This window comes from Ruania albidiflava DSM 18029 (assembly GCF_000421225.1).
GTDB classification, from domain to species: Bacteria; Actinomycetota; Actinomycetes; order Actinomycetales; family Beutenbergiaceae; genus Ruania; species Ruania albidiflava.
In genome coordinates, this window is sequence record NZ_ATWL01000015.1 from 1 (window position 1) to 57,178 (window position 57,178).

At 70.6% G+C, this 57,178-nt stretch carries 50 protein-coding genes, 1 tRNA gene and 1 pseudogene (1 of these 52 cut by a window edge); 24 read left to right on the forward strand and 28 right to left on the reverse strand.

What is annotated here, in order from left to right; genetic code table 11:
- Both K338_RS26260 and K338_RS24700 read right to left on the reverse strand, forming a co-directional pair.
- A pseudogene (locus K338_RS26260) lies at positions 1 to 191 on the reverse strand (ISL3 family transposase); the annotation flags it as partial.
- 309 nt (positions 192 to 500) lie between these two features.
- Positions 501 to 1,352: an alpha/beta fold hydrolase gene (locus K338_RS24700; RefSeq protein WP_169579573.1), complete on the reverse strand. Its 852-nt coding sequence runs from the start codon at positions 1,350 to 1,352 to the stop codon at positions 501 to 503.
- 544 nt (positions 1,353 to 1,896) lie between these two features.
- Here K338_RS24700 and K338_RS0115210 point away from each other — a divergent pair.
- Positions 1,897 to 2,328, forward strand: coding sequence for a DUF6463 family protein (locus K338_RS0115210; protein ID WP_157612513.1), 432 nt, complete (start codon positions 1,897 to 1,899; stop codon positions 2,326 to 2,328).
- A 539-nt stretch (positions 2,329 to 2,867) separates the two neighbouring features.
- On the opposite strand, the gene K338_RS0115215 is transcribed toward K338_RS0115210, so the two are convergent.
- The 11 genes from K338_RS0115215 to K338_RS0115265 form a co-directional block, all read right to left on the reverse strand.
- On the reverse strand, positions 2,868 to 3,803 hold the full coding sequence (locus K338_RS0115215) for a 4-(cytidine 5'-diphospho)-2-C-methyl-D-erythritol kinase (RefSeq protein ID WP_022919026.1): 936 nt from the start codon (positions 3,801 to 3,803) through the stop codon (positions 2,868 to 2,870).
- On the reverse strand, positions 3,800 to 4,687 hold the full coding sequence (gene rsmA / locus K338_RS0115220; RefSeq protein ID WP_022919027.1) for a 16S rRNA (adenine(1518)-N(6)/adenine(1519)-N(6))-dimethyltransferase RsmA: 888 nt from the start codon (positions 4,685 to 4,687) through the stop codon (positions 3,800 to 3,802). The genes K338_RS0115215 and rsmA overlap by 4 nt, the downstream gene beginning before the upstream one ends.
- Positions 4,688 to 4,787: 100 nt before the next feature.
- Positions 4,788 to 6,308, reverse strand: coding sequence for a resuscitation-promoting factor (locus K338_RS0115225; protein ID WP_022919028.1), 1,521 nt, complete (start codon positions 6,306 to 6,308; stop codon positions 4,788 to 4,790).
- A 261-nt stretch (positions 6,309 to 6,569) separates the two neighbouring features.
- Positions 6,570 to 7,682, reverse strand: coding sequence for an aggregation-promoting factor C-terminal-like domain-containing protein (locus K338_RS24705; RefSeq protein ID WP_022919029.1), 1,113 nt, complete (start codon positions 7,680 to 7,682; stop codon positions 6,570 to 6,572).
- A 253-nt stretch (positions 7,683 to 7,935) separates the two neighbouring features.
- Positions 7,936 to 8,841: a TatD family hydrolase gene (locus tag K338_RS0115235; RefSeq protein WP_022919030.1), complete on the reverse strand. Its 906-nt coding sequence runs from the start codon at positions 8,839 to 8,841 to the stop codon at positions 7,936 to 7,938.
- Positions 8,841 to 10,628: a methionine--tRNA ligase gene (gene metG, locus K338_RS0115240; protein WP_022919031.1), complete on the reverse strand. Its 1,788-nt coding sequence runs from the start codon at positions 10,626 to 10,628 to the stop codon at positions 8,841 to 8,843. Before metG ends, K338_RS0115235 begins: the two co-directional genes overlap by 1 nt.
- 90 nt (positions 10,629 to 10,718) lie before the next feature.
- On the reverse strand, positions 10,719 to 11,108 hold the full coding sequence (locus K338_RS0115245) for a type II toxin-antitoxin system VapC family toxin (protein WP_022919032.1): 390 nt from the start codon (positions 11,106 to 11,108) through the stop codon (positions 10,719 to 10,721).
- Positions 11,105 to 11,353: a type II toxin-antitoxin system VapB family antitoxin gene (locus tag K338_RS0115250; RefSeq protein ID WP_022919033.1), complete on the reverse strand. Its 249-nt coding sequence runs from the start codon at positions 11,351 to 11,353 to the stop codon at positions 11,105 to 11,107. The genes K338_RS0115245 and K338_RS0115250 overlap by 4 nt, the downstream gene beginning before the upstream one ends.
- A 41-nt stretch (positions 11,354 to 11,394) precedes the next feature.
- On the reverse strand, positions 11,395 to 12,111 hold the full coding sequence (locus K338_RS0115255; protein ID WP_027286899.1) for a pyrimidine reductase family protein: 717 nt from the start codon (positions 12,109 to 12,111) through the stop codon (positions 11,395 to 11,397).
- Positions 12,108 to 12,998 carry a dihydropteroate synthase gene (folP, locus tag K338_RS0115260; protein WP_022919035.1) on the reverse strand — a complete coding sequence of 297 codons (891 nt, stop codon included), beginning with the start codon at positions 12,996 to 12,998 and terminating at the stop codon, positions 12,108 to 12,110. The genes K338_RS0115255 and folP overlap by 4 nt, the downstream gene beginning before the upstream one ends.
- Positions 12,998 to 13,768, reverse strand: coding sequence for an SDR family NAD(P)-dependent oxidoreductase (locus tag K338_RS0115265; RefSeq protein WP_022919036.1), 771 nt, complete (start codon positions 13,766 to 13,768; stop codon positions 12,998 to 13,000). The genes folP and K338_RS0115265 overlap by 1 nt, the downstream gene beginning before the upstream one ends.
- Before the next feature lie 119 nt (positions 13,769 to 13,887).
- Between K338_RS0115265 and K338_RS0115270 the strand changes: the two genes are divergently transcribed.
- On the forward strand, positions 13,888 to 14,463 hold the full coding sequence (locus K338_RS0115270; RefSeq protein ID WP_022919037.1) for an isochorismatase family protein: 576 nt from the start codon (positions 13,888 to 13,890) through the stop codon (positions 14,461 to 14,463).
- Positions 14,464 to 14,494: 31 nt separating this feature from the next.
- Complete coding sequence (locus K338_RS0115275; RefSeq protein ID WP_022919038.1) at positions 14,495 to 15,133, forward strand: hypothetical protein; 639 nt, start codon at positions 14,495 to 14,497, stop codon at positions 15,131 to 15,133.
- Positions 15,134 to 15,217: 84 nt separating this feature from the next.
- Here K338_RS0115275 and rsmI read toward each other — a convergent pair whose 3' ends face one another.
- On the reverse strand, positions 15,218 to 16,060 hold the full coding sequence (gene rsmI, locus K338_RS0115280) for a 16S rRNA (cytidine(1402)-2'-O)-methyltransferase (RefSeq protein WP_022919039.1): 843 nt from the start codon (positions 16,058 to 16,060) through the stop codon (positions 15,218 to 15,220).
- Positions 16,057 to 16,689 carry a thymidine kinase gene (locus K338_RS0115285; protein ID WP_027286901.1) on the reverse strand — a complete coding sequence of 211 codons (633 nt, stop codon included), beginning with the start codon at positions 16,687 to 16,689 and terminating at the stop codon, positions 16,057 to 16,059. The genes rsmI and K338_RS0115285 overlap by 4 nt, the downstream gene beginning before the upstream one ends.
- Positions 16,690 to 16,775: 86 nt before the next feature.
- On the opposite strand from K338_RS0115285, the gene K338_RS23140 reads away from it, so the two are divergent.
- Positions 16,776 to 18,557, forward strand: coding sequence for a dolichyl-phosphate-mannose--protein mannosyltransferase (locus K338_RS23140; RefSeq protein WP_157612514.1), 1,782 nt, complete (start codon positions 16,776 to 16,778; stop codon positions 18,555 to 18,557).
- Positions 18,558 to 18,702: 145 nt separating this feature from the next.
- On the opposite strand, the gene K338_RS0115295 is transcribed toward K338_RS23140, so the two are convergent.
- Positions 18,703 to 19,533 carry an aldo/keto reductase gene (locus tag K338_RS0115295; protein WP_040654125.1) on the reverse strand — a complete coding sequence of 277 codons (831 nt, stop codon included), beginning with the start codon at positions 19,531 to 19,533 and terminating at the stop codon, positions 18,703 to 18,705.
- Positions 19,534 to 19,715: 182 nt separating this feature from the next.
- On the opposite strand from K338_RS0115295, the gene K338_RS0115300 reads away from it, so the two are divergent.
- Positions 19,716 to 20,153 carry a DUF1905 domain-containing protein gene (locus K338_RS0115300; protein ID WP_022919043.1) on the forward strand — a complete coding sequence of 146 codons (438 nt, stop codon included), beginning with the start codon at positions 19,716 to 19,718 and terminating at the stop codon, positions 20,151 to 20,153.
- Positions 20,154 to 20,256: 103 nt separating this feature from the next.
- On the opposite strand, the gene K338_RS0115305 is transcribed toward K338_RS0115300, so the two are convergent.
- Positions 20,257 to 21,687, reverse strand: coding sequence for a family 20 glycosylhydrolase (locus tag K338_RS0115305; RefSeq protein WP_022919044.1), 1,431 nt, complete (start codon positions 21,685 to 21,687; stop codon positions 20,257 to 20,259).
- Between the two features lie 68 nt (positions 21,688 to 21,755).
- Complete coding sequence (locus K338_RS24710) at positions 21,756 to 24,032, reverse strand: beta-xylosidase family glycoside hydrolase (RefSeq protein WP_022919045.1); 2,277 nt, start codon at positions 24,030 to 24,032, stop codon at positions 21,756 to 21,758.
- A gap of 201 nt (positions 24,033 to 24,233) precedes the next feature.
- Between K338_RS24710 and K338_RS0115315 the strand changes: the two genes are divergently transcribed.
- Entirely contained in the window at positions 24,234 to 25,301 is a 1,068-nt protein-coding gene (locus K338_RS0115315; protein ID WP_211218245.1) for a LacI family DNA-binding transcriptional regulator, read from the forward strand.
- Positions 25,302 to 25,311: 10 nt separating this feature from the next.
- The gene (locus tag K338_RS0115320) at positions 25,312 to 26,331 is read left to right on the forward strand and encodes a glutathione S-transferase family protein (protein ID WP_022919047.1); all 1,020 of its coding nucleotides are present in this window, start codon (positions 25,312 to 25,314) and stop codon (positions 26,329 to 26,331) included.
- A gap of 306 nt (positions 26,332 to 26,637) precedes the next feature.
- On the opposite strand, the gene K338_RS23150 is transcribed toward K338_RS0115320, so the two are convergent.
- The 3 genes from K338_RS23150 to K338_RS0115335 all read right to left on the reverse strand — a co-directional run bounded on the left by K338_RS23150 (position 26,638) and on the right by K338_RS0115335 (position 29,441).
- Positions 26,638 to 27,864 carry an MFS transporter gene (locus K338_RS23150; protein WP_022919048.1) on the reverse strand — a complete coding sequence of 409 codons (1,227 nt, stop codon included), beginning with the start codon at positions 27,862 to 27,864 and terminating at the stop codon, positions 26,638 to 26,640.
- On the reverse strand, positions 27,861 to 28,445 hold the full coding sequence (locus tag K338_RS23155; RefSeq protein ID WP_051154886.1) for an ArsR/SmtB family transcription factor: 585 nt from the start codon (positions 28,443 to 28,445) through the stop codon (positions 27,861 to 27,863). Before K338_RS23155 ends, K338_RS23150 begins: the two co-directional genes overlap by 4 nt.
- Before the next feature lie 111 nt (positions 28,446 to 28,556).
- Positions 28,557 to 29,441, reverse strand: coding sequence for a LysR family transcriptional regulator (locus tag K338_RS0115335; RefSeq protein ID WP_022919050.1), 885 nt, complete (start codon positions 29,439 to 29,441; stop codon positions 28,557 to 28,559).
- A gap of 100 nt (positions 29,442 to 29,541) precedes the next feature.
- Between K338_RS0115335 and K338_RS0115340 the strand changes: the two genes are divergently transcribed.
- Complete coding sequence (locus K338_RS0115340) at positions 29,542 to 30,630, forward strand: YeiH family protein (protein WP_157612518.1); 1,089 nt, start codon at positions 29,542 to 29,544, stop codon at positions 30,628 to 30,630.
- Positions 30,631 to 30,648: 18 nt separating this feature from the next.
- Here the strand turns inward: K338_RS0115340 and K338_RS24715 are convergent, their stop codons facing one another.
- Positions 30,649 to 31,107, reverse strand: a complete 459-nt coding sequence (locus K338_RS24715; RefSeq protein ID WP_157612520.1) for a MarR family winged helix-turn-helix transcriptional regulator — start codon at positions 31,105 to 31,107, stop codon at positions 30,649 to 30,651.
- 82 nt (positions 31,108 to 31,189) lie between these two features.
- Here K338_RS24715 and K338_RS23165 point away from each other — a divergent pair, with 82 nt between their 5' ends.
- Entirely contained in the window at positions 31,190 to 34,342 is a 3,153-nt protein-coding gene (locus tag K338_RS23165) for an efflux RND transporter permease subunit (RefSeq protein WP_022919054.1), read from the forward strand.
- Positions 34,343 to 34,349: 7 nt separating this feature from the next.
- On the opposite strand, the gene K338_RS0115355 is transcribed toward K338_RS23165, so the two are convergent.
- Positions 34,350 to 35,243: a metal ABC transporter substrate-binding protein gene (locus K338_RS0115355; protein WP_027286905.1), complete on the reverse strand. Its 894-nt coding sequence runs from the start codon at positions 35,241 to 35,243 to the stop codon at positions 34,350 to 34,352.
- Entirely contained in the window at positions 35,236 to 36,576 is a 1,341-nt protein-coding gene (aztD, locus tag K338_RS0115360; protein WP_022919056.1) for a zinc metallochaperone AztD, read from the reverse strand. The genes K338_RS0115355 and aztD overlap by 8 nt, the downstream gene beginning before the upstream one ends.
- Positions 36,577 to 36,811: 235 nt before the next feature.
- Between aztD and K338_RS0115365 the strand changes: the two genes are divergently transcribed.
- Both K338_RS0115365 and K338_RS0115370 read left to right on the forward strand, forming a co-directional pair.
- On the forward strand, positions 36,812 to 37,258 hold the full coding sequence (locus tag K338_RS0115365) for an OsmC family peroxiredoxin (protein ID WP_022919057.1): 447 nt from the start codon (positions 36,812 to 36,814) through the stop codon (positions 37,256 to 37,258).
- Positions 37,259 to 37,334: 76 nt separating this feature from the next.
- The gene (locus K338_RS0115370) at positions 37,335 to 37,862 is read left to right on the forward strand and encodes a hemerythrin domain-containing protein (protein ID WP_022919058.1); all 528 of its coding nucleotides are present in this window, start codon (positions 37,335 to 37,337) and stop codon (positions 37,860 to 37,862) included.
- A gap of 8 nt (positions 37,863 to 37,870) precedes the next feature.
- Here the strand turns inward: K338_RS0115370 and K338_RS24720 are convergent, their stop codons facing one another.
- Positions 37,871 to 38,584: a TetR/AcrR family transcriptional regulator gene (locus tag K338_RS24720; protein ID WP_022919059.1), complete on the reverse strand. Its 714-nt coding sequence runs from the start codon at positions 38,582 to 38,584 to the stop codon at positions 37,871 to 37,873.
- A 191-nt stretch (positions 38,585 to 38,775) separates the two neighbouring features.
- Here K338_RS24720 and K338_RS0115380 point away from each other — a divergent pair, with 191 nt between their 5' ends.
- From K338_RS0115380 to K338_RS23175, 5 genes are all read left to right on the forward strand, one after another.
- A complete protein-coding gene (locus K338_RS0115380; RefSeq protein ID WP_022919060.1) occupies positions 38,776 to 40,152 on the forward strand; it encodes an MmgE/PrpD family protein in 1,377 nt (458 codons plus the stop codon).
- Positions 40,153 to 40,274: 122 nt separating this feature from the next.
- The gene (locus tag K338_RS0115385; RefSeq protein WP_022919061.1) at positions 40,275 to 41,114 is read left to right on the forward strand and encodes a phosphosulfolactate synthase; all 840 of its coding nucleotides are present in this window, start codon (positions 40,275 to 40,277) and stop codon (positions 41,112 to 41,114) included.
- A gap of 295 nt (positions 41,115 to 41,409) precedes the next feature.
- Entirely contained in the window at positions 41,410 to 42,345 is a 936-nt protein-coding gene (locus K338_RS0115390; RefSeq protein WP_022919062.1) for a transporter substrate-binding domain-containing protein, read from the forward strand.
- Between the two features lie 68 nt (positions 42,346 to 42,413).
- Positions 42,414 to 43,061: an amino acid ABC transporter permease gene (locus tag K338_RS0115395; protein ID WP_022919063.1), complete on the forward strand. Its 648-nt coding sequence runs from the start codon at positions 42,414 to 42,416 to the stop codon at positions 43,059 to 43,061.
- Between the two features lie 31 nt (positions 43,062 to 43,092).
- Positions 43,093 to 43,944 carry an amino acid ABC transporter permease gene (locus tag K338_RS23175; protein ID WP_022919064.1) on the forward strand — a complete coding sequence of 284 codons (852 nt, stop codon included), beginning with the start codon at positions 43,093 to 43,095 and terminating at the stop codon, positions 43,942 to 43,944.
- A 248-nt stretch (positions 43,945 to 44,192) separates the two neighbouring features.
- Here K338_RS23175 and K338_RS0115405 read toward each other — a convergent pair whose 3' ends face one another.
- Positions 44,193 to 44,786, reverse strand: a complete 594-nt coding sequence (locus K338_RS0115405; protein WP_027286906.1) for a class I SAM-dependent methyltransferase — start codon at positions 44,784 to 44,786, stop codon at positions 44,193 to 44,195.
- 186 nt (positions 44,787 to 44,972) lie between these two features.
- On the opposite strand from K338_RS0115405, the gene fdh reads away from it, so the two are divergent.
- From fdh to nrfD, 3 genes are all read left to right on the forward strand, one after another.
- Positions 44,973 to 48,308: a formate dehydrogenase gene (fdh, locus tag K338_RS23180; RefSeq protein WP_245542987.1), complete on the forward strand. Its 3,336-nt coding sequence runs from the start codon at positions 44,973 to 44,975 to the stop codon at positions 48,306 to 48,308.
- Between the two features lie 76 nt (positions 48,309 to 48,384).
- Positions 48,385 to 49,512: a 4Fe-4S dicluster domain-containing protein gene (locus K338_RS0115420; protein ID WP_022919067.1), complete on the forward strand. Its 1,128-nt coding sequence runs from the start codon at positions 48,385 to 48,387 to the stop codon at positions 49,510 to 49,512.
- Positions 49,509 to 50,600 carry an NrfD/PsrC family molybdoenzyme membrane anchor subunit gene (gene nrfD, locus K338_RS0115425; protein ID WP_022919068.1) on the forward strand — a complete coding sequence of 364 codons (1,092 nt, stop codon included), beginning with the start codon at positions 49,509 to 49,511 and terminating at the stop codon, positions 50,598 to 50,600. The genes K338_RS0115420 and nrfD overlap by 4 nt, the downstream gene beginning before the upstream one ends.
- A gap of 113 nt (positions 50,601 to 50,713) precedes the next feature.
- Here nrfD and selD read toward each other — a convergent pair whose 3' ends face one another.
- On the reverse strand, positions 50,714 to 51,730 hold the full coding sequence (gene selD / locus K338_RS0115430) for a selenide, water dikinase SelD (RefSeq protein WP_022919069.1): 1,017 nt from the start codon (positions 51,728 to 51,730) through the stop codon (positions 50,714 to 50,716).
- A 9-nt stretch (positions 51,731 to 51,739) separates the two neighbouring features.
- Complete coding sequence (locus tag K338_RS0115435; RefSeq protein ID WP_022919070.1) at positions 51,740 to 52,294, reverse strand: TetR-like C-terminal domain-containing protein; 555 nt, start codon at positions 52,292 to 52,294, stop codon at positions 51,740 to 51,742.
- Between the two features lie 70 nt (positions 52,295 to 52,364).
- On the opposite strand from K338_RS0115435, the gene K338_RS0115440 reads away from it, so the two are divergent.
- The 5 genes from K338_RS0115440 to K338_RS23185 form a co-directional block, all read left to right on the forward strand.
- Positions 52,365 to 53,315 (forward strand): alpha/beta hydrolase fold domain-containing protein, encoded by a 951-nt coding sequence (locus K338_RS0115440; RefSeq protein WP_022919071.1) that lies wholly within the window; start codon positions 52,365 to 52,367, stop codon positions 53,313 to 53,315.
- Between the two features lie 32 nt (positions 53,316 to 53,347).
- Positions 53,348 to 53,443: transfer RNA gene (locus tag K338_RS0115445), tRNA-Sec, on the forward strand.
- A 105-nt stretch (positions 53,444 to 53,548) separates the two neighbouring features.
- Entirely contained in the window at positions 53,549 to 54,859 is a 1,311-nt protein-coding gene (gene selA / locus K338_RS0115450) for an L-seryl-tRNA(Sec) selenium transferase (RefSeq protein ID WP_027286910.1), read from the forward strand.
- Between the two features lie 83 nt (positions 54,860 to 54,942).
- Entirely contained in the window at positions 54,943 to 56,766 is a 1,824-nt protein-coding gene (gene selB, locus K338_RS0115455) for a selenocysteine-specific translation elongation factor (protein ID WP_022919072.1), read from the forward strand.
- 126 nt (positions 56,767 to 56,892) lie between these two features.
- A protein-coding gene (locus K338_RS23185) for an MFS transporter (protein WP_022919073.1) crosses the window boundary here: on the forward strand, positions 56,893 to 57,178 show its beginning. 1,148 nt of this gene lie beyond the right edge of the window; 286 of the gene's 1,434 nt are visible here — the first part of the coding sequence; the start codon lies at positions 56,893 to 56,895; its stop codon lies off the right edge, out of view.

The following is a 57,178-nucleotide window of genomic DNA, read 5'->3' on the forward strand; positions in this document are numbered from 1 at the left end:
AATTTCCGCAGCACCGTGCCCTTCGGGATGCCTTCGCCGCCGCAGGAGCGGCACCAGGGATCATCCTCACGGACTCGGCACTGAAGCACTGCTCTCTCAGGTTCGAGGTGCTGGCCGGTGACGGTCAGGCCGAGCGCGTCGACCATGCAGAAGGTGTCGAGATCCGGGGCGGTGAACGTAGGCTGGGACATGTCGAGGTCTTTCGGATGGGCTGTGTGGTAACTCCCATCGTCGGAAGGCCTCGACCTCTATCCAGACACCGCCACGCCCAGACCACTGGGACCTGTCTCTACACCCTCATCTGCGAAGAGCCGGTAAACGAGCCGGCCCACCGGTGTGTGATGACCTGCTGGAGCGCGACCAATCGTAGTGACGCGTAATACTCTCCTGGGTCCGGAACTGCACAGCACATTCGTCCCAAGCAGGATCACAACTCCGTCCCAGAAAGCTGCTCAGCGCACAGAAGCGTCTCTTCTTCGCATCACGGTTTTCTGACCTGGTCATTCGATGAGGGCATCGAGAGCGTTGAGGACCTGGCTTGGCTGATCATTGACGATGAAGTGCGAACAGTCTGGAACCAGCGTGGACTTCACTATCGGGTTGAGTCGTTCCGCGGTTCGCAGAGCTCGGGCCGGGTTGTGAACGACAGTCTGCTCGGCAATGAGTTGCTGTGTCGGCATCGATAGCCGCCGGAGTTCAGGTGCGGAGAGACGCGTGGCTTCTGGTGCTCGGAGCCGGAAGGTCAGCATCCCTTTGGTAGCCAGGTCGACCAGATCGCGTTGGGCGGGGCGTTCCTTGCCCAGCCAGCGGAAGAGGCTACTGATGTTGCGCGTGGTCGGGGCCAGGAACGGAGGGATGCAACGCAGCAACCATGTCGCGGTGAATGGTGCGAAGACCTGAGCGGGGTCGAGCAGGGTGAGGGAACTGACTCTACCGGGGTGCTCTGTGGCGAAGCGTGCCGCGAGCCAGCCGCCGAAGGAGTGGCCGCAGAGATGAGCAGCCTCGATACCCAGGGCGTCCAATGTCTCCCGGAGCCAGATCGTGTAATGAGACCGCTTCCGCAACGGTGCGCCATCGTTACTGCTCAAGCCCGGCTCGCAGATGGTATCGATGGCGCAAATCCGATATCGGTTCGCCAGCTCTGTGATGATGGGCGCCCAGGTCGCACTCGGTGTGTATCGTCCGTGCAGCAGAACCAGAACGGGCGCATCTGGTGAGCCGGTGGCCAGGGCAACAGTGCGACCGTAGCGTCCGGTGACCTCCAATCGCTCGTACTCCGGCCAGCCCCGGAGCATCGCCTCGTACGCGACGAGATACTGCTCGCGTGCCTGCGCGTCAACGAACTCAGACATGCGCTGCTGCCTCCTCATAGGTGGGACTCTCCTCACTCCTCGCTGAGAAATCCCGCGAGCATCTCGTTGAAGGCCTCGGGCCGTCGGAATCCGATATCGGCATCTCGCGCTCTCCCTCGGAATCGAACCGGCACGTCCACGTTATCCCTGCTTCTGCACGGCCTGACCAGTCGAACATGGTGCCCCGTCCGGCGATGATCCGTCCAGGCCGAATTCCCAGCTCTGTCGATCCTGATCGGCACCTCGCAGCTGCTCGGACTGTCGTTTCTCGTCTACCTTGTGCTCAAGGCCCAGTACCGGCTGGTTCCGTATGCGTTCGCTGTGATCTGCTCGATGCCGTTCGTTCTGTAATACGTGGCGCTACCAGACACCGCTCTATAGCGTCGTGGCGCTGCTCGTCTCCCTCAGCGCGACCGCCACCATGCTCGCGACGCCTGACAAGCGGGAGCGCGCGGCGCCCACAGGAATCTGCGTTCTCCAGGACGGAGGCGCACATACGACCGGCCCCGCATGATCAGAGATTGCGGTTAAGAACGGAGGGACCATGACTGCACGCAGATCAGACAGCACGTCGTCGCCAGTCGGAAGCAGGGCGTATGTCGGCCCCGGCCTGCTCGCGGTGTGCGTACTGCATATCATCGTCGGGGTGGCCGATGCGGGACCGATGCTGGTCGATGCCGCTGCTGAAGGCTGGTCTGGCGCGTTCACCGGTGAGGACGCCCAGGTGTTGTGGTTCTTGATGACCGGAGCCGTCGGCGTTGTCGCTGGACTGGCGATCACGTTCATCGAGCTATCCGGTCGACTGCCATGGATGATCAGTATCGCGCTACTGCTCGTAGCAGGAATCGGGGTGAGCATGGCCCCGGCATCGGGCTTCGTGCTCGTCCTGGCCGTAGCCGTTCTCGCCTTGGCACGCTCCTGGCACACCACCCGCCACTCAACCACGGAGAGATCCAAGACGTTCCCAAGCCGATGATAATCGGCCCAGGACGCCTGTAGTAAGAGGCCATGAGCACGTTCACTCCTCGTCGCGGTTTGCGCACAGTGACCACGATCCTGTTCACCGGCGTACTCGCCTTCTCATCCCCGGTCGCCGCAACGGCTGTGCCCCGCGAGGATGAGCACGACCTACGGGAACGCATCGAAACACTGGTCGATGAGCATCTCGGCACGCCCCCGGTGTCATGGTTGCCGTGGTCGACGCCGAAGGCCAGTCGTTCGCCGTTCCCTCGGCCATCGCGCGCGCCAGGATCACGCAGCCCAGCAGCAGGATGCGCCGGTCTCGCCACACTGGCACGCACGAGACCGCACCGGCCGCAGCAGCCGGTCCCCCACCCCTGCGGCGGCCGAGCCAGCGGGCACAGGGCATTGCGCCGCCGAAGAGCTGCGGACATGAGGGAGGGCCGCTCGAGACAGAGATGGGCGGCCGGGCCCGCTTACGCATCTACCCGGTAGGCAGGGCCACGAGGGTGCAGCGGCGCACCCGGCCCCTCCCCGGTCGACCTGTGCCGGAGCTCAGGCCTCGTCCTCACGCACCGACTCCAGCAGCCGGGCACCGGGTGCGGGCCCGGTGACTACCTCCACGTGGTCGGCCACCCGGGCGGTACGGAGGGTCTCGGCGATCTCCACCGCGGTCGGGTGGTCCGGGGCGAGCGCGGCCACTGTAGGTCCGGAGCCGGCGACGAGGGAGGCCAGCGCTGGACTGTCCGCCAGCACCTGCTGCACCTGCTGCACCGCCGGGGCGAGGTTCCCAGCGGCATCATCCAGGTCGTTGCCCAGCACCTCGGCCAGCCGGTGCGGATCTCCGGAGATCAGCGCGGCCATCACCGCGTCGTCGATGTGCGGGACCGGCTCCGGGTCGGGGTGCAGCCGGTCCCATTCGGTGAACACCTCACCGGTGGACAAGCCCTGGGCGCGGATTCCCAGCACCCAGTGGTAGCAGCCGCGCGCCAGCGCCGGGGTGAGCCTGTCCCCGCGGCCGAGTGCCACAGCGGTACCGCCGGTGAGCGCGAACGGCACGTCGGCACCGAGCTCGGCGGCCAGGTGGCCCAGCTCCTCCCGGGCGAGCCCGGTCTGCCAGAGCAGGTCGCAGGCGAGCAGCGCAGCGGCAGCGTCGGCCGAGCCACCGGCCATACCACCACCGACCGGGACCCGTTTGGTGATCTGCAGGTGCACTCCGGTGCTGGTGCCGGAGGCTTCGGCGAGCAGGCGGGCGGCACGGCAGGCGAGGTTCGTCTCGTCGTCCGCGACCCGGTCGGCCCACGGTCCAGTGGTGCTGACGGTGATCTCCTCGGCGGGGGTGGCGACCACGTCCTCGTGCAACGAGACCGCCTGGTACACGGTCGCCAGCTGGTGGTCGCCGTCCGCGCCGGCGGGTCCGACGCGCAGCACCAGGGTGAGCATGCCCGGGGCGCGCACGTGCACGGCTGGCAGCATGACACTGGTGTTCATCGGGAGACCTCTCGGGCCCGGTTACGAGCCGCAGCCAGCGCAGCGAACTGGGTGATGTCCAGCCGCTCCCCCCGGGTGCTCGGGTCGATCCCGGCGGCACGGGCGACCTGCTCGGCCTGCTGCGGCGACCCGGCCCACGTGGCCAGCGCGGCGCGCAACGTCTTGCGCCGCTGGGCGAACGCAGCGTCGATGCAGGCGAACACCTCCGCGCGGGAGGCCGTAGTGGTCGGTGGGTCGCGGCGCACCATCCGCACCAGCGCGGAGTCCACGTTCGGCACCGGCCAGAAGATGCTCCGGGAGATGGTGCCCGCCCGGGTAGCCGAGGCGTACCAGGCGGCCTTCGCGGAAGGTACGCCGTAGGTGCGCGACCCGGGCGGGGCGGCGAGCCGGTCGGCCACCTCGGCCTGCACCATCACCAGCACCTCGGCCAGGCTCGGTTGACGCTCGAGGAAGGTCAGCAGCACCGGGACGGCCACGTTGTAGGGCAGGTTGGCCACCAGCCGGGTGGGTGTGGCCGGGAGCTCGTGGACGCTGAGTGCGTCCGCGGCGATCACGGTCAGCCTCGCGGCGTCCTCGGGTGCGCGCTCGGCCACCGTCTGGCCAAGTGCACCGGCGAGCACCGGATCGATCTCCACGGCGAGCACGTGCGCCCCTGCCTCGAGCAGCCCGAGCGTGAGGGAGCCCAGGCCTGGTCCCACCTCGACCACTGTGTCTCCCGCCTGCACGCCGGCGGTGCGGACAATCCGGCGTACTGTGCCCGGGTCGATGACGAAGTTCTGCCCGAGGGTCTTGGTGGGCCGGATCCCGAGACGCTCCGCGAGCGCGCGCACGCTGGAGGCGGTCAGCAGCCGGGGGGCTGCGGGCGCGGGGTCGGGAGGGCTCACGTCGATGAGCCTAGAGGATCATCGCGCCAAGGCTCGGGAGTACTGCTTGAGGACGCGACCGGGCCGCACACCCGAGCGCTCGCGATGGTGGGTGCTGTACTCAGAGCAGCCCGAGCTGGGCAGCGCAGGCGGGCCACTGGCCCCAGCCGCTCTGCGCCTGCAGTGCCTGTGCACGCTGGGTCTGCTCGGCCGCGGACGCCTCGCTGGGCAGACCAGAGCCGCCCATCGCCTGCCAGGTCGGCAGCGAGAACTGGTACAGGCCGTAGTATCCGTTGCCCGTGTTCGTGGTCGGATCTCCGCCGGACTCGCACTCGGCGAGCTCGGCCCAGACGCCACTGCCGGCACCAGAGCTCCCGCCGGATCCTCCTGTGTCGTCAGAGCCACCGGAGTTCTCTGAGTCGCCAGAGTCATCGGAACCACCCGAGTCACCCGAGCTGCTGGACCCACCCGAGCTGCTGGACCCACCCGAGCTGCTGGTGCTCTCCTCGGGGGCCGGCTCCGGCTCGGGGGCGGGACGCTCAGCGGTGCCGACCTCCACCACGCGGTCCACCGGATCGGTGGTGACCTCGTCGGAGAGCTCCTTGCTGTCCACCACCTCACCGTCGACGAGGTGGTCCCGGTAGGTGATGGTGCGCTCACCGTCACGGCCCTCCTGGACCACTCGGGACTGGTCGTCGTAGAGCTCGTCGGTCTCGCGCTGCACGCTGTCGTGCTCGACCACCCGGGTCTCGGTCCGGGTCTCGGTGGTGTGCCGAACCACGGTGACCACCGGTGCGCCGTCCTCGCCCATCGTGACGTTGACCTCGTCCTGGTTGCCCAGGGTGATCTCCGCCTTGACCAGCACCTGCTGGAGGGTGGCGCTGCCGTCGATGTCGATGGACCGCTCCTCGTCGTCGACCACGATCGTCACCGCACCATCGGTGATCAGCGGGAGGTCGAGCTCCGTGCGCCCGTCGCTGGACCGCGAGGCTTCCAGCGAGGCGTCTCGGCCGCTGCTGATCAGCTGGGTGAGTGCTTCCTCGGCCGTCAGTGCGGTCGTCCAGACCAGCTGCTGCTCACCGTCGGTGGTGATGGTGATCTGGTCGCCGGTGCGCACCACGACGTCGGCACCGTCGCTGAGCGCCTCGTCGGCACCAGGGACCACGGCGTCGTGGGGGCCGATCTCGATGCCGGCCTCGTCCAGGAGGCCGTCGACCGACCCGGCGAACGTGCTGAAGGTGTAGGTCTCGCCGTCCAGGTCGATGTCCACGGTCTTGTGCGCGGCAGCGACCGCTACCCCGGAACCGGCCAGTACCAGCACCGTGGCAGCAGCGGCCCCGAGCAGCACCCGACGCCGGCCCCGACGAGCAGACGGGCCGGTCTCCGCCGCCGCGACTCCGGCAGCGTCGGCCGTGTCCGTCTCCTCCGCCGGCTCAGCCTCGTCGGCGGGGACCGCACCCAGGTCGAGCTGGGCGGTCTCCTCAGCGGGCTCGGACCGCTCGCCCGCAGCGGCAGCCGTAGCGTCCGGGGCAGCGCCGGTCGTGCTCGGCTGGTCGGTCACGTCCGGTGCCTCGTGCGCCGGTTCGGCGGCCTCGTCGGTCGTGGGCACATCAGGGCGGCGGAAACGGTCGAAGAATGACACAGGCGGAGGGTTTCTGTGTGGGGAACTGGGATGCTCGCTCCGGTCGGCCACGTCCATGCAGCCACACCGGCGGACGTTCGACTGTAACCAGATCGTTATCTTCCAGGTCAACCGGATCGGCAGAAGATGTGACGACCGGCACAGCCGGGCGACCCGTCAGACCAAGGCAACGTACGCCGTCGGCAATGAACTCCTATAGCGGCGGCGGTGTCCCGCACGGTGTGCCGGCCCACCCAGGACCGGCACACCGCACCGGCGGGATCAGTACCAGCCGACGGACTGGGAGTGGCCCCAGGCGCCGCACGGGGTGCCGTACCGGCCGGAGATGTAGTTCAGGCCCCAGGTGATCTGGGTAGCCGGGTTGGTCCGCCAGTCAGAGCCGGCGGAGGCCATCTTCGACCCGGGCAGCGACTGCGGGATGCCGTAGGCACCGGAGGAGGGGTTCTGCGCGTGCGGATTCCAGTTGCTCTCCCGCTCCCAGAGCGCGTTCAGGCAGGTCCACTGGTCCGAGCCCCAGCCGCGGGCGGCGAGCAGCTCCTGCGCGATCGAGCGCGGGTCGGTGCCCGAGTAGTCGCCGGACGGGGTGCTCTCCGAGCTGTCGTCGGAAGAGCTGGACGAGCTCGAGGAGCTCGAGGAGCCGGAGGAGTCAGACGAGCTCGAGGAGCTGGACGAGCTGGAGCTGTTCGAGCTGCTCTGGGACGGTGGCGGCGCGGTACCGACCAGCACCACCTCGTCGACCGGCTCGGACACCAGGATCTCGGCCTGCACCTCGCGGGAGACCTCCTCACCATCGCGGTACTCCGCGGTGTAGGCGATCACCCGGGAGCCGTCCTGCCCTTCGGTCTCCACCCGCTCGGTGCCGCGGGTGAGGGACGAGGTCTCCCGGCGAACCGTGTCGTGCTCGAGGGTCTCGGTCTCGGTGCCGTACTGCGTACCGACGCGCTCGATCGAGATGTCCGCGCCTTCGGTGGGCCGGCTGTTCATCTCCACCGACACGTTGTCCTCCAGGCCCACGACGATGCCGTTCTCGATGAGAGCGTCGGCCACCGTCTCGGCGTTGGACTCGATGTCGTAGGTCTTGCCGTCCACTGTGGCCTGGAACTGCACGGTCGGACCGGCTTCGTCCAGCAGCCCGGCCGGGTCGCGGCCGTCCTGCCCGCTGCGGGAGGCTTGGTCCCACAGCTCGGTGCGGCCGGCCAGGTAGGCTCGCGCGTCCTCGGCGGAGGCGGCGAACGGGTCGGTAGCGTCGGTGGCGCCGGAGTCGGAGTCGGTACCCGGCTGGTTCGCGGCGAACGCCAGCGAGCCGGCCAGGACCACTGCGAGCCCCCCGGCGCCGATCGCACGTCGCAGCGGGCGGGGCAGGGCAGTGGTCACGGGCGCGTCGGCGCGGTGGCGCGACGTGGCTTTGTCAACGGGCACGGGGAGGGGTCCTGTTCTTGCTACGTCAAACCCGGGAGGGACGGGCCAGAAGCGACCGTAACCGATTTGTGACCTGAATTTCCAGTACCGGGCCGGAGCTGTGGACGGCGAGTCCCCCGCGGCAGTGGCCTCGATGTCGAAATTCGACCCGGGTTCGATACCCAGAGCGCCTCGCGGGCTTGCGGACCAGCCGGTCGGGTGCTCGGGGTCACCAGGGGCCGTAGAGCCGTTCGGCGTTGCCGTCGACGGCGGAGCAGACCGTGCTCAGGTCCTCTCCCCTGGTCTCGGCCAGCGCCCGCACAGTCGCAGCAGCCACGTACGGAGCGTTCGGCTGGCCGCGCCAGGGGTGCGGGGTCAGGTAGGGCGCATCGGTCTCGACCAGCAGCTGGCTCAGCGGCACCTCGAGGGCTGCCCGGCGCAGCTCCGCCGCGTTCCGGAACGTGACCGTACCGGCGAAGGAGAGGTAGTAGCCGCGGCGGACGCACTCCCGGGCCATCTCGACATCCCCGGAGAAGCAGTGCAGCACCGTCACCTCTGGGGCGCCGTCGGCGGCGAGCACCTCGAGCACCTCCTGGTGCGCCTCCCGGTCGTGGATCTGCAGCGGCAGATCGAGCTCCTTGGCCAGGGCGATGTGCGCGCGGAACGATTCCCGCTGCACGGCCCGGCCGGCCGGCCCGGCACGGAAGTGGTCCAGTCCGGTCTCCCCCACGGTCCGCACCCGCGGGTGCCGGACCAGCTCCGCAACCTGTGCGATCGCCTCGTCCAGGTGGACCTGGTGCCGAGGTGCCGGGTGGGGTTCCAGCCCGTCCGGGGCTACCTCGCGCACGCCCGCGTGCAGCACGGCCTCGTTCGGGTGGAGAGCCACGCCGGCGAGCACCTGCGGGTGCTCGGTGGCCATGGTCACGCTCACCGGCGCAGAGTCGAGGTCGCAACCGATCTGCACGATCGCCCGTACCCCTACACCTGCGGCCTTCGCCAGGTGACCGGCGGTACCAGGGTCGGCCACGCCGTCGGGCAGGACCGGTGCGATTGACTCCAGGTGGGTGTGGTTGTCCACCACCGGAGCGGGCAGTGCCTCGATGCCCTCGGGGAAGTCGCGGCTCCGGCGGGCCATCAGGCCTTCGCCCGCAGTCGGTCCAGCTCCTCCTCCACCACGGACTCGTCCAGCTTGGTGAACACCGGGGTCGGCTTTCCGACCGGGGTGCCGACCGTCAGCGGTCGGGACTCCCAGGCCGGGACGTCGGAGTAGTCGCCGGTGATCACCGGGTAGTGCCGGGACTCGTCGTCCAGGTCGGTGACCTCCTCGATCCGGGGCTGCGGGGCGAACTCGCCGCTGCCGCCGAGCGCCTCGTGCACCTGCTGGGCGGAGTGCGGCAGGAACGGGGCGAGCAGTGTGTTGCAGTCGCTGACCGCCTGGGTCACCGTGTGCAGCACGGTGGCGAGCCGGTCGGGGTCGGACTTCAGCTTCCACGGCTGGGTCTCGGACAGGTAGCGGTTGACGTCCGCGACGGTGTGCATCGCCGCTGCGATGGCCCCGCGCTGGCGGTTGGTCTGGATCTGCGCGCCCACCTCCGCGAACGCACCTGAGGTGGTGGCCAGCACCTGGCGGTCCACCTCCAGCAGCTCTCCAGGGGCGGGGATCTGGCCGAAGTTCTTGTGCACCATGGTGGCGGTGCGGTTGACCAGGTTGCCCCAGCCGGCGACCAGCTCGTCGTTGGTGCGCCGCACGAAGGACTCCCAGGTGAAGTCCACGTCGTGGTTCTCCGGACCGGCGGCGGCCACGTAGTAGCGGAATGCGTCCGTCTGGTACCGGGCGAGCATGTCCCGCACGTAGATCACCAGTCCGCGGGAGGAGGAGAACTTGCGGCCCTCCACGTTCAGGAACTCGCTGGAGACCACCTCGGTGGGCAGCTGCAGCTCCCCGTAGGGGCCTGCACTGCCGCCCTTGGCGCCGCGGCCGTCGTAGGCGAGCAGCTCAGCAGGCCAGATCTGGGAATGGAAGGTGATGTTGTCCTTGCCCATGAAGTAGTACGAGCGGGCGTCGGCGCTGTTCCACCAGGCCCGCCAGGCCTCCACATCACCGGTGCGGCGGGCCCACTCGATGCTGGCGGACAGGTAGCCGATCACCGCGTCGAACCACACGTACAGCCGCTTGTTCGGGTTCTCCTGCCAGCCGGGCAGCGGGATCGGGATGCCCCAGTCGATGTCCCGGGTCATCGCGCGCGGGCGCACGTCGGCGAGCAGGTTGCGGCTGAAGTTCAGCACGTTCGGGCGCCAGCCGTCCCGGGTCTCCAGCCACGCGGCCAGCGCATCCACCAGGGCGGGCAGGTCGAGGAAGAAGTGGTTGGACTCCACGAACTTCGGGGTCTCGCCGTTGATCCGGCTGTGCGGGTTCTTCAGGTCGATCGGGTCGAGCTGGTTGCCGCAGCTGTCGCACTGGTCGCCGCGGGCACCGTCGTAGCCGCAGATCGGGCAGGTGCCCTCGATGAACCGGTCCGGCAGGGTGCGGCCGGTGGACGGGGAGATCGCGCCCATCGTGGTCTGCTCGACCATGTATCCGTTGGCGTGCACGGTACGGAACATCTCCTGCACCACGGCGTAGTGGTTACCGGTGGTGGTGCGGGTGAACAGGTCGTAGGACAGGCCCAGGGACGTCAGGTCCTCCACGATCACCCGGTTGTACCGGTCCGCCAGCTCCTGCGGGGGAACCCCCTCCTGCTCGGCCTGCACCAGGATCGGGGTGCCGTGCTCGTCGGTGCCGGAGACCATCAGCACCTCGTGACCGGCCATCCGCATGTGCCGGCTGAACACGTCGGAGGGCACGCCGAAGCCGGCGACATGGCCGATGTGCCGCGGACCGTTGGTATAGGGCCAGGCCACGGCGGACAGGATGTGGGTCATACCGACGATCGTAATGGCAGCAGAGGCGGGCTCTGGTCGTCGTCCTGTTCCTCGATCGCACGCTACGCGCACGCTGTGCCCGTGGCGGTTCTAGCGGGCCAGGTCGATATCCGTCTGCGTGAAGTCTTCGCCCTTGAACAGCAGCGGCACCGCGCGCATCTTGGCCAAGGCATAGGAGAAGCAGTCGCCGAAGTTCAGGCCAGCAGGGTGTCTGCCCTTGCCGAACCTGCGCCACGCTGCGTGAGCTACCCACGCCAGCTCGGTATCGGCCGGGACGACTTCCACACGGGCGCGATCCAGCAGCCGGCGCAGGTCCTCGACCGCGTCGGGCCCCTGCCTCGTCTCGACCACCAGCGCGGCCTCGGTCACGCTCACCGCGCTCACCACACACGGTTCCCGGGCGATGATGGCCGCGAATCGCTCCAGCTCTGCCTCGCCAAGGATGATCGCCACGAGAGCAGAGGTGTCGACGGCGATCACGCAGGGATCCCCCGGCCGTCGTAGCCAACGATCTCCTCGGCGCTGCGCTCGTCCAGCGTGGGCCGGCGCCGGCCCCGTTCACCGATGGCGACCAGGTCCGCATAGACGAGGTCGACCTTCGGCGCCGTGCGGGCGAGCCGTTCCTGCAACGCGGCCTTGAGCGCCGCTGTGATCGACGTGCCCATCCGGTCGGCCAGCTCCCGAGCCAGCCGGTCAGTCTCCGGATCTTTGATGTTCAACGCCATAGAGGAAGAATATCATCCACCGTTCTTCCTCAGCCTCTTCCTCAGCGTTGGTACCGCAGCATCACCATGTCGTCGGCGTGCAGCAGACCGGTCAGCCGCATCGTGGAGTGCACCGGTGGGGCGTCCCGGGTGATCCGGATCGCGTCCCCACCTTCGAGCACGGGGCTGATCGTCAGGCACAGCTCGTCCAGCACCCCAGCACCGACCAGCGAGCCGAGCAGGTGCGGGCCGCCCTCGGTGAGCATCTGCGGCAGGCCCCGCTCGATCAGCGCGAGGCGCATCGCCGCCGGGTCCACCTCCTGCTCACCGCACACCACGACCTCGGCGACCTCGGCGAGCCGGGTGCGCTGCGCCGTCGGCGATCCCGCGTGGGTGAGCACCACCGGGACCACGGGGGCCTCGGTGAACACCGGTGAGGTGGGGTCCAGGTCGAGCTGGCCGGAGACGATCGCGAACACCGGGTGGTCGCTGAGTCCCTGGGCGCGGCGCCAGGCGACGTCAGCCTCGTCCAGCCGCATACCGCCGTACCCCTCGGCGCGCACGGTCCCGGCGCCGACGATGACCACGTCGGCGAGCCGGCGCAGCAGGTCGAACACCTGCTTGTCCGCCGGACCGTTCAGGCCGCCGGACAGCCCCTGGTGGGTGGCGGCGCCGTCGAGCGAAGAGATCATGTTCGCCCGCAGGTGCGGCCGGGAGCGGTCGAGCACCTGGTAGGTGGCGAGCAGCACGGCCTCCTCGGACGCGGGCTGGCCGGTCACAGGTTGTGCCTCATGAACGCCGGCTCGCGCAGCCCGAGCACGGCTTCGGTCATCCGGACCGCGTCCACTGTGGCAGCCACCTCGTGGGCGCGCACGATCCGGGCTCCGCGTTCGACGCACAGGGCGGTGGCGGCGAGCGTGCCGGACAACCGGTCGGAGCGGTCCCGATCCAGGGTCTCCCCGACGAAGTCCTTGTTCGACAGTGCCACCAGGGTGGGCGGGCCGATGCTGGTGATCTCCGCCAGCCGACGCACCAGCTCCAGCGAGTGGGCGGTGTTCTTGTTCAGGTCGTGGCCGGGGTCGATGATGATCGCCTCCTCGGGCACTCCAGCATCTAGCGCGCGCTGCATCTGGGCGGTCAGGAAGTCGGCGACCTCGGCGACCACGTCGGTGTACTGCGGGCGGTGCAGGTGCCGGTGCGGGGCAGCGACCGAGTGCGCGATCACCACCGCGGCCCCGGTCTCGGCGACCACCTCGGCCATCCCGTCGGTCCGCAGCCCGGTGGTGTCGTTGACCACGTCAGCCCCGGCGAGCACGCAGGCCCGGGCCACCTCGGGGCGCTGGGTGTCCACGGAGATCACCACGTCGCTGGCGGCACGGACCGCCTCGATCACCCCGAGCACCCGGTCCAGCTCCTCGGCGGGGCTCACTTCCTCGGCGTCCGGGGAGAACGCCATCCCGCCGATGTCCACCCAGTCGGCGCCCTCGGCCACGGCCCGCAGTGCGGCCTGCACCGCTGCCTGCAGCTCGAAGGTGCGGCCGTCGTCGTAGAAGGAGTCCGGGGTGCGGTTCACGATCGCCATCACCGCGACCCGGTGGGCGAAGTCGAACTCGCGTGACCCGATCCGCCGTGGCGCCAGCTGGGCCACGGCTGCCGGGGCGGGCATCAGTCCCGGCCCTTCGACTTCACCCCGGCGGCCAGGCGGCGCAGCAGCGGGCGGGGCAGCAGCCGGGAGACGGTGGCGATGGTGGTGTACAGCGTCCCGGGCACGCTGAGCACCTTCCCGCGGGCCAGGTCGCGCAGCGAGGTGGCCACCAGGTGGTCGACGTCCACGTACATCCAGCCCGGGGTGCGGTCCATGTCGATGCCTGCGGTGCGGTGGAAGGAGGTGCGTACGAAGCCCGGACACAGCACCTGCACCCGGATCCCGGTGCCGGCCAGGTCGGTGGCCAGCCCTTCGGTGAAGTTCACCACCCAGGCTTTCGAGGCGGAGTAGGTGGTGCCGCGGCCGGGCAGCAGGGCGGCGACCGAGGCCACGTTGACGATCGCACCGGACCCGCGAGCGAGCATGCCCGGCAGGGCGGCGTGGGTGAGGCGCAGCACGGCCTCGACGTTCACCCGCAACTGGTGGGCCAGGTCGTCGATCTCGGCATCGGCGAGCTCCTGGCCCACGGACAGGCCGGCGTTGTTCACCAGCGTGTGCACGTCCCCGACGGCCAGCCGGTCAGTGACCGTGGCGATCCCGGCCCCGCTGCCCAGGTCCGCAGGCAGCACCTGCACCTGCGCTGCCCCCATCGCGCGGCACTCGGCGGCCACCTGCTCCAACCGATCGGCGCTGCGGGCCACGAGCACCAGGTCCAAGCCCTTCTGGGCCAGGTGGCGCGCGAAGGTCAGTCCGATGCCGGAGGAGGCTCCGGTGACGAGTGCGGTCGGCATGGCTTCAGGCTAGTTGGCTACAGTGCCGAGCGGGTGGTCAACGGCGGAGCGGCGTACTGCCCGGGGACCTCGTCGTGCCACCCCTGGTCACCCGGGACCGAGCGTGGGATGGTGGCGGTATGGCTACTCGTGCACTGCTGGTGGTCGATGTCCAACCCACGTTCTGCGAAGGTGGCGCCCTCGGCGTCGACGGAGGGAACGCCGTCGCCGGACGGATCGCCACCTACGCGGCCCGCCACCGGGACGACTATGCGCTGGTGGTGACCACGCAGGACTGGCACATCGATCCCGGCGACCACTTCTCCGACACCCCGGACTTCGTGGACTCCTGGCCACCGCACGGCATCGCTGGAACGGCGGAGGCCGAGCTGCACCCGGCGCTGGCGGAGCTGGCACCGGATGCGTCGGTGAAGAAGGGAGCCTATGCGGCGGCCTACTCGGGATTCGAGGGCAAGGACGACGGCGGCGCCACCTTGGCCCAGATCCTCACCTCTGCGCAGGTCACCGAGGTGGACGTGGTGGGCATCGCCGAGTCGCACTGCGTGAAGCAGACCGCGCTGGACGCGCTGGGTGAGGGCCTGCGCGTGCGGGTGCTGCAGGACCTGACCGTGCCGGTCAGCGAGGACCAGGGCGTCACCGCGCGGGAGGAGATGGCCGCGGCCGGGGTGCAGCTGGTCGACTCCGCGCAGTCCTGAGACGCTCGGTCGACCCGTAGACTGCGCAGGCGTGACCAGCCCGACCTTCCCCACCCGCCGAGCAGGCTCCTCCGGGTTCGGCCCGCCAGCTCCCGAGCCGGACGGGTACTCCGCCGCGCGCGCGATCGAGGCCAACCCGGGTCCGGCGCTGCACCACGGGGCCGCCGACGCCCTTGCCGATCCTGGTCCGACTCGGCGGCTGACCTCGGCGTGGCTGACCTACCCGGTGGGCTACGGGCTGCTCGGTGCGGTGCTCGGGATGCTGGTGATGCTGACCACCGACAGCGCCTCCCCGGTGGTCACCATGTTCGCCGGCACCGGGTTCGCGGTGCTCGCCCTAGGTGTCTACGGCGCGATCCTCGCCGGGCTGCAACGACTGCTCCGCCGAGCGGGCCGGGTCGCTCCGGAGGGCATCGGCAAGCTGATCACGTTCCTCGGCACGATCGTGTTCGCCGGCCTGGCCTTCGTCACCTGCCTGCTGCTGAGGATCGACCCGTGGCTGCTCACCGTGGCGGCGGTCTTCGCCGGGGTGCTCGCGGTGCGGTTCGGGCAGTGGTTGGTCGGTCTTCTCACCGCGCGCCATGCGCTCACGGTCGGCTCTCTGACGGTGTGCGCAGTGCTGGTGGTGGTCTCGTTCGCGATGCTGCCAGCGACGGTGGCCGCGGCCTGACCGGCGGCCCGGTGGGCGGCCCAGCCGGCAGCCCGGTGGGCGGCACCGTCCGTGGCGGGCGGCAAGCGGCACTGGGTCTCGGGCTCAGCGGGCGCGTAGCGCGGCCTCGTACAGCTCCCGGCGACTCACCCTGTGAACGGCGGCCAGCTCTGCGGTGACGTCCTTGAGCCGCTCCCCGGCCTCGGTACGGCGGAGCACCTCGGCGAGCAGGTCCTGCGGGTCGGCCGGGTCCGGGGCAGCGCCGGCGACCACGATGCTCAGCTCGCCGCGAACCTGGTCGCTGGCCCACTCGGCCAGCGCGGCGAGCGGTCCGCGGCGAACCTCCTCGTAGGTCTTCGTCAGCTCCCGGCACACCGCTGCTGCCCGGTCCGGCCCGAACGCACCGGCCATCGCCTGCAGCGTGGCGGCGATCCGGTGCGGGGACTCGAAGAAGATCATCGTGCGCTGCTCGGTGGCCAGCGTGGCCAGCGCCCGGTCCCGCTCACCGGGCTTGCGCGGCGGGAACCCCTCGAAGCAGAACCGGTCGCTGGGCAGCCCGGAGAGCGCCAGGGCGGTCAGCGCGGCGCTCGGGCCGGGAGCGGCGGTGACGCGCACCCCTGCCTCGGCGGCGGCGCGCACCAGCCGAAAACCGGGGTCGGAGACCGCAGGCATGCCGGCATCGGTGACCACCAGCACGGTGCCACCCTCGCTGGCCGCCTGCAGCACCGTCTCGGTGCGGGCGTGCTCGTTGTGCTCGTGGTAGCTCAGCACCCGCGCGCTGAGCTGCACGCCGAGGCGGCTGGCCAGGGCGCGCAGCCGGCGGGTGTCCTCGGCGGCGATCAGGTCCGCCTCACCGAGCAGGCGCACCAGCCGCGCCGAGGCGTCCTCGACATCGCCGATCGGGGTGGCGGCCAGCACGATCACACCGCCGGTGGCGGCCCCGGTCACGTCGCCTTCTCCCGCTCGTGCCGGTAGCAGCTGCCGCACAAGGACTCGTAGCTGATCACGTCCTCACCGTCGATGGCCACCACGTCGCCGGCGAACACGAAGGTGCCGCCCACGCGGCGGCAGTTGAACTCCGCCTGGGAGCCACACCGGCACATCGTGGGCAGCTTGTCGAAGTTGTCGGCCAGCTCGAACAACCGGCGGGAACCGGGGAACACCTGGGTACGGAAGTCGGTGCGCAGTCCGTAGCAGATCACGCTGATCTGGTCGTCCTTGGCGAGCTCGAAGAGCTGGTCGATCTGCTCCTCGGTGAGGAACTGCGCCTCGTCCACCAGCACGCAGGCGATGGGCGCCACCTCACCCTCAGCCGGGTCCCACAGCCCTGTGAACGCTCCGGTGCCCTCCTGCGCCTGCAGCGTCAGGGCACGCAGGTCGTCGCTGGGGTGGGCAAGGACGTCCACCGGCCGGGACGCTCCGCCCCGAGCGACGACCGCGTCGCTGGACTTGGTGTCCGTGGCAGGTTTGATCACCAGGATCCGCAGGCCCCGCTCCTGGTAGTTGTAGGCCGTCTTGATCAGCGTGTCGGACTTGCCGCTGTTCATGGCGCCGTACTTGAAATGAAGCTTCGCCACGCCATCCTCCAGGTCGTCCAGGGCCCAGTGCAGTGTAGCCGCGTAGCCGGCCCGCACCCGGGCCGGCCCGACCTACACTGGCGGGCGTGAGAGCAGAGGGCGCGCAGGAGGGGGCGCGCGAAGGCGACCCCACGGCGTCGGCTCCCACTCTGGCCGGCTCGATCACCAGGACCACGGCCGAGGTTCCTGGCTCGTCCGGCACGGCAACCGCCCGGCATGCTGCTCCGGTGCCGAACCGGTGGCACCAGCTGCAGGCGCTGGTGCGCCGGCCGCCGCTGCCCGGCACGCACACCGCTGCCGAGATCCGCACCTCGCTCGAGGACCGGCTGCTGCCCCCGGTGCCCGGCTCCCGGCTGTGGGGCTGGATCGGTGCGCTGCTGGTGACGGCGGTCGCCGGCGTGCTCCGGCTGGTGCACCTGGAGCGCCCGGACCGGTTGGTCTTCGACGAGACCTACTACGTCAAGCAGGCCTACTCCCTGCTCACCCTGGGCTACGAAGGAACCTGGAACGAGGAACCGGACGAACGTTTCGCCGCCGGGGACTTCTCCGACCTGAACACCGACGCCGACTACGTGGTGCACCCCAGCGTGGGCAAGTGGATGATCGCGATCGGGATGCGGCTGCTCGGCCCGGAGAACCCGTGGGGCTGGCGGATCAGCGCCGCCGTGGTCGGCACGCTCTCGGTGCTGCTGCTCGCTCGGATCGCGCGGCGGCTGTTCTCCTCGAGCCTGTTCGGGTGCACTGCTGCGCTGCTGCTGGCCGTCGACGGGGAGCACATCGTCCTCTCCCGCATCTCCATCCTGGACATCTTCCTGCAGTTCTGGGTGCTCGCCGCGTTCGGAGCGCTGCTGCTGGACCGGCAGTGGCACCGGCGGCACCTGGCCGCCCGTGCTGCCACAGAGCTGGCCGCACGGGGCAGCTACGGCGACCCGTGGGGGCCGAAGGCCGGGCTACGCCCGTGGTTGCTGGTGGCCGGGGTGTGCCTGGGGCTGGCCAGCGGGGTGAAGTGGTCCGGGGTCTACGCCCTCGCGGTGTTCGGGATCGTGGCGGTGGTCTGGTCGGTGACAGCCCGCCGGGAGCTGTCGGTGCGGTTGTGGTCCGGGGCCGGGCTGGTGCGCGACGGGGTGCGCTCGTTCCTGGTGCTGGTGCCCACTGCGGCGGTGGTCTACGTGCTCACCTGGCTGCCGTGGTGGCTGAACCCGGGCTCCTACTACCGGCACTGGGCCAGCGACGTGAACGCCGTCGCCGAGCACCCGCAACGCCCCTGGCTGCCGGACTGGCTGAACTCCTGGTGGGAGTACCACCTGAAGATGTGGCACTTCCACAACAACCTGACCTCTGAGCACACCTATATGTCCCACCCGGCCGGCTGGCTGGTCCAGTGGCGGCCCACGTCCTTCGCGTGGCGGGACGTGGAGGACGGCACGTCCATGGACCTGTGCGGCGCGAGCCGGTGCGTCGGGGCGATCACCTCGCTGGGCAACCCGGTGCTGTGGTGGGGCGGGGCGCTGGCGCTGCTGCTCGTTGTCTGGCTGGCGGTGCGGCACCGAGACTGGCGCGCCTGGGCCATCCTGGGTGGGTACGCGGCGACGTACCTGCCCTGGTTCGCCTACACCGAGCGCACCATCTTCACCTTCTACACCGTGGCGCTGGCACCGTTCGTGGCGCTCGCACTGACGGTCGCTCTGGCCACCCTGGTCGGCAGTCCCAGCTGGCCGTTACGAGAACGCCGACCAGGGATCTGGACGGCGGCGGGCATCGTGGTGCTCGCCGTGCTGGTGGGCGCGTTCTACTGGCCGATCTGGTCCAACCAGTGGGTGCCGTACTGGTTCTGGCGCCTGCACATGCTGCTGCCCAGCTGGATCTGAGCGGCACTGCGCCACCCCCGTCCCCATCACGCCCCAGAGACAAAGCTGCTCGTCGATCTGGCCACCGGCTGTGGCCAGATCGACGAGCACGTTCAGGTTTGGGGGACCGCTCGGGGCCGGGCGGGCCGCCCTCAGCCCCGCAGGATCACGTGTCGGCGAACTCCGGCAGACCGAAGTGTGCAGTGGACGGGTCGCCGCCGTAGCGGGTGCCGTTGTCCAAGGCGGCGATCTGCTCCAGGTCCGCATCGGAGAGGGTCACCGAGGTGGCGTTGAAGTTCTCCGCGATCCGGGAGGGCGTCACCGACTTGGGGATCACCACGTTGCCGATCTGCAGGTGCCACGCGAGCACCACCTGCGCGGCCGTGGCCCCGTGCCGCTCAGCGATCTGGGTCAGCACCGGGTCGTCGAGCAGCCCCTTCCCGGAGCCGAGCGGCGACCAGGCCTCGGTGAGCGTGCCGTGCGAAGCGTTCAGCTCCCGCATCTCGGCCTGCTGCAGGTAGGGGTGCACCTCGATCTGGTTGAGCACCGGCACCACACCGGTCTCGTCGATGATGCGCTCCAGCTCGGTGCGGTGGAAGTTGGAGACACCGATCGAGCGCACCCGGCCGGACTCGGCGAGGGTGGCGAACGCCTTCCAGGTGTCCAGGTACCGGTCCGCACGCGGGCAGGCCCAGTGGATCAGGTACAGGTCGAGGGTCTCCAGGCCGAGCTTCTCCATGGAGACGTCGAACGCCTTCAGGGTGGAGTCGTAGCCCTGGTCGACGTTCCACAGCTTGGTCGTGATGAACAGGTCCTCACGCGGCACACCGGACGCGGCGATCGCGCGGCCGACGCCGCTCTCGTTACCGTACACGGCTGCCGTGTCCACGAGCCGGTAGCCGACCCGGAGGGCCTCCTCGGTGGCGACCTGCGCCTGGTCGTCCGGGACCTGCCAGACGCCGAAACCGAGCTGGGGAATCTCATTGCCGTCGCGCATCGCGACGCTGGGAATGGTCGTATCAGTCACGACTGTCACCGTAACAACAAGTGCACCACCGTGCAGGCACCGCCCGCCGGTGCGGTCACGCACCACAGGCACCGGAGCGGTCCTTCGCGGCGCTGCGGAGGCTGGTCGCCGGTGGGCGGCGTAGAGTCGGCCCACCCGGCCGAGGAGGACCGATGTCCCTGACCCTGCACACCACGATCGAGGCCCGCGGCCCCGCCGCCGCGATCGTGCTCACCGACGACCAGGTCGCCACCCTCGGTGTCGGCAAGGCCGGTCCGGTGACCGTGACCATCGCGGGCACCACCGCCCGCCTCCGGCTGGCCCGGATGGGTGGGGAGAACATGATCGGGATGAGCAAGGCGGTCCGCGCCCAGCTCAGCGTCCAAGCCGGCGACCAGGTGGAGGCGCAGATCGCGCCGGACCTGGCCGAACGCACTGTGGACATACCGCCCGAGCTGACCGCTGCGCTCGAGGAGGCAGGTCTGACCGAGGCGTTCGGCGCGTGGTCCTACAGCCGGCGCAAGGAGGCGGCCCGCGGCGTCGCCGAGGCGAAGGCGGCCGAGACCAAGGCCCGGCGGGTGGTCAAGGTGCTCGAGGCGCTCCAGTCCTGAGCCGCCGGCAGCAATGTCACGAGGATCCGGGCACGGGTGCCCGGATCCTCGTGACGCTGGTGATGACAAGCGCCCTCGCCGGGAGAGACGGCGCCGGCTGCGCTCAGAGGACCTGCTCGCTGCGGTGGTAGGCCAGGCCCTGGGCGTCCCACAGCGGTGCGTGCTCCCGCAGCCGCGGGACGAACGCCTCCCAGTCGCGCTGTTCTTGCGCTGTCCAGCTCACCTCGGCGACCGCGGCCAGCCGGGGCAGGAGCATGGTGAACAGGTCGTCCTCGGTGACGATCGTCTCGGTCCACACCGCGGCCTCTATCCCCCGCACCGCCTCGGCCGGCACCCCGTCCAGGTAGGCCTGCGGATCCCAGTCGTAGGAGTCCCGCACCTCCACGTACCCGGCCCAGTGCAGCCCGAGCGGGAAACCCTCGTAGTACTGCATGTCCAGGTAGACCCGGTTACCGGGGCTGAGCACCACCTGTGCACCGGCCCGCGCCGCCTCGACCACCGGCGCAGGGTCCACGCCCGAGTCCCACAGCTGCACCACCGCCCCCGCCGGCAGCGGGGCAGCCGCGGCCTCCCCCCACATCATCGGAGTCTTGCCGGTGCGCTGCACCGCGTCGGCCAGGTGCTGGACGAACGCCACGTACTCCTCCCGCGGCATCGTGTGCACCTCGTCCCCACCGGCGTGCAGGTACGGGCCGTTGACGAGGGGAGCCAGGTGGCCCAGCACGTCGTCGATGAACGGTGCGGTGGCCGGGTTGTCCAGGGCCAGCTTGGAGAACCCCACCTCGATACCCCGGTAGGCCTCGGCAGGCTCTCCGGTCTCGGTGAGGGCACCGATCGCGTGCTGGGCGGCGTTCACGTGGCCGGGCATGTCGATCTCCGGCACCACGAGGATGCCCCGGGCGTCGGCGTAGGCGACCAGGTCGCGGAACTCCTCGGTGCTCAGGTAGCCACCGGGCCCCTCCCCCACCTGGGTGGCGCCGGAGATCTCGGTCAGCTCGGGGCGGCCCGGCACCTCGATGCGCCAGCCCTGGTCGTCGGACAGGTGCAGGTGCAGCACGTTCAGCTTGTAGGCGGCCATCAGGTCGATGACCTTCGTCAGCGTCGACGGGCCGAAGAAGTGCCGGGAGATGTCCACCATCAGCCCGCGGTGCGCGAACCGGGGGCTGTCCTCGATCTCCACACCGGGCACCTGTCCGGGAGCTGCCTGCGGCAGGTCCAGGTCACGCAGCTGGACGAGCGTAGCCAACCCGCGCAGCAGACCGAGCCGGCCCCCGGCGAGCTCTACGCGACCATCACCCGCCCGCAGCACGTACGCTTCGCCGTCGCTGTCCTGCTCCGCCAGCACGACGACGGAAGGCGAGGTGCTCTGGTCCGCCACCGGGGCGTCGTCATCGCGGGTGGGCAGGTCCAGCATGGCGGCGGCCACCGCCACCAGCTCCTGCGGTGCGAGCAGCTGCGTGCTGGCGTCCAGCGTGGTCGGGGCGCCGCCGCGGGTGCTGATCGTGGCGGGCAGGGGCACGAGCGGGAACGTCACGGGGGCGTCTCCTTCCGGCAGGCCGGGCTGGTCCTCGTCACGCTACCGCCTGTGCCCCTGCCTGCCGGTCAGTCGCGCACGGTCACCGTGAGCGGCTCGCTGCTGGTGCTGCCAGCATCGTTGGCGAGCTCGATCACGTAGACGTGCTCGCCGGGCGCCCGGCCGGTCAGCGCCACCTCGACGTGCTGGGCACGCGGGGTCGAGGCCTGCAGGCGACCGTCGGCCACCTGCTCACCGTCCTCGTAGAGCACCCAGCGGTCGGCGTCGGTGCCCCACCACATGTCCGCCGTGATCCGGTAGTCACCGTCGTGGTCGTCGTTGTCGTGGCTCAGGTGCGCGACGCCGGGTTCGGCATCGGTGACCCGCACCAGCAGCGGCTCGGTGGTGCTGGAGCCCTGCGAGTTCCGCAGCACCGCCGTGTAGGTGTACTCGCCGTTGGCCCGGCCCTGCACCGGGAACGTGACCGACTGTGCCGTCGGCCCGGCGGCGACCAGGTCCTCCACCGCGACCAGGGCACCGTTCTCGTAGAGCTCGACCCGGCTGGCGTTGGCGCCCCACCACAGGTTCATCCGCACCTCGTAGCTGCCGTCGTGCAGACCGGTGGCCCACCCGCTGGTCGAGGAGAGGACGCCCCGCGCTGGAGGTGCCGTCTCCTCGTCCGCCGGCAACGGCTCCGCGGCCTGCTGGCAGGTGGTGTAGGCATCGGCGCCCGGGGAGAAGCGGACCCAGTCGAAGCTGGCCGAGATCTCGGCCGCCACGGTGGTGCCGCGGAAGGCGTAGGGGCCCACGTGGGTGAATCCGGCCTCGGCCGCGTCGATGTCGCGGCCGTACCGGGTGAACGTCTGGCCGTCGTAGGAGACGCTGGCCCGGATGGTGTCACCGTCGCTGGTGTAGCGCAGCCAGATCGTGGTGGTGCCCTCGATCTCCGGCGCGGCGGAGTCCTGCCGGTTCTGCCCGCCGCGGTGGTACACCAGCTCCACGGTCGGGCCGGGGGTGGCCCGGCCGAGGTCGAGCTTGGCGTAGTGGGTGTCGTCGGCATAGAGCAGCAGACCGGCCTGCTGGAACTTCTGCGTCGCGTCGATGGTGACCCGCGTGGTGACCTGCCAGGGCCCGTTCGGCAGCTCCTGCTGCAGCAGCGGCGCGGCCGCCACACCACCGGTGTAGGTGGGCACCACGAGCTGACCACCAGCCACCTGATGGCGTGCGGCCTCCGCACGGACCACGCGGTCCCAGACGTCCGTCGGCGCACCGCCCTCGAACTCGTCGCTGCCGTCGGCAGCACACTGCGCGAACACCGGATTCTCCGGGTCCTCGGGGAAGTCGCCGAACGGGGGCGGCATGATCACGTCCGCGCCTTCCTTGGCCCAGGCGATGGTGGCGCCCAGGCGGTCGCCGGACTCGTAGAACATGTACATCTCACCGTGGTCGGTGACGATCTCCGGTGCCGCGATGCGGCCCACGTCGTCGCCGAGGCCGCTGGCGCTGTGCAGCAGGATGGGCTCCTCGCCGACCTCGCGCAGGCTGGCGTCGATGGTGCGGGCGTAGACGTTGCCGCTGGAGGCGTGGTAGATCACGTAGAGCTGGTCGTTCCACTCCCAGAGGTCGCCGCCGGAGACGTTCTTGCCCTCCTCGTCACCGGGTGCCACCACGTAGTCCGGGTCCACCTGCCAGGTGCGCCCGTCCACCGACTCGGCCAGCCGGATCCGGCGGATGTCGTCGCGCTCGTTGCCCATGTAGAACATGGCGTAGGCGTACCCAGAGTCCGGGTCCGGGTGCTCGAAGACCCGTGCATAGCTGGTCTCGGTCACCTCCGGGCCGCCCATGGCATTGTCGACCGCGATCCCGCCGTAGTCGAAGGTGATGCCGTCATCGGTCTCCGCCCAGCGGGTCTGGGCATTGCTGCCGTGGAAGTAGAGGAACATCCGGTCGGCCTCGGTGTTCCAGATCGCATCGGGGCTGGAGACGTGCGGCACCGCGTAGTACGGGTCCCACTCGTTGGTGATCAGCGGGTTCTCGGCGTACTCGGTCCACGGACCCTCGAGGCTGTCGGCGTACATCAGGGAGATGCCGCCCGGGTTGTCGTGCGGCGCGTAGTAGAGGTACCACTCGCCCAGCGGGTCCTCGAAGTAGGCACCGGCGTGGAAGATGCTCGGGAAGATGAATTCATCCGTCGGGTTGTAGATCATCTCGTCCTTGATGGTGATCACCCCCTGGTACCCGAACACGGGCCAGTCCGCCGGCGGCGGCGCGGTGTCTGCCTGGGTGGGAGCCGCGAGGGCCACCATCCCGGCCAGCACCGTCAGCGTGGCGGGCAGCCGCCTGCGCAGGCGCGATGCGATCGTCATCGATCCGTCTCCTTCTCCTCCGGGAGGGACCGGACGTTCCGCGCCAGCGCCGGTGGCGGCGAGGCCGGGACGTTCCGGTTCCCACCGTTGCTCATACGGATTAGCATGGGAACGCCCGTGATGCTAATGCGCATGAGCAGGCCGGGCTAGTAATAACTGCTCATAGGGGCGGCAGCACCGATGACGATGCGAGGAGGCAGGGTGCGACGACAGGACGCGCCACGGGTGCGGATCACCCAGCGGCAGGTCGCCGAGCTGGCCGGGGTGAGCCAGTCCACCGTCTCGCTCGTGGTCAACGGCAAGGCCGACGCACGCAGCCGGATCCCCCGTGCCACCCGGGAGCGGGTGCTGCGAGTACTGCGTGAGGCGGAGTACGTGGCCGACCCCGCGGCCCGCAGGCTCGCCGGCGGGATGAACCGCCTGGTCGGGGTGTTCACCTACGAACCCGCCTTCCCGGCCGCCAGCCGCGACTTCTATGCAGCCCTGCTCACCGGCATCGAGCACCAGGCCGAGCAGCTCGGCTATGACCTGCTGATGTTCACCTCAGCACCGGTGACCCACGGCCGCCGCCAGCTCTTCCACCCGGCGAACCGGTTGCGCCTGGCCGACGGCTGCCTCCTCCTCGGCCTGGAGATGGACGATGCGGACCTGGAGCGACTAGCCACGTCTGGTCTGCCGTTCGTGGCCGTCGGGCGGCGAGAGACGCCAGGTGTCCCGTACGTGGCGGCGGACTATGCGGGCGCGACCGCCGAGCTGGTCGGCCAGGCCTGGGATCTGGGACACCGTCGGTTCGCGATGATCCATCGGGACAGCTCCGGTGAGTCGGTACAGGACCGCCTGCGTGGTCTCATCGATGAGCTCTCCCGGCGGGACCGCGGCGCTCTGGGCACGGCGGTGATCGAGGCGGCCAGCACGACCGGCCTGGAGAAGGAGTGGCGGCGGGTGCGCCGCGCCGGGGCGAGCGTGGTCTTCGTGGAGTCCCCCGAGCATGCGTTGGTGGTCCTCGACCTCGCTCGCCGGGACGGCGTCTGCGTACCGGACGAGCTGTCCTTGGTCACCCTCGGCGACCCCGCACGCGCCACGCCGGTGGAGCTGACCAGGATCGTGCCGCCACGCACCCGCCTCGGCGCGGAGGCGCTGAGCCTGCTCGGACAGATCCTCGATCCGCAGGTGCACCTGTCCACCGACGAGCTGCGGGTCACCCTGCCGTGCGCGATCGCGCCGGGCGCCACCCTCGCAGGCCCTGCCGACGAGCGGCCAGCGACGTAGGCTGGCGGCCATGGCTGAGAGTGGCACGTATGTAGAGCCCGGGCAGGAGTACACTCGGGACACCCGGTACATCGAGACCAGGATCACCACCGACGGCCGGGACGGCTACCCGGTCGAGCCGGGCCGGTACCGGCTGATCGCCGCGCGCGCCTGCCCGTGGGCGAACCGGGCGATCATCGTGCGCCGGCTGCTCGGCCTGGAGGACGCGATCTCCATGGGGCTGGCCGGCCCCACCCATGATGCGCGGTCCTGGACCTTCGACCTGGACCCTGGTGGTGTGGACCCGGTCCTGGGTATCGAGCGGCTGCAGGAGGCCTACTTCACCCGGGTGCCGAACTACCCGCGCGGGATCACCGTGCCGGCGATCGTGGACGTGCCCACCGGGGCGGTGGTCACCAACGACTTCGCGCAGATCACCCTGGACTTCTCCACCGAGTGGACCCAGTTCCACCGCGACGGCGCACCAGACCTCTACCCGGACCACCTGCGGGCAGAGATCGACGAGGTGGCCGAGCTGGTCTACCAGGACGTGAACAACGGGGTGTACCGGTGCGGGTTCGCCGGCTCCCAGCGCGCCTACGACCGCGCGTACGACCAGCTGTTCGCGCGGCTGGACTGGCTCAGCGACCGGCTCTCCGACCAGCGCTACCTGGTCGGGGACACCATCACCGAGGCAGACGTGCGGCTGTTCACCACGCTGGCCCGCTTCGATGCGGTGTACCACGGGCACTTCAAGTGCAACCGGACCAAGCTGAGCGAGATGCCAGTGCTGTGGGCCTATGCCCGGGACCTGTTCACCACCCCCGGCTTCGGCGACACTGTGGACTTCGCCCAGATCAAGGAGCACTACTACGTGGTGCACCAGGACGTGAACCCCAGCCAGATCGTGCCCAAGGGCCCGGACCTGACGAGCTGGCTCACGCCCCACCACCGGGACCAGCTCGGCGGCCGCCCCTTCGGCGACGGCACCCCGCCAGGTCCGGTGCGCGCCGGTGAGCAGGTGCCGGCGGAGGCGACGCCGCTGCGTTGAGCCGGTGCCGGCGTTCCGCTGATCGGGCCACCGGGCTGGACGGTGCGGACACCGCTCAGGCTGTGCTGGTCACCGGCAGTGGCAGCGCTCCTGCTCGGGCACGCCCGTAAGGGCTTCCTCGATGTGCTCGCCACATCCCTCCCAGGTGGGTTTGCGGCAGGTCGGGCAGGTCACTCGTCGACACATGGGTCTCTCCTCAGCTCGGAACCGCCGGCGAGTCTATCGCCTGGCCCCATCACCACGCGGGTGCACCTATGATCGTGATTCCAGCGGATCGCAACCATAGGTGCACCCTCGCGGGACTGCTCACACGGCGGTCCGGGTCGCGTCCGCCTCAGCGGCCACATCCCGCCGCCGGCCCAGCAGCAGCACTCCCCCGCAGCAGGCCAGCACGAGCGCAGCCAGCAGGAGCAGGATCCGGTAGTCCAGCACTGCGACCAGTGCGGCACCAGCCCCGGTGGAGATCAGCTGCGGCACGTTGAGCGCCAGGTTGGTGGCCGCTGCGGTCCGGCCCTGCAGCCGTGGCGGGGTGAGCCGCTGCCTGGTGGTCACCAGGGCCACCACCATCCACGGGATGCCCATACCGCCGGCGAACAACGCCACGACCACCAACGGCAGCAGCGCGGGGCCGAGCACGTCCGCCGCGCAGGCGAGCGCCACCACGGCGAGGATCGCCAGGCTGATGCCGACCGCCCGCTGCGGACCGAACCGGCGCAGCACCCGGGCCGAGGTCACCCCGCCCAGGATCGAACCAGCTCCCTGGATGCTCATCAGCACCCCGAAGAACGCCGGCGTCATGCCGAGTCCTTGGTCGACCACCTCGAAGATCACCGTGTCGAACAGCCCGACGACGCCGAATGCCAGCGCTGTGACCGTCACGATCAGCCAGAGCACCGGCACGGAGCGCAGGTGCCGGAACCCGGCGATCGTCTGCTCCCAGAACGCGGTCTCCTCCCGTTCCGGCTCGGACTCCTCGGCGCGCACTGTGGCCAGGACGAGAGCGGTGGCCACCAGCAGCACCGCGACCCCGAGGCCGAGGGCGCGCCCGCCCCAGAGCACGTAGAGCCCGGCGCCAAACATCGGGGTGAGGATGCGCAGCCCCTGGTCGATGGTGGACAGCATCGCGTTCGCCTCGTCCAGCTGCTCGTCGGGGAGCAGGTCGCGCAGCAGCCCGGACAGCGCGGACCCGTTCAGGATGCCGAGCCCGCCGTAGACGACGGTGACCGCATACAGCAGCCAGATCATCGACGCATCGGTGACCAGGAACAGCGAGGCGGCTGCCGCAGCGGCGATCAGGTTCGCGCACACCATGAGCGACCGGCGGTGCACCCGGTCCACGAGCAGCCCCAGCACGGGGACGGCGAGCGTCGGCAGTCCGAGGGCGAAGAACACCAGCCCGGCGGCCGAGGAGCTGCCGGTGAGGTCTTTCGCCCAGATCGCCAGGGTGAGGTAGAGGGCGGAGTCCGCCAGGTTGCCGATGGTCCAACCGCCCAGGAGCCGGCGAAAGATGCGGTGCTGGAGCAAGGTCTTCATCGATCTGCCTCGTTCTCGTCGTCTCGCTCCGACGCCGACTCGACCAGGTAGGTGGTCGTGTACAGCCGGACCGGTCGGCCGGCTGCCGGGCGCTGGTCCACGTGGTCCCAGCGCTGCACGTACTCGTCGACCAGGTCGGAGATCCGGTCGGTGATCTCGCGGGCCTCGTCCGGGGTGAGGTAGAGCGTCGCGCCGGTGGTGCCCAGCGCTCCGCGCCACTCGGGCGGGTTGCTTCGGGCGGCGGCCTGCCGGATGCGTTCGAACTCCCACTCCCGGAAGGAGCTGTCCAGAGCAGTGGCGGCACCGGCGAGCTCCTCGTCGTCCTTGGCGGACTCGTCCCAGTGCTGCCGGATGTCCAGCACGCGCCAGGGGCGCTGCCTGCCGGTGCTACCGGGCACCCGCTCGATGAATCCCGCCTCGGCGAGCCTGCGCAGGTGGAACGAGCAGTTCGACGGCGTGCTCCCCACCAGCGGGGCCAGCTCACTTGCGGTAGCGCTCCCCTCGATCGCGAGCCGCTCGAACAGCTCGATCCGCAACGGGTGGGCCAGGGCACGCATCGCGCGGGCATCGGTGAGCTTCATGGCACCGACCGTAGACCTGAAAGCATTCTTTCGCAAGAGATCTTTCACGATTTGGGTGCGTCTGGTCGGGCACCACCGCCAGCGCGAGCGACACGCCGGCGCAAGCGCAGGTCAGCGGCCGAGCACCTCGGCGAGAAACTCCGCCGCCGCTGGCGCCAGCCGACCGGGCCGACGCCAGATCGCATGCAGCGTCCGGCGCAGGTCCACGTCCGCCAGCTCCACCTCGACCAACCGCCGGTCCCGTAGCTCGGCTGCGACCGCGAGCTCGCTGAGCACCGCTGGGTAACCGCCGGAGGCGACCTCGACCTTGACCGCGGCGTTCGAGTCCAGCTCCAAGGCTGGCTGCACCGGCGCGCCGAGCGCACGGCTGAGCGCCTCCCGGGTGCCCGATCCGTCCTCGCGGGAGGCGAGCGACAGGCCGAGCAGCTCCTGCTGACCGAGCGGCCGGCGGCGCCGTGCTAGCGGGTGCCCGGGACCGACCACGAGAGTCAGCCGGTCCGCCCCGACCTTGCGCCGGGCCAGGTCGCTGGGCACCACCGGGGTCTCGATGAAGCCGAGGTCGATCTCCCGGGCGCGCAGCGCGGCGATCACATCACGGGAGTTCATCACCTGCAGCCGCACGGCATGGTCTGCGCGGGCGCGGCGGTGCGCCGCCAGCCACGCGGGCATCAGGTACTCCCCCACGGTCTGGCTCGCCGCGATGCTCAGCCGCACCTCGCGCCTGGTGGCCAGCGCACGGGAACCGGTGAGCAGCACGTCGGCGGCCTCCACCACGGTGCGCGCCCAGTCGGTGACCGCCCGGCCGTCAGCAGTCAGCTCCGCCCCTCGGGTGCGCCGGTCGAGCAGCTCCAGTCCGAGGCGGCGCTCCAGGTCCTTCATCCGGGCGCTGGCCGAGGGCTGGCTGATCTGGGCCTCGCGCGCTCCGGCGGAGATGCTGCCGTGCTCGGCGACGGCGACCAGCAGACGCAGGCCCTCCAGGGTGACGTCGGCGCTCACCGGAGCCTCCCGGTCGATCCGCTATCCATAGGTTCAGCCTATAGGCATACTCAGAACTGGTAGGTACCGGACGGCAGGGGACGTTGCCACCATCGAAGACGTGCCACTCCAGACCGACACTTCCACCACACCCGCCAGCACCACGGCCACCACCCGCCGGCCCAGCTCCGGCGCCGTCGCCGGACTCGCCCTGACCGTGGCGCTGGCCGCCTTGGCCACTGTGGCCGGCAGCTATGCCCCGGTGATCGGCGCCCCGGTGATCGGCGTGCTCACCGGCGTGCTGGTGGCCGCGGTCGCGGGCTCGAGGCGGCGCAGCGCATGGGCTGCCGGCCTGCCCATCGCCAGCACGTGGGGGCTGCAGGTGGCGGTGGTGCTGCTCGGCGTACAGCTGAGCCTGCGCGAGGTGGCCGCTGCGGGCATGGCCTCGCTGCCGGTGATGCTCGGCACCTTGAGCGCCTGCCTGGTGGCTGCCGCGCTGCTCGGCCGCGTGCTGCGCGTGCAGCGCGACCTGCGCACTCTCATCGGCGTGGGCACGGCGATCTGCGGCGCCTCGGCGATCGCGGCGGTGACCCCGATCCTGCGCCCGAAGGCCGGCACAGTCGCCTATGCGATGTCCACGATCTTCGCCTTCAACGTGGCCGCCGTGCTGGTCTTCCCAGCACTCGGCCACCTGCTCGGGATGAGCCCGGAAGCGTTCGGCATCTTCGCCGGCACCGCGGTGAACGACACCTCCTCGGTGGTCGCCGCAGCAGCGGCGTTCGGAGACGGTGCGGCACACACGGCGATCGTCGTCAAGCTCACCCGCACACTGGCGATCATCCCGATCTGCCTGGGCCTGACCTGGCTGGTGGCTCGGCGCGAAGCCCGGGCACGCACAGCGGCGGATGAGACCGCTGAGCACGGTGAGTCCCGCCGTCGCCCGCTGTGGCGACTGGTGCCCTGGTTCCTGGTCGGCTTCGTGCTGGTGACCACGGCGAACTCGCTCGGCTGGATCCCGTCCGTGGCCCAGGACGGCCTCGGGGCCCTGTCCACGTTCTTGATCACGACGGCGTTGGTTGCCATCGGCCTGTCCACGGACCTTCCCGCGCTGCGCCGGGCGGGGGCCCGCCCGCTGCTGCTGGGCGGTCTGCTCTGGGTGGTGGTCGCGGGCACCAGCCTGGGCCTGCAGGGCCTCACCGGGACGCTCTGACCCCTCCGGCGCCGCACATCAGCCTTCGACCTTCCCGCCGGCACGGTGGTGTGCGGCGCGAGCGAGTGCCTGCACTCCCTGGGCGAGAGCCTGCAGATCGGCCAGCTGCATGCGCTCCATCACGTCCCGGCCGATCCGCCACCCTGCTTCGTGCACGCTGGCGACCATCCGGTCACCTTCGTCGGTGAGCGCGACGAGGCGCACCCGCCGGTCCCGGGCATCGGTGCTGCGGGTGAGCATGCCTCGGTCTGCGAGCCGGTCAACCATGCCGGAGACGGTCGGGGTGGAGACGGCGAGCTCGTCGGCGAGCGCGTGGCTGCTGGTGGGCCCGTCGCGGTGCAGCACGACCATCAGCTTGAGCTGCTGCATGGTCAGCGTGGCGTCGAACAGCTCGGAGAGATCCTCGCGCAGCAGCATCCGTGAGGCCTGCTCGTGCGCGGTGAGCACCTGTTCGACGAGTCGTTGTCGCTGATCCACCCGTGATACCTTCGCCTGGCACTAATCATTAGCCTGCTACTAACGAACTTGCGTTGCAGACTATCCCACATCCGGAGCCTCGATGTCCGCACTCGCCCGCTTCAGCCTGGCCAACCGCGCACTGGTGGCGCTCGCCACCCTGATGGCCGTCGTCGCCGGGCTGTGGTCCACCACAGCGCTGAAGCAGGAGCTGATGCCCTCGCTGAACCTGCCGGTCGTGGCAGCAGTGACCAGCTACCCGGGCGCCTCACCTGAGGTGGTCGAGCAGCAGGTGACCGACAGCGTGGAGCAGGCGGCGGGGGCCGTCACCGGCCTGGAGACCACCAGCTCGACCTCGAGCGCGAACATGTCCGTGGTGATGCTCGAGCTGGAGTACGGCACGGACGTGACCAATGCGCAGCAGGAGTTCCAGGCCGCGATCAGCCGGCTGTCCAGCATGCTGCCGGAGGATGCCGACACGCAGGTGATCAGCGGCGGTGTGGACGACCTGCCCGTGATCCAGCTGTCGGCGGCTGCCACCGACGACCCGGATGCGGCCATCGAGGTGCTGCGCACGGTGGTCATCCCGGAGATCGAGCGTATCGACGGCGTTCGCGACATCCAGCTCACCGGCGTACGGGACCAGCAGGTCACCATCGACGTAGACCTGGCTGCGATGGCGGCTGCCGGGATCACCCCGGACGCGGTGCAGGGAGCGTTGCAGGCCAATGGTGCGGTGGTCCCCGGTGGGGAGATCACCGAGGACGAGCGCACCATGTCGGTGCAGACCGGCACCGAACTGACCTCGGCGCAGGACGTGGCAGCGGTGCCGATCCCCACCGAGACCGGCCCGGTACCGCTGTCCGACATCGCCGATGTCTCCGCCGAGCGGGTCGCGCCCACCTCCTTCACCCGTACCGACGGGCAGGACTCGTTCGGCATCGCCGTGACGAAGACCCCGGACGGCAACACTGTGGAGATCTCCGAGACGGTGCAGGACCGGCTCGCCGACTTCGAGGCGGCCCTGGGTGACGGCGGATCGATCACCGTGGTCTTTGACCAGGCCCCGTTCATCGAGCAGTCCGTGGAGGACCTGACGGTGGAGGGCCTGCTCGGCCTGGTCTTCGCTGTGCTGATCATCCTGCTGTTCCTGCGCAAGATCCGCCCCACCACGGTGACCGCGCTGTCCATCCCGCTGTCCCTGCTGATAGCGCTGATCGGGTTGAAGGTGGTCGGCTTCTCGCTGAACCTGTTCACCCTCGCGGCGCTGACCGTCTCCATCGGTCGAGTGGTGGACGACTCGATCGTGGTGATCGAGAACATCAGCCGTCACCTGAGCTACGGCAAGACCCGGGTGCGGGCCATCCTGGACGCGGTGCGAGAGGTGGCCGGGGCGATCACTGCCTCCACAGTGGCGACCGCTGCGGTGTTCGTGCCGATGGGGCTGGTCGGCGGCATGGTCGGTGAGCTGTTCCGGCCGTTCGCCTTCACCATCGCGCTGGCGCTGCTGGCCTCCCTGCTGGTGGCGCTGACGATCGTGCCGACGCTGGCGTACTGGTTCGTGCGCGCACCCGCCGGTGGTCCGGTGACGCAGGAGGCACAGGCTGAGGCGGAGGAGAAGGAGCGGCGCACGCTGCTGCAGCGTTCCTACCTGCGGATGCTGCGCGGGGCGCTGGCCCGCCCGTGGGTGGCGATCGTGATCGCGGTCGTCGTGATGGCCGGGACAGCGGGCATGGCCACTCAGCTGAAGACCGACTTCATCGGGGACACTGGCGAGAACACGCTGAGCGTGAGCCAGGAGCTGCCGGCAGGCACCTCTTTGGAGGCCGCCAGCGAGGCTGCTGCCCAGGTGGAGGAGGTCATCGCCGACCTGCCCGGTGTGGAGACGTACCAGGTCACCGGTGGTTCCGGGGACAGCTCGATGGCGTTCTTCGGCAGCAGCGGGTCCACCACGTTCTCGATCACCCTGGACATGGACGCCGATGCTGCCGCGGCAGAGGACCAGCTGCGCACCGAGCTGGACCACCTCACCGACGCCGGCACCCTGACCGTGGCCACGGGGATGTCCGCTGGCTTCATGAGCGGGCTGGAGGTGATCGTCTCCGGAAGCGACGGGGACGAGGTGGACGCAGCCTCGCAGGACGTGCTCGCTGCAGTGCAGGACGTCGAAGGCGCTACTGATGTCACCTCGAACCTGGCCGCTGAGCTGCCCACGGTCACCGTGGACGTGGACCGGGAGGCGGCGGCCGCCCTCGGCCTGACCGAGGCGCAGGTCGGGCAGACGGTCGCCTCTGCCCTGCGAGGGACCACGGTGGGGAGCCTGAACACGGACACCGGCCGCGAGGACGTCGTGATGCACGTCGGCGAGGTTCCGGCCGACCAGGCGGAGATCGAGGCGCTGGAGCTGACCGGACCGGCCGGCGGCGTGCCGCTGTCGCAGGTGGCCGAGGTGTCCGTGGTGGACCAGCCGGTGGAGATCACCCGCGCCGACGGTCTGCGCAGCGTGACGATCAGCGCCACTGCTACCGCCGAGGACCTGGGGGCGGTGACCGCGGACCTGCAGTCGGCACTCGACGAGGTGGATCTGCCCGCTGGGGTGAACGCCGAGATCGGTGGCGTCAGCGCGGACCAGGAGGAGGCATTCGGCCAGCTGGGTCTGGCACTGCTGGCCTCCATCCTGATCGTCTACCTGGTGATGGTCGCGACGTTCAACTCGCTCGTCCAGCCGTTGATCCTGCTGGTGTCGGTACCGTTCGCGGCGACCGGCGCGGTGGCCCTGCTGCTCGCCACCGGCACGCCGCTCGGGGTGGCAGCTCTGATCGGTGCACTCATGCTGGTCGGCGTGGTGGTGACGAACGCCATCGTGCTCATCGACCTGATCAACCAGTACCGGACTCAGGGCATGGCGCTGCGGGAGGCGATCGCCGAAGGTGGCCGGCACCGGCTCCGCCCGATCCTGATGACTGCTGCGGCCACGATCGGGGCACTCATCCCGATGGCGATCGGGCTCACTGGCGGGAGCGCGTTCATCTCCCAACCGCTGGCGTTGGTGGTGATCGGCGGTCTGGTCACGTCCACATTCCTCACCTTGCTGCTGGTGCCGGTGCTCTACCTCCTCGTCGAGCGCCGCGGGGAGAAGCGCCAGCTCCGTCAGACGGGCGCCGGTGAGGGCGACGGCGATTCGGCCACGGAGCGTACCGACTCCACCAACGGCCAGGTGGTCGGCGCCACCAGCGGCCGGCACGCTGCCCGCTGACCCGCGCTCACTGGTCGCAGGTGAGCCCGCTGGTGAGCGCCTCCAGGTTGGTGGTCATCGCAGTCAGGTAGTCGCCCTGCGCCGGCGGGCTCTCCAGCGGGTCGAGCACGGCAGTCCCTACGCCGAGCTCCTCGGCCAGCTGCTGGGTGACGCGTGGGGAGGCGAGCGTCTCGAAGTACAGCGTGCGCACGTCGTTGCCCCGGACCACCTCGCCCACCTCGCGCACCCGCGCAGGCGAGGGCTCCACCTCCGGGTCGATCCCGGCGATGCCCTCCTGGCGCAGGCCGTAGCGCTCGGCCAGATAGCCGAACGCTTCGTGCGAGGTGATCAGCACCGCGCCCTGGCAGGTCTGTAGCTCCTCGGCGTAGGACCGGTCGAGCGCCTCCAGGGCGGCTACCAGCTGGTCCGCTCTCTCGGCGTAGCCGGGCGCATTCTCCGGGTCAGCTGCAGCGAGCTGGTCGGCCACAGCATCGGCGACCGGCTCCAGCAGGGTCGGATCGAGCCAGAAGTGCGGGTCGCCGGCAGCCAACGGCGAGGCGGCGCCGGCGCCGGCGAGACCAGCTGCCTCGACCGCGTCGATCACGTCAGCCGGCGGTTGGGTGGCGATCGCGTCGTCGACTGCGGCCTGCAGCCCGGAGCTGTACACCACCAGGTCCGCCTGGCTGAGCTGGACGATCTGGGCCGGGGCGAGCTCCAGGCTGTGCGGGTCGCTGCCGGCCGGGGTCAGGCTCCGCACCTGGGCGTCAGCCCCGCCCACCCGTTCGGACACGAAGACCAACGGGTAGAACGAAGCGAGAACGGTAGGACCGCCGTCGGACTCCTGCTCCGCGGAGCACGCTGCCAGGCCGAGCAGACCGGCGACCGCCAGGAGGGCGGCCGCCGGCCGGAGTCGGTCAGTCATCGTGACCATGCTCCTCGTGCTCGTGTTCCTCGTGAGCGTGGTCGTCCTCCTCGCTCACGGCCTCGGCGTCGCCGCTGACGGTGATCAGCTCGTTCGGCACCACGGTCAGCTCGGTCTCGTTCCACACCTCACCGCTGGCCAGGTCGACGGCGTAGATCGCCTGGGCCTCCGGGTCACTGACGTAGGCGGTCCCGTCCGCGACCGCGATCGTCGGGCGGGGCTGCTGCCACTCCTCGGGTTCTTCCCAGGCGTCGATCACCGGGATGGATCGCTCCAGCTGACCGGCTTCTGGATCGATGACGTGGATAGCGCCATCTGTGCCGAGCACGAGCGCCTCGCCGTCATCACCGCGGGCCAGCGAGCGGAAGGAGTAGGAGGAGGGCAGACCCACCAGCGTGATCTCTGCGGTGCGGGTGTCGATCAGAGAGACCGTCATGGGGCGCTCCAGCTCAGCACCAGCGTCGCTCTTGTAGTCACCGAGCACGATCGGAGAGTCGGACGAGGCAGCCTGGTTACCGACCCGGCCATAGGTATCCGGGCTAGCCGCATGCTCGATCTGACCCTCGTGGTAGATCAGAGCACCGTCTTCGCACCCAGTCACCACGGCGTCCTCAGCGGCGGCCTCGGCCCCGTGCACACCGGGGCACTGGTCCGAGGCGGCGATCTCGTTGTCCTCGACATCGAGCACCCCGATGCCGGAGCGCGCCTCCTCGGTGCCCACGGTGACCACCAGCGTGCCGTCGGCCAGGGCGACGGCCACGCCGTGGTGCGCGGACGGCGCCGTGTACTCGCGCAGCACGGACTCCTCTGGCCCGGTCGCGACCTCGGTGGCGTCCAGCACCGTCGCGGTGCCGGTACCGTCGTCGAAGAGAGCGACCTTGCCGTCGTGAGCCACCACGTGCCCCGGGGTCTGGGCCGGGTAGGTGATGTCGGTGAGCACGGGGTCGGCAGTGTAGTAGTGCGAGTGATCACCGTGCGGAACGGCCCAGGACCCGGCGTCGAGCACCTGAAAGCCCTCGGCTGTGGAGACCAGCGCGTGTCGGCCGTCGCCAGCGGCGTTCAGGCGTAGGAAGCCCTCGGCGGGCAGGTCGCCGACGACCTCAAGAGTGGTGGCGTCGAGAACCTCGATCCCGCCGTCGTAGCTGAGCACGAGCCGCGGGGTGACGGCGGCGACCTCGGTGCCCTCGGTTGACGGCGGCCCGTCGTCGGCAGGACTCGACGCGCCGCCCGGGGGCGGTTCGGGCTCAGCGGTCGAACAGGCCGTGAGGACGAGCGGCACAGCGGCGAACAGTGCGATGAGTGCACGGCGGTCGGCGCGCGATTGTGTAGTCATCAGCGGTCGGACCGGCAGTCTGGCCGGTCCACTCCTTTCGATCGGTTGCTCGCACCCTAACAGTAATGCGTCTCATTCTCATTATCGATGCGAGTGGGCCCGGAGACAGCGACCCGCCGACGCGGCGACGGCGCCTGAACGAGATTGGCGACAAGGCCCGGCCGGCTCGGACCTAGCAGCAGCGCTGCCAGTGTGTATCATTTAGACAAGTGCCACTTGTACAAACTGAGAGGACATGAGCATCGCCGTTCGGAGCACGAAGACCACCTGGGAAGGCCCGCTGGCCAGCGGTACCGGCACGTTCAGCGACAGCAGCAGCGGGGTACTGGACAGCCAGACCGTCACCTGGGCAGCCCGCACCGAGGCACCCGGCGGCAAGACCAGCCCCGAGGAGCTCGCCGCTGCGGCACACTCCTCGTGCTACTCGATGGCCCTCTCCCTCACTCTCGGAGAGAACAAGACCCCGGCAGACCGGGTCAGCGTCGAAGCGGCAGTGACCCTGGACGAGGTCGACGGTGTCCCGACGGTGACCACCTCTGCACTCACCGTGCGGGCGGTCGTGCCCGGCCTGGACGAGGCAGGGTTCGCCAAGGTGGTCGAGGACGCGTCCGCGCTCTGCCCGATCTCGCGACTCTTCGCCGGCGCCACGATCACCGTGGATGCCGCGCTCGAGACGACCTGACCTGCACCAGGCCGACGCTGCGGCACCGGGATCCAGGACGCGTCCCGGTGCCGCAGCCCTACCCGGGGAGCCCGCCATGACCGAGACCGCCAACGACCAGCCGAGCTCAGTGGCCGACGCCCTCACCCGCGAGCACCGGGAGATCGACGCCGGCATCGAGGCCTTCGTCGCCAGCATGGGCGCCAGCGCCGGCGGCCCGGCCGGCACTGTGTCCGAGTGGGCCGCTCCCCTGCTGGTCGCGATGACTGCACTGCGCCGGCACATCTACCTCGAAGAAGAGTTCGTCTTCCCGCCGATCCGTGACGGCGGCCTGGTGATGGCGATCATGGTGATGCTCCGCGAGCACGGCGAGCTCTGGCGGGCGATGGACGAGCTCAGCGATCTGCTGGAGACCGGGGCCGACGACCCCGGCCGGCACGAGGAGCTGGTGCAGCGCTGCTCCGCCATGCTCGACCTGCTGGAGGCGCACAACAGCAAGGAAGAGCCGATCATCTATACCCGCGCGGACGCCGACCTGCCGGCCGAGTCGCGCGCCGAGCTGCAGGAGTTCCTGCGCCGGGGCAGGATGCCCGACGGCTGGGTGTGCGAGCGCGCCAGTCGATGAGCCGGCCCTCAGGCTCCTTTCGCACCCTTGGGGTCGGTCCGGAGGTGGTCGCCGGTCATCTCCTCGACCCGTGCCATCTGCACCCGGTCCTCGCGGGCAGCAGCGAGCACGTCCGCGATGATCGCATCGGCGGACTCTGAGCTGACTCCGACCGCCTCCAGCGCCAGCTGGGTGAACTGTAGCCGCGGCCGGTCGGCCGCGCGTGGGAAGAACCGGGTGGTCATCCAGGTACCACCGAGCACAGCGATGAAGAACTCTGCGGCATCGGTCAGGGGCACGTCCAAGGAACACCGCTCCACCTCGACCATCGCCTCCAGGTGCGCCCGCACGCGCCGGACCCAGTCGGCCATCGGCTCCGCGAGCACCTCTCGCGGCACCGAGGGGTCTGCGAACAGGGACAACGCAGCGGTGGTCACGACATCGGTACCGGCGAAGTGCCCGACGTTGGACACGAACGCCACGCAGGCGCGCGCCGGACTGTGCCCGAAGATCTCCACTGCTGCCGCATCGGAGGCAGCAAGCGTCTCCCGGAGCCGCCCGACCAGAGCTGCCAGGATGCGGTCCTTCGTCGGAAAGTGGTAGGCGAGCGCCCCCTTGGTCAGGCCGAGCCGACCGGCGATCCCGGAGAGCGAGGCCCCCACATAGCCGTGCTCGATCACCTCCCGGGCAGCCGCCTCGAGGATCACCTCACGAGTGTGTCCCGCCGTCGCGCGATCAGCCATGCAGGTGAGGATAGCCCTCCTCGCTGACCGCCGGTAGACAGGCACATCCGTCCGCACCCGCACCGACGACATCTTTACCCATGCAAATATCTTGACATCGAGATACTTTCGTCGCATAGTGACGGTAAGGCATACCTCAGTCGGAGCGCGGGCCAGCAGATCCGCCGGCCGCGCAGAAGGGAGCCATCACAATGGCAGAGGTGCACAAGCTGGCAGACTTCGTCGCGAAGGCCAGCATCGATCAGCTCAGCAGCGAGGCACTGGACCAGCTCAAGATCCGCGTGCTGGACACCCTGGGGGTAGCGATCGGCGCGCTCGACGCACAGCCGATGGTCGCGATCCGCGGTCTGCTGGAGGACCTGGGCGGAACGCCGCAGGCCACGCTGATCGGCGGCGGGAAGACCTCCCCCGAACGCGCGGCGTTCTTCAACAGCGGCCTGTCCCGCTATCTGGACTTCATGGACTCCTACCTCGCCAAGGGGGAGACCAACCACCCCTCGGACAACTTCGGCGCGGTGCTCGCTGCCGCCGAGCAGACCGGCGCCAGCGGGGCCGAGCTGCTCAGCGCCCTGGCAGTGGCCTACCAGGTGCACACCCGCCTCTCCGATGTCGCACCCGTGCGGGCCAAAGGGTTCGACCACACTACCCAGGGTGCCTATGCGGCCGCAGCCAGCGCCGCCAAGGCGTTGGGCCTGCCCGCGGACCAGATCGCCCACGCGATCGCCATCTCCGGTACCGCGAACAACGCGCTGCGGGTCACCCGCACCGGGTCGCTGAGCAACTGGAAGGGGCTCGCCTATCCGCAGGTGGCCAAGGAAGGTACGTTCGCCGCGCTGCTGGCCAGCCGCGGCATCACTGGTCCGGCGGAGGTGTTCGAGGGCAACAAGGGGTTCAAGGACTCGATCGCCGGGCCGTTCCAGATCGACTGGTCGGGCGAGGACCTGGAGCGGGTGCGGCGCACCATCCTCAAGAAGTACAACGCCGAGATCCACTCCCAGTCCGCGTTGGAGGCGGCCCTGGAGATCCGCGCACGGGACGGCTTCCGCCCCGAGGCGATCGAGTCGGTGCACCTGAAGACCTTTGACGTGGCCTACTCGATCATCGGCGGCGGCGAGGAGGGCGACAAGCGCACGATCCGCACCAAGGAGGAGGCCGACCACTCCCTGCCGTGGATGCTGGCGGTCACCCTCCTGGACGGTGAGCTCAACCCCGCCCAGTACGCCCCAGAGCGCGTGGTCGCCGACGATGTGCAAGCCTTGATGACGAAGGTGACCATCACTCCGGACGACGGCTTCTCCGACCGCTTCCCGGACGAGATGCCCGCCGAGGTGGAGATCACCCTCACCGACGGCACGACCTTCCGGGCCACCCACAACGACTACGAGGGGTTCCATACCCACCCCGCCGGATGGGACGTCGTCGAGGACAAGTTCACCCGACTGACCGGGCCGTTCGCCGACGAATCGCTGCGGGAGGAGATCACCCACCTGGTGCGCACCCTCGAGGAGCAGCCGACCTCGGCACTGACCGACGCGCTCGCCCGCGTGGCCATCACCCGCACCGACTGAGCGATCGCCACCCGGGCGACCCCACCATCCAGCACCCGGAGGGTAGACGCGGTCTACCCGGCCGGCACCGACACCACCCACCGACACGGCGGGAGGAGAACACAGAAGAAGGAGGCTCAACCATGAGCACCACACCGCACGACGTCTCGTTCAACTTCGTCCCGCGCGCCTACCGTCCGGTCAAGCCGCGCACGTTCGGGATGACCGAGATCCGCGCCCCCTACTACAGCACGTTCGGTACCCGGCACCTGCAGGACGTCTTCGACGTGGCCGGGCCGTGGGTCGATGGCATCAAGTGGGCCGGCGGCTCGTTCGCGCTGCTACCCACCGAGCAGGTGCGCAAGTTCAGCGACATCGCGCACGAGCACGATGCCTACGTCTCCTCTGGCGGCTGGATCGAGACCGTGCTGCGCTACGGGGACGAGGCGGTCGATGCCTACCTGAAGGAGGCCAAGGAGGTCGGCTTCGACGTCATCGAGATCTCCACCGGGTTCATCATGCTGTCCACCTCCGGGCTGGAGCGGCTGGTGGAGAAGGTGGTCGCGGCCGGGCTGAAGGCCAAGCCGGAGCTCGGTATCCAGATCGGCTCCGGCGGCGACTCCGGCGAGGCCGAGCTGGCCGCGGAGAGCAAGAAGGACATCGGCGACCTGGTGGACCGCGGCAAGCGGGCGCTGGACGCCGGTGCGTCGATCATCATGATCGAGTCCGAGGGGATCACCGAGAACGTCACCGAGTGGAACACCGGTGCCGCCGCCTCGGTCATCAACGGCCTGGGCCTGGAGAACGTGATGTTCGAAGCCGCCGACGGGCCCGTGTTCGAGTGGTACATCAAGAACTACGGCAACGAGGTGAACCTGTTCGTGGACCACAGCCAGATCCTGCAGCTGGAGGGGCTGCGGCAGAACCTGTGGGGGAACAAGTCCACCTGGGGCCGGGTGATCAACCCCGCGCCGCGCAACTGAGGATCGGGACGCCTCCCCCCCCCCCACACACAGCAGACGATCGTCTGCACCACGAATCGGCACCTGCGGTCCCCCAGAACGTGCCGCAGATTCCGAATCGACCAGCAGACGATCGTCTGCATCATTGCCGACGGCGGAGCTCCCCGGGCAGGTCCGCTCACCAGTCCGGGCCTCACCTCGGCGCCCGCGTGTCTCACCCAGGTAACAGTTCCGCCCGCCGTGGCGCGAACTCAGCGCACTGCTACTACCGTGAACGGGCGGCCGCCCGGCCGCGCGCCCACTACCGGAGACCACGATGCGCACTTCCGCCCGTAGACGAGGACTGGCCGCTCTGACGGCAGCGGCCCTGACCACCCTGGCCTTGGCGGCCTGCTCCCCCGAGGACCCTGCCGACGAGGGTGGCGGTGACGACGAGGACGCCTACACCTCGATCGTGAGCTCCGGCCCGGTCGCTAACGACGCCGTTGTCGAGGCGAACGAGTGGGCCAGCGCGGTCCGCGAGGCCGGTGTGCTGACCGTCGGCGGCACGGAGACCTCCGAGCTGTTCTCCCTGCTCGACCCGACCACCGGCGAGACCCGCGGCTTCGACGCCGGCATCCAGCAGATGCTCAGCCAGTACATCCTCGGGGAGGTGAACGTCGACCTGCAGCAGGTCACCACGGACACCCGGGAGCAGGTGCTGGAGTCGAACACTGTGGACACGGTGATCGCGACCTACTCGATCACCCCGGAACGCGCCGAGCGGATCGCCTTCGCCGGGCCGTACTACAGCTCCCAGGCGGGCATCCTGGTCGCTGCGGACAACACCGACATCACCAGCCTGGACGACCTGGCCGGCAAGAAGGTGGCGACGCAGGCCAGCTCCACCGGGGTCAGCCTGCTGGAGGAGGAGGCGCCCGAGGCGGAGATCGTGGCGCTGCCCGACCACGCACAGTGCCTAGCCGCAGTGCAGCAGGGCAACGCGGACGCCTATGTGATCGACCAGACGCTGCTGATGAACGCCGTGGTCGCCAACGACGACGTGCAGATCGTCGGTGAGCCGTTCGGCCCGGAGGACAAGTACGGCATCGGCGTGAACAAGGACTCCGACGCGGTCGACTTCATCAACACCTTCCTCACCGAGATCGAGGACGGCGGCCAGTGGGCCGACCTGTGGCAGCTGACCATCGGCGACCGCGCGGACATCGCCGAGGTGCCCACCCCACCGACCCCGGGCGACACCGGGCTGTGACCTACCTCGGAGCGGGGCGCCGGCCGGTGCCCCGCTCCGATGCTCGCTGACGTCTGCAAGGAGGCCACATGGGGGTGCTCTTCCCCGGCTACCTACCCGAGCTGCTCTCCGGGCTCTGGGTGACGGTGCAGATCACCGGCGTCTCGTTCGTCGGCGCGCTGGTGTTCGGCACGCTGCTGGCGACCTGCCGGATCAGCCCGATCCCGCCGCTGCGGGTGGCGGCGAGCGTGTACGTGGAGATCTTCCGGAACGTGCCGCTGGTCGCCCTGGTGGTGCTCACCGTGTACGGACTGCCGGAGATCGGGTTGAACCCGGGCTTCCTGCCCGGCGTGATGCTGGCGACCACGGCAGTGGGGTCGGCGTTCGCCTGCGAGACGCTGCGCACCGGGGCGAACGCGGTGGGCGCGGGCCAGATCGAGGCGGCCCGGTCGATCGGGCTGACGTTCTCCGGGATCATGCGTGAGGTGGTGGTCCCCCAGGCCGCGCGCAGCGTGATCGGTCCGATGGTGACGCTGTTCATCGGCATCCTGCTCAGCTCCTCGATGGCGGCCGTGGTGGGTCAGGCCGACCTGACCTACACCGCGTCGCTGATCAACAACAAGGAGGCGCTCGGGCTGATCACGTTCGCGGTGGCGGCAGCGGCCTACGCGGCGATCTCGCTGGGGGCGGCGGGTGTGGGTGCCGCCGCGGAGAAGAAGTTCCGGGTGCTCCGATGATGGCGCCGGTGCTCGCGAGGGAGGGTCGCTGATGGACGCGCACGCGATGTTCGACACCGCCGGGCCGCGCGCCCAGCGGTGGATCCGCATCATCACCGTGCTCAGTGTGCTGGGCATCCTCGGCCTGTTCGCGCTGGCCTACTACCGGTTCTACGCCTCCGGGGCGTTGGCGCCGTCGACGTGGCTGACGTTCACCGAGCCGGGCACGATCCGCTACCTGGGCACAGCACTGAAGAACACGATGCTCGCTGCGGCAGCGGCCGGGGCGATGGCGCTGCCGCTGGGGCTGCTGCTCGCGCTGGGCCGGCTGTCCAGGAAGATCCTGCCGCTGCGCTGGCTGTGCACCGGCATCATCGAGCTGTTCCGCGCGATCCCGGTGCTGCTGGTTATCTACGTGTTCATGTTCGCGCTGCCCGCCTACGGCATCGAGACCGGCACGTTCACCAAGCTGGTCGTCCCGATCACGTTGTGCGCGGCCGCGACGTTGGCCGAGGTGTTCCGCGCCGGGGTGCTCGCCCTGCCCCGCGGGCAGACCGAGGCGGGGCTGTCGATCGGGCTGACCGACGGGCAGACGTTCCGGACCATCGTGCTCCCCCAGGCGCTGCGGATCGTGATCCCGGCGCTGGTCGCCCAGGCGGTGATCGTGGTCAAGGACACCGCGTTCGGGTATGTGGTCTCCTATGCCGAGCTGCTGCAGAGCGGCCGGGTGCTGATCGCGAACACCGGCGACCTGGTGCAGACCTACCTGGTGGTCACGATCATCTACATCCTGGTGAACGTGCTGATCTCCTGGGCTGCGCGGGCGCTGGACCGGCGGATGGGACGTACCGGCGCCCGGCGGATGTCGCTGGCTGCCCCGAACCGGATGGGCGGGATCGCCTGACCGCCATCTGAGGGACTTGCCCGCCCCAGAGGGTCCCATCACCGCCACCACCTCACCGGCGTCGATGGCCACTGCCACGTCCGTGAGCACAGGGTCGGCGCCGTAGGCGTGCCCCAGGCGGCTGACACCGCTCGCATCCGCTGCCATCGAGGCAGTTTTCCGCCACGGAGGCACCTTGCCGCCGGCGCCGCCGTCACTCCGCGCCGCGAACCTGCCTCCGTCCGTGCGCAGCGCTGTGCTACCGGGGTTCAGGAGCGATGGGTGGTCAGCAGGAAGCCGGGCATGCGCAGTTCCTCGCCCCGCCACCGCGCATGCACCTCGATGTCCTCGACGGCGGTACTCACCCAGTCCGGGTCACCGAACCGTGCCCGCAGGGTCGTCTCGGTCTCACCCCAGCCCTGGTCGGCCTCGAGCGAGATGGCCAGCACCGCCACCAGCGCACCCGGTGGGCAGATCGCGGCCAGCCCGGCGACGTAGGCGGCCTGGGCGTCGGCATCCAGGGAGTGCAGCAGCCCGGAGTCCAGCACAGTGCGCGGACGGATGCCCAGGTCTGCGACGTGGGCAGCGTCGGCCACCTGGAGCTCCGCGTCCAGCCCCTCAGCGGCGGCCCGGGCCCGGGCCCGGTCGACCGCCGGGGCGGACAGGTCGAACCCGGTCACGCTGTGGCCGCGCCCGGCGAGCAGCAGTGCCAGGGTGCCGGTGCCGCAGCCAGCGTCCAGCACCGGGTCGGCGATCTCGGCGCGGTCCAGGAACGCCAGCAGCGCTGGCTGGACTTCCCCGAGGTCCCACGGGGGTGGCTCCTCGGCGGAGTACATCGCATCCCAGTCGTGGTCCTGCGCCATGGCGACCACTCTTCCACCACAGCTCCCCGTACGCCCGGTGAGCTCCGCCGTCATCGGCACCCCGACCGACACGGCGAGCCGGCTACGCCCGGCGCGCTGGTGGGGCCGCTCGGTGGTGCCCCCAGCCGGCGGCGCGCGCCGACCTTTGCGAGTGTGGGATCGACTGGTCGTGCCTATAGTGGCGCCATGGCACGACGGAGTCCGCTGGAATGGCCGGTGGTCCGTCAGCTGCGCTCCGGTGATGTGTTCGGGCGCGGTCCGGCGGTCACCTCCCCGACCACCCGTGCGACCACGTCACGCAATGCCACGGCTGACCGGATGGTGCAGAGCGTGTGCCCCTATTGCGCTGTGGGCTGTGGGCAGCGGATCTTCGTCAAGGACGAGAAGGTCATCGGCATCGAGGGTGACCCGGACTCGCCGATCTCCCGTGGCCGGCTGTGCCCGAAGGGTGCGGCTAGCGAGCAGCTGGTGAACGCGCCGGGCCGGCAGACGAAGGTGCTCTACCGCCCGCCCGGTGCCCGCGACTGGCAGCCTCTGGACCCGGACACCGCGATGGACATGATCGCCGACCGGTTCCTCGCCTCCCGGCGGCGCACCTGGCAGGACACCGACTCCCAGGGCCGGGTGCTGCGCCGCACCATGGGCATCGCCTCCCTCGGCGGCGCCACGCTGGACAACGAGGAGAACTACCTCATCAAGAAGCTGTTCACCGCCGCCGGAGCGATCCAGATCGAGAACCAGGCGCGGATATGACACTCCTCCACGGTTCCCGGTCTGGGAACCTCGTACGGGCGCGGTGGCGCCACGCAGTACCTGCAGGACCTGGCCAACTCTGACTGCATCGTGATCCAGGGCTCGAACATGGCCGAGTGCCACCCGGTGGGTTTCCAGTGGGTCACCGAGGCCCGGGCGCGCGGGGCGAAAGTCATCCATGTGGACCCCCGGTTCACCCGCACCACGGCGCTGGCAGACAAGCACCTGCCGATCCGCGCAGGGTCGGACGTGGTGCTCATCGGCGCACTGATCAACTACGTGCTGGCAAACGAGAAGTACTTCCACGACTACGTGGTGGCCTACACCAATGCCGCCACGCTCGTCGGTGAGGGGTTCCAGGACACGGAGGACACCGGCGGGCTGTTCTCCGGGTTCGACCCGGAGACCGGCCAGTACGACCCGTCCAGCTGGGCCTACGCCGAGGCTGAGGGCGGGGCGTCCGCGCCGGACCGGCACCACGAGCACGGCCAGACCGCTTCCGGGCGGGCCGCCGGGGACACCCACGGCAGCGGCGGTCCTCCGCTGGAGACGGCGCAGGTGGAGCGGGACGAGACGCTCACCCACCCGCGCAGCGTGTTCCAGATCGTCAAGAAGCACTATGCCCGGTACACCCCTCAGATGGTGGAGCAAGCCTGCGGCATCAGCGCCGCAGACTTCGACTACCTGGCCCGGGCGGTCACCGAGAACTCCGGCCGGGAGCGCACCACCGCGTTCGTGTACGCAGTGGGATGGACCCAGCACACCCTGGGCGCGCAGTTCATCCGGGCCGCCGCCGTCCTGCAGCTGCTGCTCGGGAACGTCGGTCGCCCCGGAGGCGGGATCATGGCGCTGCGCGGGCACGCCAGCATCCAGGGCTCCACAGACATCCCCACGCTGTTCAACCTGCTGCCCGGCTACCTGCCGATGCCCACCGCTGACCAGCACGACGACCTGGACACCTACCTGCATGCGATCGCGTCGAAGGAGCAGAAGGGTTTCTGGGCGAACGCGGACGCCTACACCATCAGCCTGCTCAAGGCCTGGTGGGGGCCGGCCGCGCACGCGGAGAACGACTGGGCGTTCCACTACCTGCCCAAGCTCACCGGCCCGCACGGCACCTACCAGACGGTGATGTCCATGCTGGAGGACGAGGTGGAGGGATACTTCCTCCTCGGACAGAACCCGGCGGTCGGGTCGGCGAACGGGCGGATGCAGCGGATAGGCATGGCCCACCTGAAGTGGCTGGTGGTGCGCGACCTGCAGATGATCGAGTCCGCCACGTTCTGGAAGGACGGACCGGAGATCGCCACCGGTGAGCTGCGCACCGAGGACATCGACACCGAGGTGTTCTTCATGCCGGCCGCCAGCCACGTGGAGAAAGCGGGCTCGTTCACCCAGACCCAACGGTTGCTGCAGTGGCGGCACCAGGCGGTGGACCCGCCAGGCGAGTGCATGAGCGACCTGCAGTTCTTCTACGAGCTGGGCAAACGCATCCGGGCCAGGCTGATCGGCTCCACCGACGAGCGGGACCGGCCGCTGCTGGACCTGACCTGGAACTACCCGGAGCTGGCAGGCGGTGAACCGGACCCGGAGGCGGTGCTGGCCGAGATCAACGGGCGCTACCTGAGCGGGGACAAGGCCGGTGAGCCGCTGGCCTCCTACACCGAGCTGACCGCGGACGGGTCCACCGAGGCCGGCTGCTGGATCTACACCGGCGTGTACGCCGACGGGGTGAACCAGGCCGCCCGGCGCAAACCCGGCGCCGAGCAGTCGCAGACCGCACTGGAGTGGGGCTGGGCCTGGCCGTCCAACCGGCGCATCCTGTACAACCGCGCCTCGGCAGACCTGGACGGCAAGCCGTGGAGCGAGCGGAAGAAGCACATCTGGTGGGACGCCGAGCAGGGCTCCTGGACCGGCCTGGACGTGCCCGACTTCGTGGCCGACCGTGCCCCGGCTGCCCGGCCGGGTCCGGATGCCGGCGGCCCGGACGCACTCGCCGGGGACGACCCGTTCGTGATGCAGGCCGACGGCAAGGGCTGGTTGTTCGCCCCACGCGGGCTGGTGGACGGGCCGCTGCCCACCCACTACGAGCCGCAGGAGTCGCCGGTGGCCAACCCGCTGTACCCGCAGCAGCAGAACCCGGCCCGGCTCACCTATCCGCGCCGGGACAACCTGTCCGCACCGAGCGCCGGGGCACCGGGCAGCGAGGTGTACCCGTACGTGTTCACCACCTACCGGCTCACCGAGCACCACACCGCGGGCGGGATGAGCCGTTGGCTGCCGTACCTGTCCGAGCTGCAGCCGGAGATGTTCTGCGAGGTCTCCCCCGAGCTGGCCGCCGAGCGCGGGCTGACCGAGTACGGGTGGGCCACGATCGTCTCCGCCCGCGCCGCGATCGAGGCCCGCGTGCTGGTCACCGAACGGGTGCGCCCACTGGACCTGGGCGGGCGGACCGTGCACCAGGTGGGTCTGCCCTACCACTGGGGGGTGGGCAGCGATGCCGGGGTGACCGGGGACGCGGCGAACGATCTGCTCGGAGTCACCCTGGACCCGAACGTGCTCATCCAGGAGTCGAAGGCCGGTTCCTGCGACATCCAGCCCGGCCGACGCCCGCACGGGCAGGCGCTGCTCGACCTGGTGGCCAGCTACCAGCAGCGTGCCGGGCTCGCTGCGGAGACCGGCAACGCCCATCTCACCGATCCCGACCGGGAGCAGGTGGTGCCCACCCCGGCCGAGGACGACCCGGAGCAGGAAGGGTGGCAGCCGTGAGCCGCCTCCCGCCCGCAGCCTTGGTAGTGGCGTGGCCCTGGACGATGCTCTCGGGCCTCGCAGAGAGGAGGAGCTGATGGGCCAGCTGTTCGGTCCGACCAACCCTGCCGTCGACGCGGGGTGGCAGCACACCCACCCGCGCAAGGGGTTCTTCACCGACACCTCCGTCTGCATCGGCTGCAAGGCCTGCGAGGTGGCCTGCAAGGAGTGGAACCACGTCCCCAGCGACCCGGACCCGCAGCTGCTCGGGTCCTCCTACGACAACACCGGCGGGCTCGGTGCGAACACCTGGCGGCACGTGGCGTTCGTGGAGCAGGACGCCGAGCGGATCGCCCGGGCGCGGCGCAGCGGGCGGGCGCTGGTGGACCTGGGCATGCCGAGCGTGGGGCCGCCGCCGGGGCGGGGCACAGCCGGGGCCAGCGCTCCCGGTGGCGGCGCCGATGGCTCTGCAGCGGGCGGCGCCGGTGGCTCTACAGGTGGCGCCGATGACTACGGCGGCCTGCACGACGCCGCCCGCCTCGGCCCACCGGTCTCCACCGGAGTTCCGGGGGACGGCCCCATCGACACCACTCCCCCGGACACCCCGGAGTTCCGGTGGCTGATGTCCTCGGACGTGTGCAAGCACTGCACGCACGCCGGCTGCCTGGACGCCTGCCCCACCGGCGCCCTGTTCCGCACCGAGTTCGGCAGCGTGGTGGTCCAGGACGACGTGTGCAACGGCTGCGGCACCTGCGTGGCCGCCTGCCCGTTCGGGGTGATCGAACGCCGCTCGGACGGCACCGCCGCCCCCGGTGAGCGCGGGCCGCAGCAGGGCCCCACCCGGGAGGGTGGCATCGCGCAGAAGTGCACCCTGTGCTACGACCGGCTCACCGACGGCCAGCAGCCGGCCTGCGCGCAGACCTGCCCCACCGAGTCGATCAGGTTCGGCAACCATGAGGAGCTGGTGGCCACGGCGCGGGAGCGGGTCGCCGAGCTGCACGCCCGCGGGATGACCGAGGCCCGGCTGTACGGTGCGAACCAGAACGACGGCGTGGGCGGCACCGGGTCGGTGTTCCTGCTGCTGGATGAACCGGAGACCTACGGGCTGCCGCCGGACCCGCGGGTGCCCACTGCGGACCTGCCGCAGATGTTCTCCCGCGCCGGCTGGGCCGCCGCCGGGATGCTGGCCACGGCAGCGCTGGCGTTCCTGGGGAGGCGCCGGTGAGCACCTCGGGGTTCGACAGCTACCGTCCGCCGGAGCCTGCCGGTCGCCGCCGACGCAAGGGCCGCCGCCGCGCCGGACCGTCTCGCGGCGGCGGCGACGGGTCCCGGGAGATGCCGGTGGTGCCGGACGCCGAGTTCGGCTCCTACTACGGCCGCCCGGTGGTGAAGGCGCCGCCCTGGGAGACCGATGTGGCCGCCTACCTGTTCCTCGGTGGGCTGGCCGCCGGGTCCGGGCTGCTCGCCGCAGGGGCGCAGCTGACCGGCCGGGAGGCGCTGCGCCGCAGCACCCGGCTGGCGGCGATCACCGCGGCGGGGCTCGGTGCCGGTGCACTGGTGCGGGACCTGGGCCGCCCGGAACGGTTCCTGAACATGCTCCGCACGGTGAAGCTGACCTCGCCGATGAGCGTGGGGTCGTGGATCCTGGCGGGGTTCAGCACCTGCGCCGGAGTGGCCGCTGCCGACGAGGTGGACCGCGCCACCGGCTCGCGGCTGCCGCTGGGCCGGTTGCGGGGGCTGCTGCGCGGCGCCGGTTCCGCGGCTGGCCTGGGCGCCGGGATGCTGGCTCCCCCGTTGGCGGCCTACACCGCGGTGCTGCTCTCCGACACCGCCGTGCCCACCTGGAACGAGGCCCGGGAGGAGCTGCCGTTCGTGTTCGTCTCCTCGGCGAGCCTGGCCGCGGGCGGACTGGCGATGATGACCACCCCGGTGGCGCAGGCAGGCCCGGCGCGGGTGCTGGCGGTGGTCGGCGCTGCCGGGGACCTGGTCGCCACCGAGGTGCTGGAGCGCCGGATGGACGAGACTGTGGTGGAGACCTTGTACCAGGGCCGCCCGGGCAGGTACCTGCAGGTGAGCAAGGTGCTGGTCGCCGCCGGCGGGGTGGGCGCGCTGCTGGCGGGCCGGTGGCGCGCGGCCGGGGCGCTCTCCGGGGCCGCGCTGCTGACCGCCTCAGCGCTCACCCGGCTCGGCTACTTCGAGGCGGGCCTGACCTCGGCGAAGGACCCGAAGTACACGGTGGAGCCGCAGAAGCGCCGGCTGGCCGAGCGGCGCCGGCGCGGCATCACCGACGACTCGATCACCACCGTCGAGTAGTTCCAGGGGCCCCACCCGTTCGCCAACGCTCTACTGTGCGGCGTGAATCGGTCCAGCAGCCGCAAAGGAGAGCGTTGGCGATGGGCAGGGCGGGCGGGCTGGTGGGGTGGGGCTCAGCGGACCTGGATGCCGGTTCCGGCCACGGTGTGCCCGATCACCGGGTGCCCGGGCAGCTCCCCGACCACCAGCAGCCCGCCGGAGGTCTGGGCGTCGGCGAGCAGCACCAGGTCCTCCTCGGTGATACCGATCCCGGTGGTCAGGTGCGGGCGCACCCAGTCCAGGTTGCGGCGGCTGCCACCGGGCACGAACCCGTCGGCGAGCGCGGTCAGCGCGTCGGCGAGCACCGGCACTGCGGCCCGCTCGACCACCGCCCCCACCCCGGAGGCCCGGCACAGCTTGTGCAGGTGCCCGAGCAGCCCGAAACCAGTCACATCGGTTGCTGCTCTGAGCCCCAGGTCGACGGCGGTCGTTGCGGCGCCAGCGTTCAGCCGGGTCATCGAGGTGGTCGCCTCGGCGAAGATCTGCCCGGTGGCCTTGTGCCGGTTGTTCAGGATGCCCACCCCGATCGGCTTGGTCAGGGTCAGCGGCAGGTCCGGCTCGGCAGCGTCGATACGCAGCAGCTTGTCCGGGTGGGCCACTCCGGTGACGGCCATACCGTACTTGGGCTCCGGATCGTCGATGGAGTGCCCGCCGATCACCGGGCAGCCCGCCTGGGTGGCGATGTCCAGCCCGCCGCGCAGCACCTCGGTCATCAGCTCCAGCGGCAGCCGCTCCCGGGGCCAGCCGAGCAGGTTGATCGCCACCACCGGGGTGCCACCCATGGCGTAGACGTCCGAGAGCGCGTTGGCGGCGGCGATCCGGCCCCAGTCGTAGGCATCATCGACCACCGGGGTGAAGAAGTCGGCGGTGGAGAGCACCGCGAGGTCCTCGCGCACCAGCACAGCGGCTGCGTCGTCGCCGTCGTCCAGGCCCACCAGCACCCGGGCGTCGGTCCCGCCGACCTGACCGGTGAGTGTGCTGACCGCGTCCTCCAGCTCCCCCGGCGGGATCTTGCACGCGCACCCACCACCGTGGGCGAAAGAGGTCAGCCGTGGCTGGTCCAGATCGTCCCGCACCGCTGCTGCCACCATCACGCGAGTCTAGCCAAGCAGGGCTCGTGCAGCAGTGGTGAGCTGCTGGAGATCGGTCTCGGTCATCGGCTCTCCGGTGATGCCACGGCGGTGCAACAGCGTCCCGACCACCAGGTCCACGATCAGCAACGCCCGGGCGGTCGGTACCGCCAGCGCCTGCTCCAGGCCGCGGCGGTACGGCTCCTGCAGCTGCGTCCGCAGCAGCCGGCGCAGGTCGGGGTCACTGACAGCCTCGGCGAACACCCCGGCGAACGCCGCGGCGACGCCCGGCAGCGCGACCCGGTCAGCTCCCCAGCGCACCAGGGCCGCCAGGTTCTGCCTCGGCTCGCCGGCCACCGGCGGCAGCGGCCCGAATGCGGACACCAGCGCGGCGGTCACCAGCGTCCCCTTGGACGACCAGCGGCGGTAGATCGTGGTCTTCGCAGTACCGGCGGCTGCAGCGATCCGATCCAGGGTGGCACCGGCGTACCCGAGCTCGTGCACCGTTCGCAGTGTGGCGGCGAGCACCGCAGGGTCGACGTCGACGCGGGGGCGGCCGGGGCTCCGGTGCGGCTCGGCTGTCATATCGCCAGCCTACCCGCTTGTGCTACCGTCAGTATCGAAACTGTAGGTAGCGAAACCTGGAGGAGCGCTCGTGTCCCGTGCTGCCCATCCGCCGCTGGGTGTGCGACTCGTCTACGGGCTGCGCCCGCAGCCGGACTTTGCCGCACTCTCCGACGAGGAGCTTGCCGAGCTCGGCCGGGCCCAGAACGAGGTGGTGACCTCTCCGGCGGCTCGGCTGATCACCGGATGTCCTGCGCTGGGCAGCCGGGTGACATGGACGACGGTGGCCCTGACCGACCGGCAGATCCCGGTCCGGGTGCACCGTCCCCGTCGCAGCGGCACCGGCCCCCTTCCCCTGGTGCTGCACGTGCACGGCGGTGGCTACAGCGGCACCGCTGTACAGTGCGACTGGCTGACCAGCCACCTCGCCGCGCGCCTGCCCGCTGTCGTGGTCTCAGTAGAGCACCGCCTCCTCGGCCCGGGGGTCTCGATGGCGGCAGCGGCCGATGATGTCCTCAGCACACTGGTACAGGTGCGGCAGCACGCCTCCACCTGGGGGGTGGACCCGGACCGCGTCGCACTGGTAGGTGAGAGCGCCGGCGGCACGATGACCGCACTGGCCGCAGAGCGCTCGCCGTGGCTGCGCGCTCAGGTGCTGGTCAACCCGTGCCTGGACCTCACCGCCGCTGCACTGGACTACCCCTCGATGACCGAGCATGCGCACACGCCGACGATCAGTGCGGCCGAGGTCCAGCGGTTCTGCCGGCTGGCCGCACCCGCGGGAACGGATGCCCGCGCGGTGTCACCACTGACCCGCGCGGAGACTGCCACACTCCCCAGCACGTTGCTGGTGGTGCCAGCACTGGATCCGTTGGCCGACCAGGCCCGCACCTACGCCGCTCGCGTGCGGCCTACCCAGACCCCCGTGCGGCTGCTGGAGATCGAGCGAGCAGGGCATGCGTTCCTGAGCATGCCGCATCTGGTGCCCTCGGCCTACCGGGCACGGCGAGCGATCTGTTCCTTCCTGCACGCAGCGCTCTGACCGAGCTGGCCGCTGCTAGGCTCGCCGCGCAAGGAGGCGTCTGGGTTCCTGGTGGGCCCCCCGGTCTTCAACACCGGTGAGACCGAGCACCTCGGTCTGGCGGGTTCGATTCCCGTCCGCCTCCGCCACGTGCGAAGGAGGTGCCGGTGACCGAGCCAGTCGACCGCGGCGGCCCCAGCCACGGTGGCACCCCCGAGGTACCGGGCACGGCCGCCGCCGACCCGCGCCGCCGCATCCCGCGTACCGACCATCTGCTTGCGCTGCCCGAGGTGACCGCCGCGGCGCAGCGGCTCAGCGCACCGACCGTCCGCGACCTGGCCCGCGCCGCACAGGACCGGGCCCGCCGCGGCGAGATCCTGCCGGAGGAGGTGCCGGCCGCCCTCCGGGAGGCACTCACCCACCGGCGCGCCACCGCGCTCACCCCGGTGCTGAACGCCACCGGCGTGGTGGTGCACACCAACCTGGGCCGCGCCCCGCTGTCCGCCGCCGCCACCGAGGCGCTCATCGCCGCGGCGGGGTACGTGGACGTGGAGCTCGACCTGGACACCGGCGTGCGGTCCCGGCGCGGCCGCGCCACCCGGGCCGCCGTGCTGGCCGCCTGCCCGGCCGCCGAGGACGCCCTGGTGGTGAACAACGGCGCCGCAGCGCTGGTGCTGGCGACCACGGCGCTGGCGGCGGGCCGGGAGGTGGTGGTCAGCCGCGGTGAGCTGATCGAGATCGGTGCCGGCTTCCGGCTGCCGGACCTGATCGCCTCGACCGGTGCCCGGCTGCGGGAAGTAGGCACGACCAACCGCACGCACCTGACCGACTACACCTGCGCCGTCGGCCCGGAGACCGGCTGCCTGCTCAAGGTGCACCCGAGCAACTTCCGCGTGCACGGGTTCACCGCCGAGGCGACCCTGGCCGAGCTGCGCACGCTGGCCGACGAGCACCGTCTGCCGCTGGTGGCCGACCTGGGATCCGGTCTGCTCGCCCCGGACCCCGCACTGCCGGACGAACCGGATGCGGCCTCGGCACTGGCGGCCGGTGCCGACCTGGTGGTCGCCAGCGGGGACAAGCTGCTCGGCGGGCCGCAGGCGGGGCTGCTGCTCGGCCGGGCGGAGGTCATCGAGCACCTGGCGCGGCACCCGTTGGCCCGGGCGGTGCGGGCGGACAAGCTGGCCCTGGCGGCGCTGGAGGCCACCCTGGTGGCAGGCCGGGTGCCGGTGGTCGAGTTCCTGCACGCGGACCCGGAGGTGTTGCGGTCCCGGGTGGAGCGTCTCGCGGCAGCCGTCGACGGCGGAGCACAGGTGGCGGTGGTCCCGCACCAGGGCAGGGTCGGGGGTGGGGGTGGGCCGGGTGTGCCGTTGCCTGGCTGGGCCCTGCGGCTCCCGGAGTGTGCGGCACGCGCGTTGCGGCTCGGGGATCCTGCGGTGCTCGCGCGGGTGCACGACGGCGCCTGCCTGCTGGACCTGCGCTGTGTGCCGGAGACCGAGGACGAACAGGTGGCGGCCGCGGTGCGGCGGGCGCTGCACCCGGCCCTGTCCCCGTTGGAACACCCTTAGCGCATTCGAACCTGGCTACAAAGGGGTTCGAATGCGCCACGCTGGTTCGAATGCGCGACCCGGGGAGGACTGGAGGCCGAACAGTGGCGAGCTTCGTGGTGGCGACCGCCGGGCACGTGGACCACGGCAAGTCCGCGCTGGTGCGGGCGCTGACCGGGATCGAGCCGGACCGCCTCGCCGAGGAACGCCGCCGCGGGTTGACCGTGGACCTCGGGTTCGCCTGGACCGAGCTGGTGCCCGGCTGCGACGCGGCGTTCGTGGACGTCCCCGGGCACGAACGGTTCCTCGGGAACATGCTCGCCGGGCTGGGGCCGGCGCCGGTGGTGTGCTTCGTGGTGGCCGCGGACGAGGGGTGGCAGGAGCAGTCCAGCGACCACCGGGACGCGGTGGCAGCGCTGGGTATCGACACCGGTGTGCTGGTGCTCAGCCGCGCCGACCGGGCCGATGCTGCCCGCGTGGCGGAGGTGGTCGCGCGGGCGCGGGAGGAGCTGGCCGGGACCGGGCTGGCGGATGCGCCCGCGGTGGTGACCTCGGCGGTGACCGGTGCGGGGCTCGACCGGCTCCGGGAGGCGCTCGCCGGGGTGCTGTCCGGGGCGCCGGCGCCGGACCCGGGCGCGCGCGTGCGTTTGTGGGTGGACCGGTCGTTCACGATCGCTGGGGCCGGCACTGTGGTGACCGGCACCCTGGCCGCGGGCACCGTGCGCACCGGTGACCGGCTGACCGTGGCCGGCGTCCCAGACTCGGTAGCGGTACGCGGGCTGCAGAGCCGGGGCGAGGCGTGCGAGCTCATCGGGCCGACGAACCGGGTGGCGGTCAATCTGCGCGGCGTGGAACCGCAGCTGGTGGCACGGGGCTCGGCGCTGCTCACCCCGGATGCCTGGCCGGAGACGACGGTGGTGGACGTGCGCCGGTGCACCGGCGAGGCGTTCGGCAGCTCGTCCGGGCACGTGAACGTGCACGTGGGCACTGCGGCGCTCGCCGGGCGGTTGCGCCCGCTGGACGGCGAGCACGCCCGGATCACGCTGTCTCACCCGGCACCGGTGGTGCTCGGGGACCGCCTGGTGCTGCGCTCTGCCGGGAGCCGGCGGGTGCGGGCGGGCGTGGTGGTGCTGGACGCCGACCCGCCGGTGCTGTCCCGGCGGGGTGATGGCCGGCGGCGGGCTGCGGTGCTCGACGCCCGGCAGTCGCCGGCACCGGGAGGCCCGGCGGCAGCGGCGGATCTGGTCGCCGAGGCGGCCCGGCGTGGTGCCGTGCGGGTGGAGCAGCTGGTGCGGCTCGGGCTGGTGCCCGCGCGCGCGGTGGCACCTCCGGCGGGGGTGGTGGCGGCCGGCGACTGGTGGGTGGCTGAAGGGGCCCTGGAGCAGTGGGGGGCACAGTTGGCCGAGCTGGTGGCCCAGGTGCACCGGCGCGACCCGGTGGCCGCCGGCCTGTCCAGTGGTGCAGCCGTGGCTGCGCTGGGGCTGCCCGCCGCGGAGCTGCTGGCCGAGGTGGCGCAGGCCGCAGGCGTCGAGGAGCACGACGGGCACCTGGCAGAACCCGGGCACCGCCACGATCTCGGCCCGGCGGAAGAGGCAGTGGCCGCGCTGGAGGCCCGGCTGCGGGCAACCCCGTTCCAGGCACCGGAGAGCGCCGACCTGCTCGCACTGGCTCTGGGACCGCGGCAGCTGGCCGCCGCCGAGCGCGCCGGACGGTTGCTGCGCCTGCCCGGTGAGGTGGTGCTGCTACCCGATGCCCCGGCGCGGGCGATGCGCGAGCTGGCGGGGCTGCCGCAGCCGTTCACCGCGGCCGAGGCGAAGGCGGCCTTGGGCACCACTCGCCGGGTGGTCATCCCGCTGCTGGAGCACCTGGACGCCCGCGGCTGGACCCGCCGACGTGACCCGGTGCATCGCGAGGTCGTGCGCGGCTGACCTGACCCGTCGCGCTCGCGTGGAAGGTTGCTGCTGTCATAGCACCACCAACCGTCCACGCGAGCTCGCATCCAGCGCCCTAGGTTGCTAGTATGCCGTCTAAGTAGCGAGGCGAAGGGTGGAGCGATGGCGGACGGTCCTGGCGACGGGGCGGTGCAGGGCTCTCGCCGCGCGCTCCTGCTGGCGCTGTCGTTGATCTCGGTCGAGTTCCTCGCCGGGATGCAGAGCTACCTGTCCCAGACGGTGCTGCCGTTGGCGGCAACCGAGCTGCACGGCCAGTCCCTCTACGGTCCCGTGAACGCTGCAGCGCAGGCCCCGATGTTCTTCATGCTGCCCCTCGGTGCGTGGCTGCTGTCCCGGTACCGGGTCGGGCACCTGATGCTGGTGTTCACCGTGGTGACCGTTGCCGGTG

Bases quoted from the DNA above. Each gene is read 5' to 3' on its own strand.
- K338_RS24700 (WP_169579573.1), bottom strand. From the start codon at position 1,352: ATGTCTGAGTTCGTTGACGCGCAGGCACGCGAGCAGTATCTCGTCGCG.
- K338_RS0115210 (WP_157612513.1), top strand. From the start codon at position 1,897: ATGACTGCACGCAGATCAGACAGCACGTCGTCGCCAGTCGGAAGCAGG.
- K338_RS0115215 (WP_022919026.1), bottom strand. From the start codon at position 3,803: ATGAACACCAGTGTCATGCTGCCAGCCGTGCACGTGCGCGCCCCGGGC.
- K338_RS0115235 (WP_022919030.1), bottom strand. From the start codon at position 8,841: ATGGCCCGCCGGAGCCGCGACTTCCCCGAGGGCATCGAGGCACTGCCC.
- metG (WP_022919031.1), bottom strand. From the start codon at position 10,628: ATGACCCACATCCTGTCCGCCGTGGCCTGGCCCTATACCAACGGTCCG.
- K338_RS0115250 (WP_022919033.1), bottom strand. From the start codon at position 11,353: ATGGCGTTGAACATCAAAGATCCGGAGACTGACCGGCTGGCTCGGGAG.
- folP (WP_022919035.1), bottom strand. From the start codon at position 12,998: ATGCCCGCCCCGGCAGCCGTGGCCCAGCTGGCGCCACGGCGGATCGGG.
- K338_RS0115265 (WP_022919036.1), bottom strand. From the start codon at position 13,768: ATGCCGACCGCACTCGTCACCGGAGCCTCCTCCGGCATCGGACTGACC.
- K338_RS0115270 (WP_022919037.1), top strand. From the start codon at position 13,888: ATGGCTACTCGTGCACTGCTGGTGGTCGATGTCCAACCCACGTTCTGC.
- K338_RS0115295 (WP_040654125.1), bottom strand. From the start codon at position 19,533: ATGCGCGACGGCAATGAGATTCCCCAGCTCGGTTTCGGCGTCTGGCAG.
- K338_RS0115300 (WP_022919043.1), top strand. From the start codon at position 19,716: ATGTCCCTGACCCTGCACACCACGATCGAGGCCCGCGGCCCCGCCGCC.
- K338_RS24710 (WP_022919045.1), bottom strand. From the start codon at position 24,032: ATGACGATCGCATCGCGCCTGCGCAGGCGGCTGCCCGCCACGCTGACG.
- K338_RS0115320 (WP_022919047.1), top strand. From the start codon at position 25,312: ATGGCTGAGAGTGGCACGTATGTAGAGCCCGGGCAGGAGTACACTCGG.
- K338_RS23150 (WP_022919048.1), bottom strand. From the start codon at position 27,864: ATGAAGACCTTGCTCCAGCACCGCATCTTTCGCCGGCTCCTGGGCGGT.
- K338_RS23155 (WP_051154886.1), bottom strand. From the start codon at position 28,445: ATGAAGCTCACCGATGCCCGCGCGATGCGTGCCCTGGCCCACCCGTTG.
- K338_RS23165 (WP_022919054.1), top strand. From the start codon at position 31,190: ATGTCCGCACTCGCCCGCTTCAGCCTGGCCAACCGCGCACTGGTGGCG.
- K338_RS0115355 (WP_027286905.1), bottom strand. From the start codon at position 35,243: ATGACTGACCGACTCCGGCCGGCGGCCGCCCTCCTGGCGGTCGCCGGT.
- aztD (WP_022919056.1), bottom strand. From the start codon at position 36,576: ATGACTACACAATCGCGCGCCGACCGCCGTGCACTCATCGCACTGTTC.
- K338_RS0115365 (WP_022919057.1), top strand. From the start codon at position 36,812: ATGAGCATCGCCGTTCGGAGCACGAAGACCACCTGGGAAGGCCCGCTG.
- K338_RS0115370 (WP_022919058.1), top strand. From the start codon at position 37,335: ATGACCGAGACCGCCAACGACCAGCCGAGCTCAGTGGCCGACGCCCTC.
- K338_RS24720 (WP_022919059.1), bottom strand. From the start codon at position 38,584: ATGGCTGATCGCGCGACGGCGGGACACACTCGTGAGGTGATCCTCGAG.
- K338_RS0115380 (WP_022919060.1), top strand. From the start codon at position 38,776: ATGGCAGAGGTGCACAAGCTGGCAGACTTCGTCGCGAAGGCCAGCATC.
- K338_RS0115385 (WP_022919061.1), top strand. From the start codon at position 40,275: ATGAGCACCACACCGCACGACGTCTCGTTCAACTTCGTCCCGCGCGCC.
- K338_RS0115390 (WP_022919062.1), top strand. From the start codon at position 41,410: ATGCGCACTTCCGCCCGTAGACGAGGACTGGCCGCTCTGACGGCAGCG.
- K338_RS0115395 (WP_022919063.1), top strand. From the start codon at position 42,414: ATGGGGGTGCTCTTCCCCGGCTACCTACCCGAGCTGCTCTCCGGGCTC.
- K338_RS23175 (WP_022919064.1), top strand. From the start codon at position 43,093: ATGGACGCGCACGCGATGTTCGACACCGCCGGGCCGCGCGCCCAGCGG.
- K338_RS0115405 (WP_027286906.1), bottom strand. From the start codon at position 44,786: ATGGCGCAGGACCACGACTGGGATGCGATGTACTCCGCCGAGGAGCCA.
- K338_RS0115420 (WP_022919067.1), top strand. From the start codon at position 48,385: ATGGGCCAGCTGTTCGGTCCGACCAACCCTGCCGTCGACGCGGGGTGG.
- selD (WP_022919069.1), bottom strand. From the start codon at position 51,730: ATGGTGGCAGCAGCGGTGCGGGACGATCTGGACCAGCCACGGCTGACC.
- K338_RS0115435 (WP_022919070.1), bottom strand. From the start codon at position 52,294: ATGACAGCCGAGCCGCACCGGAGCCCCGGCCGCCCCCGCGTCGACGTC.